Here is a 57,671-nt window from a genome sequence, read left to right on the forward strand (position 1 = left end):
TTGCCGTCAGGCAGTGGTGGAATGCGAAATGCAAAAAATTCATGCCACCAAATTGGAACAAAAATAGCGATTCTGAGTGTGAGCGGATTAAGACTGCGTAACAAAAGGAAAAAACATAGGGCGACTAGCTAAAACAGGCTAAAAAATATTAGCCTGGAGGAGTAAGCTCGCTCTAAACTCTAGTAAACATGAAGTTTTGGTTATTTTATCCGAAACAATACGTACAAGTGTTGTAACCTTGCTGTACCTGATATGAGTAACAATTTTATAATTAGCAGTTAAGCTGTTATTCATTGGTTTTCCAACTTTGTTTCGGTGCGCTTTTCGAAGCATTTTCAGTTATCTGTGCAGGATGTTCCGTATTTCAGTTACAAAGAATTCTATTCCTGACTCCTGCTTTTTTTGAATGGACTATCAAAACAGGCCCGTTCTTATCCCAATGAAAATATAACTATTAATCATTGGAAATTTTCATAATACTCATGCTAGACTAATACTAAAGTATGAGTTAATTCAATAAATTGACAACATTATAAACAGGGTTATTTCGACGCAAGCACTCTAACATTAGCTCCGATTCTGCTTGTAACACGAAAGCATAAATCCCCCTGCTGATGAGTCATCGCAACTATTTCTGGTTCATTCACACGAAAATATTCACTTCGCGATCAGGCAGATTTCAATGCATGGAAGAAATTTTTTTGAATTTATCGATAATGAAACGCATTAATTCTCCATAAAATTACTTTCCTGATAAAGCTGGATCATATTTAGATGATAAATTCATGTGGCCATTTACATGGTGGCCACAGGCCTGGCGCTTGGAGGGAACCGGTGAGAAGTAAAGATTTAAATAGAGCAAACACAAATAGTAGCAGTAACAATAATGTCAGGCTCGTTGGTATTGGAGCGTCAGCCGGAGGGCTTGAAGCGCTGCGTGATCTCATGGAATCGTTGCCGGAATCAAATTGCTTGTCTTATGTGATTGCCCAGCATGTCTCACCTACACATGTGAGTATGCTGATAAACCTGTTGTCACCCTTGACGCACCTAACAGTTCAGGATTTAAAAGACCAGCAACTGCCGGAACCCAAAAATGTTTATATCACACCGCCGAATAATGACGTTATTTTGGATAAGGGACTGTTTCGTCTGGTAAAACCACAGCATTCTATTGGCCCAAAGCCATCCGTCAACCGATTCTTTTTCTCGCTTGCCGACGAACTGAAAGAGCATGCCATTGGCATTATCCTGTCGGGAACCGGTTCCGATGGCGCATCCGGAATAAAAGCGATCAAAGAAGCCGGTGGAATTACCATAGCCCAAAATCCTGAAACAGCAAAGTATGACGGAATGCCGAAAGCGGCACTTCATACCGGAAGCGTGGATTTGACATTAACTTCTTCGGACATTGGCAAGGTACTACCGCGCCTGCTGGATCACCCTACTGATTTCACAGAACTGCTGACGACCACGGAACACAAAACCGATGAGTACGGCCAGATCTACAATCTGGTGCGAAACTATACGGCGTTCAAATTGGACGCCTATAAGTCAGCCACAATCCAGCGACGGATAGCTAGGCGCATGAGCATTCTGGGAATCCACTCGCTGAGCGATTATGCCAAATACCTGAGAGCGAACAAGGAAGAAGCGCATCTTCTCATACGTGACACATTTATCAGTGTGACGTATTTTTTCCGGGACAAGGAGGCTTTTGCTGCACTGGAACTCATTATCGACAAAATTGTGAATTCCCAGGCTAATCACAACATCATACGCTGCTGGATACCGGGGTGCGCCTCGGGTGAAGAAGTCTACAGCATTGCAATGCTGTTTGAGGAATCGATTCTAAAACAACAGCGAGCTGACCTGCAATACATGATCTTCGCATCAGACCTGGACGATGCGGCCGTCGAACGTGCACGTGTAGCCCTTTACCCGATCAGCGAGCTTGAAACTGTGCCGAAACCGCTACTTGATGCATACACCGAAAAAGCGGGCGACCATCGCCGTATTCTGAAAAGCATCCGTAACCGGATTGTCTTTACACGTCAGAATGTCATTGAAGACCCGCCATTTGGTCGAATGGACCTGATCAGTTGCCGAAATCTTCTGATCTATTTGACGCCTGAAGCCCAAAAGAAGGTGCTGCAGGTATTTCACTATGCATTAAATAAAGACGGCTACCTGTTTCTCGGGAAATCCGAGAATCTGGACTTACACAAAGACCTGTTCCAAACGGTTAACGGTAAAGCACACATATATATGCCGAGCGGCGGAGCTGTACACTACTCCCTACCGATTTCTCAAGAAGTGCCAACCGTATCTGTGGAGAAGAACAAATCCCTGATTAACGTCGCTACAAGTACCGATTACATCACCATGAGGACACTTGAAGAGCTGGCGCAATGTTATGCTCCTCCCTCGCTGGTCATTGACGAAAGTAACAGCATCGTGCATTTCGAAGGCAACCTGAAATCATTTCTGAATTTTCCCAAAGGCAGGGCTGAAATGTATTTGTTTGACATGATTCCATCTTCCCTGCGCACTGAGCTAAGAGCACTGGTGTACCGATGCCGCCGCAAGTCAGAACCTGCCGAAGGCTCCATCAGAACGGTTGAAATTTACGACAAGCCCTACCCTGTAAAACTGGTTGTTCGTCCATTAGAGCATGGAAAGGAATCATTGCTACTTGTCTCTTTCATTACCATCAATGAACAGCAGAATGAAAAGCCAAACCCAGGTACTGAAACGCTTGCCGAAGCAGAGCGTGACAGCCTGATAATCAACGAACTGGAAAAAGAACTTACAAATACACGCACGCACCTCAATATTGTGGTTGAGGAACTGGAAACATCCAATGAAGAGCTTCAATCGCTCAATGAAGAGATGCAGTCAGCTAACGAGGAGTTGCAGTCAACCAATGAAGAGCTTCAAACCTCGAATGAAGAGCTGCAATCAACCAATGAAGAACTGCTGACAGTCAACGAGGAACTGCAGGTAAAAACAGCCGAATTGGAAAAAACCAGTTCGGACCTCGTAAACGTGAAACAAAGCCTGGATTTTCCATTAATAGTCGTCGACAGACAGTTACGGATTACCCAGACCAATAACGCGTGCAGCGAAGTCGCTGCACTGGACAGCGTCATGGAGAACAGCTCACTGAACAGTGTCCAGTGGTTAATTGAAATTCCCGGGCTGTACAACCAGGTACACAAGGTAATTCGGGAAAATGCCCGTTTCGAGAACAAAATCACACACCCAGAAACAGACAAAGTTTTTGAATTATACGTCATGCCATATTGCGACAGTCAGAATGAAATAGCGGGCGCTATTCTGCTGTTCAACAATATCAGTGCGCAGCATACCGCCGAGGCGGCGTTTCATGAAAGTGAAGTCAAGTTCAGCCAGGCAATGCAGCATGCTCCCATAGGCATCTGTTTGCAGTCAACCGAAGGGCAGTTTATGGATGTTAATCCTGCATTATGCGAAATTCTTGGCTATCCTCGAGAAGAATTACTGCGGCGTGATGTGTATTCTGTCACCCATTCAGACGATTTACAGGCCACATTAAGCTACGTCGATGAAATGCTTTCCGGAAAGATAGATAGCCACTATCTGGAAAAACGTTTTATTCATAAGAAGGGAAATATTATCTGGACAACCTTGCATAAGGCAACAATTAAGGACTACGCCGGCGCACCAAAATATTTTATTGCGTTGATTCAGGATATATCTGAACGTAAAAAATATGAAGAAGAATTGCGTCTTGCCGCGAATGTTTTTTCTAATGCCCTGGACGGCATCATCATCACCGATGATAAAGCTATCATCATAAAAGTCAATAAAGCATTCGAAAACATCCTGGGTTACAAATCCGAAGATGTTGTTGGCCAGCATACCCGAATTTTAAGATCGCACCGGCATGACGATGATTTTTACCGTGCAATGTGGCAGAAAATTCATAAAGAAGGATTCTGGCACGGTGAAATCTGGGATCGACATAAAGACGGCCATATTGTTCCAGTATGGCTAAGTATTTCGGCACTAAAGGACCCGGCAGGTAAAACAGACCATTATATTGCTGTTATGTATGATATCAGCGAGCAAAAGCACTATCACGAACGCATTAACCACCTTGCGCATTACGATGCATTGACGCAACTGCCTAACCGTGCCCTGTTTACTGAACGGCTGAAACATGCGCTGGCACAAGCCAAACGCAGCCAGACAAAGCTTGCTCTGTTGTTTATTGATCTGGACCACTTCAAGCAAATTAATGACACGCACGGCCATCACATTGGCGATGAATTACTATGCAAGGTAGCTGACAAACTCACTTCAATCATGCGGGCGACAGATACCGTGTCCCGGCTTAGCGGGGATGAATTTACGGTGCTGATCGAAGATAATGTTAATGAAGACAAAGCGCGGATGGTTGCAGAGAAGATATTAAAAGCGATGGAAAGCCCTTTCGAGTTGCACAGTGGCGCAATCTACATTTCAGCCAGCATTGGGATTACGCTTTACCCTGATGACGGTGACGATATCGAGAGCCTGCTTAAACAGGCTGATCTCGCTATGTATCGCTCAAAAGAAGCCGGGCGTAACCATTTTCACTTTTATACGCACGAAATGTCCAAACGGGTCCAGGAACGCATGCGATTGTCGACTGATTTGCGGGAAACGTTGCAGAAAAACCAACTTCAGCTTTATTATCAGCCAATCATAGATTTCGGTTCCGGTGATTATGTCGGCGCCGAGGCTTTACTCAGGTGGAAACATGTCGACCTGGATTGGATTCCTCCGGATAAATTCGTGTCCGTTGCTGAAGATAACGATCTGATTTTTACATTAGGTGAATGGGTATTACAGCAGGCATTTCAACAGATGAATGCATGGACTGAAGCAAACCTGAATCCCGGCATATTGTCTGTTAATGTATCCGGTAAGCAGCTGGTCTCTAACAATTTTCTGGCAACTATAGATAAAGCCCTGAGTACTACCAAATGCTCACCTGAAACTGTTACGCTTGAAATTACCGAGAGTGTCATCATGAAGGAAAGCGATGGCGCAAGCTCCACATTGAATCGATTACGCGATTTGGGATTCGGGATCGCAATTGATGATTTTGGTACTGGATATTCATCGCTCAGTTATTTAAAACGTCTGCCTGTCACTAAATTAAAATTAGATAAATCGTTTGTTCAGGACCTGCCCGACGATACTAATGATGTAGCAATTGCGCGAGCTATCCTGAGTATGGGGAAATCACTTGGACTTGAAGTCATTGCAGAAGGCGTTGAATCCAGTGAGCAGCATGATTTTTTACAAATGGAGAAATGCAAATTCGGTCAGGGATATTATTATGCCAAGCCAATGCCAGCAGAAAAATTCAAGAAGCACTTGATGAAACTCTCTGCGGGAACCTAGTGCTCTTTCAATATCATAGTGATAGAGTACTAATCGAGCACGCATATCTGTTTATCTGGATTAAATGCGATAGTTTGGATGACCCCAATCTACTAAAAAGTGGACACAAGCATGTTTTATCTGAAATATGACATTCGGCTTTTTGTTATAACATGGTTACAATAATTAACAAACAGGCCTGATGTCCGTCTATGTTTCACCATCAAGACTCACTTGAAGCACTGAATCGACACCTTCCCCTGAAACAAAAAATTGTCAGCGCTCATCGCGTTATCAAGGACAAATTCAACTTCATCGCACGCATTGCGATTACATTATACGACCCCGAATCCCGTATAATAAAAACCTACGTCGATAGCAGCGGATGCGATCAGCCACTCAAACATTATGAAACCTCTTTGGACAAGGCCGGGTCTCTGAAGGCAATTCTGGACAGAGAAAGGCCACGCGTTGTCAACAATCTTGTTACATTTGATAACAATGAACATGAACATACTCGGCGCATTGGCCATCAGGGATACGCCGCAAGCTACACCATGCCCATGTTTCACAGTGGCAGCTTTTTCGGTTTTTTGTTTTTCAATTCATACCAGCCTGATGTGTTCGATGAAAAAACACTCAAAGACCTGGATGTATTTGGTCACCTGATTTCACTGATTGTCATTAACGAACTGTCCACGCTCAGCGTTATGGATGCGGCAATCAAAACCACGAGCGACATTACCCATTTACGCGACCCGGAAACCGGCAGTCATCTCGATCGCATGTCGCGATACAGTCGTCTTATCGCACAGTCGCTGGCCGATAAATATGAACTGAACGACGAATACATCGAACATGTTTTTATGTTTTCACCTTTACACGATATCGGCAAAATTGCCATCCCTGATACGATTCTTTTGAAACCCGGGCCGCTTGATGAAAAAGAGCGGGCAATGATGAATACCCATACCACTATTGGCCGGTCCATGATCGACAGTATTGTTGCAAACTTTAAGCTCGACGGCATCGAGCAAATCGCTGTATTGAAAAACATCGCAGAATTCCATCATGAGGCGATCAACGGCAGCGGCTATCCCAGTGGCAAAAAAAATTCAGAAATACCGCTTGAAGCGCGGATCGTGGCTGTCGCAGACGTATTTGATGCATTAACATCCTGCCGTCCTTATAAAGATGCCTGGAGCAATGACAAGGCTTTTGATCTTCTCAAACGGCTTGCAGGCGAGAAACTTGACAGTGATTGTGTCAATGCATTGATAGAAAACAAAGCTGAAGTAGAACAGATTCAATCACAATTTCAGGAAGATATTTTTGGTTAATGACTGCCGGAATCGTGCGCTTTCAAGTAGAACAATCCATTTCATTCCTGCAGCAGGTTGGTTAAAGCACCACTGATACAGCACAATTCTACATTCTACAAATCCTGTCAAAAAAATTTGCTAAACCGGAAACGCAAATTTGCCGCTTATATCTGTCGATTTAATCCTTAACGGGGATGGCGTAAAATAACCCTATTTGGCAGATAGGAATAGACCATTCATATTTACAACAGACCTAGAACAGTACCATTTTATGACATCTGAATTGACAGCTATCACGAATGAATTTCGTGCGCGTTTGCCTGATTTGCTGGCATTGTATCTTTTTGACAATCATGCTGCAGACAAGGCATCGTCACCGGGCAATATTGAACTGGCGGTTTTGATGAGCCGCAATATAGATACGATTGAATTATCGAAGTTGAAGCTGTGCTTAGCGAACCGTTTTAGTCATGAGATAATGCTTGTAGATTTACGTTCGCTCGGTGTTGTCTTGCAGTACCAGATTATTACAACTGGTCGCCGTATATGGACGCGCGACGCACAGGCGGCAATTTATGAAAGTATCATCCTGAGTGAAAAAACTGAATTTAACATGCAGCGACAGTATTTATTGACCGGAATTGTATGGAAGAACAGCGTGTATGGCAGATGATGTTTTGTTGAAGAAAACAGCCGCAATTCAATATTGTGTCGCACGTGCCCGGGAAACATATTTGCACGACCCAGTCGGTTTCTCGAACGATGATATCCAGCAGGATACAGCTATCCTCAATATACAGCGCGCCAATGAGGCGGTACTGGATTTGGGGAAACACCTGGTCCGGCGCGAAAAACTGGGTTCGCCCCAAAGTGCGCATGATGTTTTTACCTTGCTGGTAAAAGCCGGCTGGATACCCGCCACAATGGCTGCAACACTCCAAAACATGGTCGGATTTCGCAGTATTGCAGTGCATGGCTATCAATCGCCACAACTTGCAGCGACCATTGCAATTATCGAGCACCATCTGGATGCGTTCTTGCTGTATTCAAAAACAGTACTATCACATGACATGAATCAGTATTGAACATATGAATACGTTTGTTTAATTGTGGTTTGTTTAATTGTTCAGGTCAAATCGATACAGTTCAAAATATTCATTTTTCAACAGGAGTTTTTTTCGTATGAAATATATCGCTGCAATTCTGAGTGGTCTGATACTGATACAAGCATCAGGACATGCGGGATCTCTCGTCAATGGTCATTGGACACCCGCACATTGCGGCGCGGAACCTGAACCACCTGTTATCAACACAACCAATATAGAAAACTTCAACCGCAGTGTTGATGCGATAAATGCCTGGCAGGATCGTGCCCTGGAATATCATACCTGCATGGTCAAAGAAGCCAATGCAGACAATGAGCTCATTACCCATACCGCCAATCAGGCACAAGCTCGATTGCAGGCTGAAATCAATCGAGTAAATGCTGAAGCTGACAAAGTGAGAAGCGAGCTGAATAAATAACCGTCGCGTTAATTAATTTGTCGAATGCGGCGTTGCTATAAACCGCTTGCCTGTAATTTTTTTCGCATCGTATGTTGCACCGGAGCTGTATTACAATATCAGCATATCCAACACTTTCCTGGTATTTCTCGATGACACATGCATATTTTGGGCATGATACAGATATAGGTATTAACGGCTGTGGTGAAACAATTGGGCAATCCTTTGAAAAGCACGCATCCTTTGCGGCACGTAGCATTTCTGCGACCCAAAATCTGCATTAAAGGTTAGCCGTATACGTTATCAAATGAAAAAAAACCGGGGAGATTTACTTGCTATCGTCAGCAGCGTGCCGCATATTATAGCCAAATGGGCAAAACGTTAATTTAAATAGCAAACCACACAGAACACATATACTTGAAAAACAAAACACAATCACAGTATTTTACGGACGGTGTTTCGCGGCTTGAAATCTGGTCATGGGCAATGTTTGATTTTGCCAATTCAGGATATACCACTGTCATTATCACAGCGATTTTCAATGCATATTTCGTCGCGGTGATTGCAAATAATGAAGACTGGGGCACATTTGCATGGACAGCATCACTCGCGGTGTCATATATGCTCATTATTCTGACCGCACCTGCACTCGGTGCCTATGCAGATGCATACGCCGTGAAGAAACCGTTACTGCTTGCCACAACTGCAGGCTGCATCGTGTTTACAGCCCTACTCTATTATGCCGGACCGGGTGATTTATGGTTGGCCATCATACTGATTATTCTTACTAATTTCTTTTTTGGCAGCGGCGAAAATCTGATCGCGGCATTCCTGCCGGAGCTGGCGAAAGACCAGTCGATCGGCAAAGTATCCGGCTGGGGCTGGGGGCTGGGTTATCTGGGTGGGCTGTTTACACTCGGTTGTTGTCTTGTTTATGTCACCTGGGCACAGACGCAAGGACATGAAACCAGCCAATACGTGCCGGTTACGATGATAATTACAGCCGCCATTTTCGCCGTTGCCAGCCTGCCGACATTTCTTTATCTCAAAGAACGTGCACAACCACAACCGCACCGGCATGGGCGCAGGATAGTCTACGAATCATTCTCCAGACTGAGAGACACGCTCAAACATGTGCGTCATTACCAGGACTTGATGCGTTTTCTGGTTTGCCTGGTGTTTTATCAAGCTGGTATTCAGACCGTCATTGCACTGGCTGCGATTTATGCGCAACAGGCTATGGGATTCGATACGCAGGAAACATTACTGCTTATTTTACTGGTCAACATTACCGCAGCGCTGGGCGCATTCGCCTTTGGCCACATACAGGACAAACTCGGACATTTATTGACTATTGCGCTGACGCTCGTCGGCTGGATTATTATGATTTTAATGGCCTGGGCCGCCGAAGACCGCGCGATGTTCTGGGCAGCTGCCAATCTTGCCGGACTTTGTCTGGGCGCATCCCAGTCTGCCGGCCGCGCACTGGTCGGATTGTTCAGTCCGGTTACCCGCCGCGCCGAATTTTTCGGACTCTGGGGGCTGGCTGTCAAACTCTCATCCATATTGGGACCACTTACCTATGGCTGGGTCAGCTGGATATCCCAGGGCGATCACCGACTCGCAATGCTGATTACCGGCAGCTATTTCATTATCGGCCTGCTGATCCTGGCCCGCATCAACGTGGTCCGCGGACAATTGGCGGCACAGCACGATCCAGCAACCACAAAACTCTGACTACCATTCACTTCTGTTATTCTAAAGAATGTATCGAATGATAGATTTATGGGAGCAGATGGCAATCAGTGAAGGAGAAAACGAAAGATATCGTGGTAGGCGCGACTGGATTCGAACCAACGACCCCCACCATGTCAAGGTGGTGCTCTAACCAACTGAGCTACACGCCTACTGTAATTGCGACCGCAACTGAGCCTAGGCTTCAACTGCAGGGCTACGATTCTATCTGAAACGTATTCAAGACACAAATTAATTTGGTCGGTTCATCACATTCACTTCGCCAAAACCGGTATGATTTTAGTCTGACATATTCATGAACGTCCTGATCAAGCCTGCAATGACTGCGTACATTACCCATCCCGATTGCCTCTTGCACGACATGGGGCCATATCATCCCGAAAACCCGCAACGATTGAAAGCTATCGCGCAACAACTTGAAGCAACCGGTCTGATCGAGAAGCTTCGCTGTTATGAAGCGCCGCTGGCCACGGATGCGCAATTAATGCGGGTGCATCCACTCGACTATATTACCAGTATTCGGGATGCATCGCCGCAAAAAGGTCTGGCATATCTTGACCCGGATACCGCGATGAACCCGCACTCGCTGAACGCAGCACTGCGCGCTGCAGGTGGAGTAATATTTGCCACCGATCTGGTGGTCGGACAAAAGGCAAACCGTGCATTCTGCGCTGTGCGTCCACCCGGCCATCATGCAGAATCCTCATGTGCGATGGGTTTCTGCATTTTCAACAATATTGCCGTTGGTGTCGCGCACGCACTGGCAACGCATGGCCTGCAGCGCATTGCCATACTGGATTTCGACGTGCATCACGGTAACGGTACCGAAGAGATTTTTGGCGGCAATCAAAAAGTTTTGTTCTGTTCCACATTTCAGCATCCCTTTTATCCACATTCGGGCGCGAAAACCCGGTACAGCAATTGCATTAGTGTTCCATTGCCTGCAGCATCAGGTGGCGATGCTTTCCGGCAAGCAGTGACTACGCACTGGCTGCCTGCCGTGGAATCGTTCAAACCGGAGATGATCTTTATCTCCGCAGGGTTTGACGCACATCGCGAAGACGATATGGCGAATCTGATGCTCGACGATGTGGATTACGTCTGGATAACGCAACAAATTACGGCATGGGCTGAACAATATGCGAATGGGCGCATCGTTTCCGTACTCGAGGGCGGTTACGCACTGAATGCCCTGGGGCGCTGCGTTGTGCAGCATATTGACGTGCTCTGTGGATAATTTGATCAGACAATTTGTCTGACAGCTTCGGCCAGCACATTAGCCAATTGTATGGCATTCGTCGAATGCGTAATGCTGTCCGAACTCCAGATACGTGTAACGCCGGATTGACGAATAACCTGCTCCGCATCGCTGCAAAATAGCGGATGGGTAACCACGGCATCGACCTGTCGGGCGCCATTATGTAGCAGATTTTCAGCCGCCTGCGCAAGTGTGTGGCCCGTGCTGGCCATATCATCGACCAGAACCGCATGCTGACCGGCATAATCGCGTTCCGGCAACGTGATTGCGACCTGTTTGTCCCCGCTTCTTACCTTGCTTGCCACTGTATACGAAAAACCGATGGTAATGGCAATCTCGCTCACCCACTGCTCGGATTCACTGTCAGGACCCACCAGCAGCGCATCAGCATACTGTTGCTGTAAAAACCGTCCGATTTCACCGCCTGCCGTCACCGCCAGCGCATGCCGTGCAGGTATTGCCTGTACCAGCCGTTGCACCCGGTGCAGATGTGGGTCGACTGTAATCACATCGTCAAAATTATCCGCCAGCAGCCTGCCGATCACCTGCTGGCTGACCGCCTCGCCTGGGTGGTTCTCCGCATCCTGACGCATATAACACAAATACGGCGCAACCAGCGTAATTCGCCTGGCACCGTGTTTCCGCAGTACGGACACGCTCAACAACAGTTCGATGAGCTTGCTGTTCGGCTGGTTCAGACTTCTGACCAGTACCACATGATCCGGCAGATTGACCGGCACCTGCACCAGACTCTCGCCGTCCGGGAAACTGTGCAGCCGGATTTCCCGATATTCTGTCTGCAGCGCGATGCTCAGTGCCAACGCCTGCGCTCGGTAATCTTCAAAACCCATTATGTGCATATAAATCCCTCAAACTATAAAAAGGCATCATGCTGTTGAACGGCCGCTGCTTTACTCAGCGTATAGCCGCTGTCCTGCTCTACCAGTTTCCGGGCAAATTCAAAATCGGACATAAATTCCGCATAAACACGATACAGCACATCACCTGTCTTGACGGCTTCGCCGGTTTTTCGTAACAGATCGACGCCGGCCTTTTTATCCATCGGCGCACCGGCAATACGCGCGATATTGGCCATTTGCAGATTATCGATACCCGCCACAACACCAGCGCTGCCCGCTTTGACTTCGTAACAGAATTTGCCGGGCGTGAAATCAATCGTATGCGCGCCCTGGCCTTCCATAATGGCATTCATTTTCCCCAGCGCGCGGCCCGAGTCCAGAATGTCACGCGCAATCGCGTATCCCTGGCCGCCGCGTACATCGGGATCAAATTCAATGATGCGGCCGGCCAGTTCAAGCGATTTCTGGCGCAGATCCGGCGGTGCACCGGGATCGTTTTCCAGCACCTGCATCACGTCGCGGGCTTCCAGTGTTGGACCGATGCCGCGGCCGACAGGCTGGCGGCCGTCGGTGATAATCACTTCAAGATGAATATTGAGCTGGTCGCCGACAAACTCAAACAGTTTTCTGAGTGCAAGTGCTGCGCGCATGTGCCGCACCTTTGCCGTCGGCCCTACGGGTATGTCGATCAGCAGATGCGTCGAGCCCGCAGCGAGTTTTTTCGACAGAATCGATGCCACCATTTGCCCCTGCGAATCGATACCGAGCGGACGCTCGACCGCGATCAGCATATCGTCCACCGGCGCCAGTTTCGCAGTACCGCCCCATGCAAGGCAGCCGCGGTGCCTGCGCACAATGTCGTGGAGCTTTTTCGGCGTGAGATTCACTTCAGCGAGAATTTCCATGGTATCCGCCGTTCCGGCGGGAGAAGTAATAGCCCGGCTCGATGTTTTCGGTATCAGCATACCGTGTGCGGCGACAATCGGTACCACCAGCATCGAAGTACGGTTACCGGGGATGCCGCCGATACAGTGCTTGTCCGCCACCAGCGCCTCACCCCAGTTCAACTGCTGCCCTGTCTCCAGCATCGCACGCGTCAGATACAAAACCTCGTCGCGGTCCAGATTGTTTTGCCCCGTCGCTACCAGAAACGCAGCCATCTCCATTTTCGAGTAGCGACTGGCTGCGATGTCTTGCGTTATCGATTCAAAATCCGCCAGTGTCAGACGTTCGCCGTTAATCTTGCGCCGCACCGCATCCATCGACAATGCGTATTCCGCATGGTCTACGCTGACCGCACAATCTTCGCTCGCATTCAATTGCGCGTACGCCTGTTCGGACAGTCCAAGTTCCGACGGCGTCACAATCGCCGCGTCATCGACTACATTCAGCACAGCCAGAATCCTGCGACCGTTGGCGCAGATACGGATCTTTGTCAACGCCTGAAATCCTTCCGCACGATACACCGCACATTCACGATGCAGATACGCCACGTTTTCATGATAAGTATCGATGGCGATGCGACGCAGCTTGAGGGTCTGGTTATTCATGGATTTTATCGGATTATCTGGAAGAACTGGTTCCGGTACCGGATCGGAACGGCTGGTTTTGCACTCAAAGGTACGCTGGATACCGTTATCGGATTCTACAGCGGCAATTGATCCTAATAACGTGCATGTGTCGTCATTAATTCAGAGAGCCCTAAACACACTAATTCGCCCAATTGAATAATTTATCTTTGAGCGATAGCAGGCGCTGTGTAGCCGTATCTCCCGATAGCAATTTTATGTCGATTACTAACAGCTGCAGCTGCTCATTTGTTTCTGCAAGCCAGTTCAATGTAGTAAGCATTAAAAGATTGTTAAAACCATTGGTGCATCGGCGTACTTATGTATCTTGTCGCCAAAACCGAACAACAGGGTTTGAATGCCATTTCCATATTCCGCCTGTGCCCATATTCCCATACCTTGGGCTTCTTTCAGTATCGCAGGTTGTCCGATACACTTAAACAATCGTATATTTATAATCCAGTAAGAAATTATTTATTGCCAATTTGGTGTGCATTTTTTCCTCAATTTACAGACAGATTGCTTAGTCAACTAACCAGTTGTCTCATCAGTAATGTTAGCCAGCGACTGATGAGCGATATTTAATATAAACATTGCAATTGGATCTTATTAATTTCGTGCCGTGCATAAAAACACTTAACACGGACGAGCGCATCTTACCAGAACAGCTGTTTGAAGTAGCAGGTCGGGCAATAGTAGTAATAGTTTTCGCGGTAAGCGATCGGCCAGGGATGGATCGAAACGGCGTTGATCAGCGGCAAACCGGCGCTGCCATAGGTGGCCGCATAGTCGGATTTGCCTTCAATTGTCCCGATTGCAACGATTTCCCGGCTCGTAAAATAAATCTTTGAATCAAGCTTCTTCTCGCTTTTTAGCAGAAAATACCCTTCGCTGGGTTTGTCAATATCGGGGCGATCGTAATAATCCAGCGGATAAAGCATGACCTGCATCAGACTACCGTCTTCCACCTCCTTGAGGTCGGTAACCACCCCGCCCCATTTTACCTGGACATCTTTATATTTCTCGGTATCCGCTTTGACCTGGGCATATGTCAGCTCCTGTATATCCGCACTGTCAAAAGCGGGCGGCAGCGTTGTGCAGGCGCTGAACAGCAAGCTAATTACGATCAGATAAATTTTCATGGTTTTGCTCAAATTTAAGTCATGCCGATATTTTCAACCTTTTACGGGAAAAAAACCAGTAGCTAAAAACTAGTCCATGCCAGCCTGCCGGCCTGCGATCTCTATTTCGGACACAAACAATCGTGTGCGATGACCGAAAATATTTCTGCTGGCAAGCCGTTCACTGTAGTGCACTTTCACCTGAACGCCTGCTTTCAGTCCTTCGATCGCGAAATAATACAGATCATGATCATCTATCACAAAATGACGAAATTTGTCGCCATTTGCACCGATTTGCATGGTCATGAAATAATTTCGCGCAAGGTTTTTATTCTTGATGACGTTGGTTATCCGCCCAAATTCAACGCCGTAGGAAACTTCCGGTTCAAATGTGCGGATGTCACCGATCAGATGCGTTTGCGACAGCGGCCCGTTTTTATCAACCAGATGGATGTCGACCAGCTCATTGACAGCGGAGCAGGCCAGCAGCGTGTTGCTGCGTGGCGTTTTATATTCGATTACGACATCGTAGCCGATCAGTTCCTCAAGTACATCGTAGAAGTCATCTTCGTCAAAGCAAAAACGGAAAGGATTGGTCACAAGATTTTGCGGCAGACTGCCAAAGCTGATAAACGATGCGCTCTCATGACCCAGTAACAGTTCACCCGCATATGCGCCGCTCATGCCGCGACCGAATGTATCATCACGCCCGACCCGGCTTAACTGGCCTGATGCATAGCCTTTGGTGTCGATGATCAGTGACGATGCAAAGACCGTTGCTGCGTTCATGCTGATACCGACTAGCAGCGATAAAACAAGCATACCCGGCATGGACAGATTCCATAGTCTTATCATTTTTCAGTTCACTATCTTTGGTTAGGGTTGTTATCAATCAGACCAACCCTCTCCAAAAGCTGCCACAGCGGATTTTGCCAGATCTGGTCTGTTTTCTGAGTGCCAATTATTTGGCAGTCGGCTATTGTCAGCCGATATCCATCAGTTACTGCGTTTATTTCATCAAGTGGCGCAGTCAGCCATCTTCAAATTTTCCGCCGCTCTGAATACAGGTTTCCTCGATGGTTGATGCATCCCAGTCATGCTTTTTTTTCGACCCACGATAATAATGTTTGTCGAGAACCAGTCCGTCCGGATCGGTAAAACGAATGCAGCGCCCGATTCTGTTTTCATCAGGGCAACGCTCACCGACAGTACAGTGCTTGGTAATCAACTGGCGGTCTGTCGCGGACAGTGTGCTCAGACGGTATTCCTCGCAGATACTCAGCCTTTTGATGCGATCACAGATAACAAACGCACTCGGGTCTTCACTGGCGCTGCTGTTAGCTGCACCAGCCAGTAACATGGAAAGCATAATATAAGCAATAAACAATAAAAACAGCCGTGTCATAAGTTTCCTTTCTGCTCGTAGAACGACAGGTTTTTTTTTCGCCCGGTCGTGTCACGATTCCGGTCAGCTATCTGTCAACGCGAATGGCCTTCGGAATCGCTACTTTCAAATAATAAATCATTGACCATAATGTAAGCACCGCCGCCACATAAATCAACCAGGTTCCGATCTGATGCGCATTAAGGCCATCAGTCAGATCATCGTGGTAGAGCAGCAGCGGGATCGCTATCATTTGCGCGGTTGTCTTGATTTTACCCAGAAACGATACCGCCACACTTTTGGATTGACCGATCTGCGCCATCCATTCACGCAATGCAGAAACGGCAATCTCCCGTCCGATAATAACCAGCGCTATCGGCGCGCCGAGCCGGTCGAGATAAACGAGCACGATCAGCGCCGCAGCGACCATTAATTTGTCTGCCACCGGGTCGAGAAAAGCGCCAAAGGCGGACATTTGATTCAGTGCACGCGCCAGAAAGCCATCCAGCCAGTCTGTTATGGCAGCACCGGCAAAAATCAGGGTGGCAACCAGGTTTTTTTGTTCGACTGTCAGCCAGCCGGTTGGCAAATAAAAAATACCAACAAATATGGGTATGGCCAGTATTCTAAGCCACGTCAGTAAATTTGGCAGGTTCAAAGGCATAAAAGCGATTGCTTTGTCAGGCATCTATAAAAACAGGTATCAAAAAAATATTTCATCAGATTAATCATGTAACGGCCAGGGGCCGGCAATCTGCAGATATGTCGTGCGCGACTGTATTTTCAACAGTTTCCGGCGAACGATCAGTGCAGTTCCCGGTAAATTTTCTCCGCAAGCTTGCGGCTGATTCCTTCAGTCTGCGCCAGCTCTTCAATGCTGGCCGTCTGCACACCTTTTAAGCCGCCAAAACGTCCCAGCAGGCACTGACGTCGTTTGGCGCCGATCCCGCTGATACTTTCAAGGCTCGAGGTCATGCGTGATTTACCACGCCGTCCACGATGCCCCTGAATTGCAAAACGATGCGCTTCATTCCGAATCTGTTGAATCAGATGCAAAGCGGCATGGTTATTAGGCAATTGTAGCGGCTTTTGTCGCTCGGGAAAAATCAATTGCTCAAGGCCCGGCTTTCGACCCTCACCTTTAGCAACACCCATCAGATTGGCATCGCCGATACCGAGTTCATCGAGCGCTTTTTTTGCTGCATTCACCTGCCCCTTGCCGCCATCGATCATGATCAGATCAGGCATGCGTCCCTCGCCTTGAACAATCTTCTGATAACGCCTGCTTAATGCGTCGCGTATCGCGGCATAATCATCGCCCGGTGTAACATTTTTGATATTAAAACGCCGGTATTCATGGTTGCGCATGGCAAATTGATCATACACCACGCAGGATGCCACCGTCGCTTCACCCATGGTGTGGCTGATGTCAAAACACTCGATACGATTCAGCCCGTCCAGATTCAAAGCCTGCTGCAGTGCGACAAGCCGCTCTTCCTGGCTGGCTTTGCGGTTCATCATTTGATTGAGTGAAAGCTGTGCATTTTCCGACGCCATTTTCAACCATATTCGCCGCTCACCGATCGGGTTCTGATTAATGGTCACTTTATGGCCTGCCTGCTCGCTCAGCAAATTCTCCAGTAATTCCCGATGGATTTTGCGGTCAACAATAATCAGGCTCGGCACACTGCGATTGATGTAATGTTGCGCCAGAAAGGCCTCGATCACCGAAGACAGCTGATAGCCGTCGGCGTTCTGCGGAAAAAAACTTTTGTCGCCGAGATGGCGGCCACCCCTGACCATGGCCAGCGTCACGCATACCCTGTCGCTGCTTTCCGCGTCACCTGCACAGGCCACAATATCCGCGTCCATCGCCTTGCCGCTGTCTACAAACTGCTTTTCCCGGATTTTTCGCAGCGCCTGCATCTGGTCGCGCAAAACGGCCGCCTGTTCGTAATCCATCCTGTCCGAGGCTTGCTGCATTTTGCCGGCAATACCGTCAATCACTTCGGATTGCTTGCCCTGCAGAAACAACGCGGCACCGTCCACATCCTCGCGGTATTCGGCCGGTGAAATTTTTCCAACACACGGCCCACTGCAGCGTTTTATCTGGTACAGCAGGCAGGGACGCGTACGATTATTGAATACACTGTCTTCACAGGTACGCAGGCGAAAAACTTTCTGCAACAACTGAATGCTCTCGCGCACGACACCGGCATTAGGAAACGGGCCGAAATACTGATGCGATTTATCCAGCAACCCGCGATAAAACCCCAGCCGAGGAAATTCATGTCCACTCAGAATGATATATGGATATGATTTGTCGTCCCTGAACAGGATATTGAAGCGCGGCTTGAGGCTTTTGATTAAATTGTTTTCCAGCAGCAGCGCTTCGGCTTCCGAGCGGGTCACCGTCGTTTCAATGCCGGTGATCTGAGACACCATCAACTGCGTCCGTGGCGCCAGCCCCGTTTTCTGAAAATAGGAAGAGACACGTTTTTTTAAATCCACGGCCTTACCGACATAGATTACTTCGCCATCGGCATTGAGCATTCTATACACACCGGGCTGTGCGGGTAAATTCAGGCAATAGCCTTTCGCGTCGAATTTTACCTGCGCTCTGCTACTGGTTTCCGCCTGTTTCAACACTGCTCCCGATCTACGCCATGAAAACAATGCCATAGCTGCATATAACTATTGATCAAATGTGTCACCGGTCTTCGATCAGCTTTTTCTTACAGAACGGCCGATATCAGTCTTTCTTGGCCAGCAGCGCACCACCAATTGCCCAGTTGTCATGCGGCACTTCTTCAAACGTAATATACGTGTAGGATTTCGATTTATTGGCAACGCGCGAGAGGGTATCGGTAATCTCCTCGGCAATCTGCGCTTTCTGATCCTGGCTCAGCGTGCCTGCAACACGTAAATGAACATATGGCATTTTCTTCTCCTGATTTTATGGTTATTGTTTTGTACTTTGATGTTCCTGATCGCTTATTTTATTGACAGATCAGCTGAAATAACGGCAAATACCTGTTCGAACATTTCAGCTGTCAGACGCTTTGTCTGGGTATTGTAGCGGCTGCAATGATAACTGTCATAGAGTTTGATTGTTTTCGTTTCTGCGCATGGCAGTCTGTGTGCGGCCCCATGGGAAAACGGATAATCTTTCTGGCGCAGGTCCAGACACTGTAATACGGATCGGTGCGCGATCGCGCCCAGCGCCAGCACGACTCGTCCGCCTTGGTTGCTGAATGCGTCCAGCTCAATTTTGAGATAATGTCCGCATTGCCGAATTTCGTCCGGATTAGGCTTGTTTTGCGGTGGCAGGCATTTAACCGCGTTTGTGATCCGGCAATTGATCAATTGCAAATCGTCCTGCAGTGAAATTGATTCACTCCGGCTGGCCAGCCCGAATTTATACAATGTCTGGTACAGCAGAATGCCTGCATAGTCACCGGTAAAAGGCCGTCCTGTACGGTTGGCACCATGCATGCCGGGCGCCAGCCCGACTATCAGTAACTGTGCCCGGGCATCACCAAATGCGCTGACCGGGCGCGCGTGATATTCGGGGTGGCGTTCCTTTACCGTTTCAAGAAATGTTGCTAGCCTTGCGCATTGTCTGCAATCGGCGGGCTCAAAAGGATATCCCGCTTTTGTAGTAGAATGTATAGTCATCACATTAAAAACAACGATGAATTATTAACAGCATCAGTACCCTGATTTTCCTAAATGCATATCGCTATTGCCGAATTTTTAAATGCATCCTGAATGCGGTGCTATGCAGGATACCCTATCGATGCTCAGAAAACGGCTTGTAATTAATCTATTCGCGCTTTGCTTCAGCATGCTTGCAGTCTCCAGCAACCCGATTTTAGCGGAAACGGCGTTGATACCCAACATTACCGGTCCAGCCGAGTTTGCACGGATTTCCGCGCCCGACGATGTGCAGAAGTTTCTCAAGGAACACATCAAACTTCCTGAAGAGCCTTTCGCCAATAATATGGCGCAACGCACCTTTCTTCGTCGCACCAAACATGAAATCATAGAACTGCTCTCGACACAGGGATATTTTTCGCCCACCGTCACTTTTGACAAGCGGATCTCAAATAAGGTCGAAATTCCTGTGATTGTTATCGACCCGGGTCCAATGGCAAATATCCGGTCTGTCGAGATTGAATTCCAGGGCAGCATCGCTGATGATGAAACGCAGCAGGACGAAATAAAAAAATGGCGAAAAGCCTGGCCGCTTAAAGTGGGCAAACCCTTTCTCTCAGCGGATTGGGAAGAAGCCAAGGCGGTATTGCTATCACAAGTTTCCTACAAAAAATTCGCCGCCGCCAGAATTGTGAAAAGCGAAGCAGTTGTGGACAAAGAGAACGCACAGGTGGCGCTGTATATCGTTATCGATTCCGGCCCGGTTTTTTACTTTGGCGAATTGGAGATCGACGGACTGGAGCGTTACGATCCGGAGATGATTGAAAATCACCGGCCATTTCGTACAGGGGAACCCTATAGCAAAGAACTGATGCACAGATTCCAGATTGCCCTGCAAAATATCCCGCACTTTGGCAACGTCTCGGTCAACATTGATCCAGATGTATCGAAACATAACGCCAGCCCGATTTACGTCACTGTGACCGAAACAAAATCCCAGCGTATCGCTGTAGGCGGTGGTTACAGCTCGAACAATGGCGCCCGTGCTGAAGTCAATTACAGTAACCACAATTTCCTTGACCGTGCATGGAATTTCAGTACATTGTTACGATTGGAGCAGAAGCGCCAGACATTTTTTTCCGGTGTAAACACACTGCCCAATGAAAACAACATTTATTATGCTCTGGGTGCCACCGTGCAAAGAACCGATATCGAGGACCTGGTAACTGTCAGGCAGCGTGTAGATGCCGCTCGCATTTACCAGACATACAATACGCAGTGGCAATACTCACTGAACTGGCAAAGAGAGGAAAAACGTCCCGACGGCGCGATCAACCAGACTGTTGAAGCGTTAGCGTTCGATTGGCGCTACCGCTATCACATCGTGGATGATCCCGTCAATATCCGCCGAGGCAACGTTTCCGAACTTAGAATAGGCGGCGGTCTCGATTCTGTCTTTTCCGATCAGGATTTTCTGCGACTGTATGGGCGGCAGCAAAACTGGTGGCCGGTAGGTAAACGGGATGTGTTTTATTTGCGCGGCGAAGCGGGGTATACCCTGGCTTCATCACGCTTTGGCATTCCGCAGGAATATCTGTTTCGCGCTGGTGGTATTCAGTCGGTCAGGGGTTATGATTTTCTGAGCATCGGGGTGCGTGAAGGAAATGCCATTGTCGGCGGCCGTGTTCTGGCGACCGGCACCGCTGAATACACTCACTGGTTTATGCGCAACTGGGGAGCGGCTGCTTTTGTCGATGCCGGCAGCGCGGCTGATACGATTGAAGACATGGATTTATTTCTCGGTTACGGCGCCGGCGTGCGCTGGCGCAGCCCGGCGGGGCCGCTCGCGCTCGATCTGGCCAGAGGCCACAAAACCGGCACGTTCCGGGTTCATTTCTCAATGGTTGTCAATTTCTGATGAAACATCATAGCAATCACTCAGCGCAACCCGGCCTCAAAGGCATCTGCGGCGGTTTGCGTCTTAATTTGCTGGTCATTGTGCTATTCGGCATGCTGGCTGCGCTGGCTGGCTCCGGTTACTGGATATTAAACACCGCCAGCGGGTTTCAATGGCTGCTGTCAACTGCCTCGCGCATGAGTAGCGGCGCGCTGGAAATCGAGGATATTGGCGGTACTTTCAGCGATATGCAGATTGGCAGGCTGCAATACCACGATGAGACTCTAAAACTCGCCATGCATCAGTTCAAACTCGACTGGTCGCCGGGCCGGTTGGTTAACGGCGAACTGTTCGTGCGCGCCATCGGCGCTCAACGAATTGATGTGCATACCGCACCGTCTTCGGAAGAAGATACGGAAGCAGCGACATTGCCCGGTGATTTGTCATCACCAATTGATATCTCGATACAGGTTATTTCAGTAGACGAGATACACCTGTATTCACACGATGACGTTTTAACTGATCAGCAACGGCAACCCGACCTTTCAATAACCGGTCTGTCCCTGCAGCTGGATAGTAATGCTCAGCGACATCGATTGACTCATTTATCGCTTAATAATTCAGAATTTGGCGCACTCAACGCATCCGGTCACATATTGACGACGTATCCGTTTAATCTGAAATCGAGTATTCGACTCGACAATGCAGCAAACCGGGGTGTTACACACGCCGCCCTGTCCGGTTCGCTGGAACTGCTGGATATAAAACTCGTTCACCAGAAGGCGCCGACGCGAGGAGCTGCCGTTATTCGGCTAGAGCCGTTCGCTCAAAGCGCTACCGCCATGCTGAAATCATTGCATGTCTCTGTCACCGGATTCAATCCTGCCGATTTTCTCTCTGACGAATCCGGGACTCCTGGAGCAAATCTGGCGCTACAGGCAGTTATAAAACAAAACGGCAGCGACCGGCTCGTCGGTCGCATGGCATTACAGAACAGTGCAACTGCCCCACTGGATGAAAACGGTCTGCCGCTCAATGGTCTTTCTGCGGCGGTATTGCTTACCGAAGACACATTCAAGCTGGGCAACCTGCAAATACTGCTTACTGGCCAGGGCCAGATTACGGGTAACATGGAATGGCATATCAATCGATCGACTGGCCAGGCCAAACTGAATATCAGCAATCTGAATCCTGCCGCAATCGATACACAGCTGCAACCAGCCACAATCGGCGGCACAGTCCAGTTTATGGGCGATACGGATTCACAGCGTGTCGCCATCAGTTTAAACGACGATCAGCGTTTGAACCTGAATGCATCCGTCGTGCGCGCCGCCAACCGAATTGTGCTGGAGCAACTTGATCTGCGTCACGGTCAATCCCGTCTGATCGGTAATGGCGAATTGAAGCTCGGTAATGGCGATACCGACAATGACGCACAGGAATTCCAATTTACCGGCCAGCTCAGCCAGTTCAATATTGCCGATTTTGTACAGGGTGTCGAATCCAATCTTAATACCCAACTTGATATCACGGGCAGTCTGTCCCCCGAATTGTCAGCCGTACTCGATTATCAATTTGAAAAAAGTCATTTGAATCATCAACCAGTTACCGGCACCGGAAAGATTGCATTTGAAGCACCGTTTTTGCTCGACAGCAAAACCGATTTTCGAATCGGCTCAAACCAGGTCGGCATGCATGGAAAATTCGGCAGGCCCGGCGACGCGCTGGCACTGCGAATTACCGCGCCCGCGCTTGCACAGGTTGGATTCGGACTGTCGGGCTCTCTCGAAGCAAGGGTTGATCTGAAAGGCACGGTGGATTCGCCTGCGTTTGATTTCAATCTAGACAGCCAGGCGCTTGCGTTGTCCGAAGATTTTGCAATCGGCAGCCTTAATGCCGAAGGCTACCTTCATCCAGAAACGCTTTCACTTACGCTCAAAGCCGATGAATTGCAAACGGATGGCGAAACGCAACTCAGGCAGCTCGATCTAAAAATCGCCGGAAAAGAATCGGCGCATACCTTGCAGACCCGTTTACGCGTCAACGATGAAACCACAGTTGTTTTACACGCCGATGGCGGCCTGACCGGACTTGACAAGCCGAATACGCCACCAGTCTGGCAGGGCCGGTTAACCGAGTTGTCCGTCACCGGGCAGATACCTGTCGCGCTGCAGTCGCCAGCCCCACTTACACTTAGCAGCGAACGCGTTGACTTTCGCAATGCACGCATGAACATAGCAGGTGGTCAGGCCAGCATCAACCGGATTTTATGGTCGCCACAACAGTGGCAAAGCGATGGTTATTTTTCCGGTGTAAAAATACATCCCGACAGCGATGTGATTCCCGGCGAGGATTTACTCCATCTGGGCGGCAAGTGGCATATTGAGGCGCCGGCTGCGCTGTCCCGACTTACTGGCGACATTGAAATCACACGGGAAAAAGGCGACTGGTATCTGCCCGGAGAATTGCCGCAGGCCGTCGAACTGCGAACTTTGGCAATGAAGGCCAGTGCACGCAACGGTGCACTGACCGCTCATTTTGATTTAAGCAGTGCGTTGATCGGCAATATCAATGCGCGGCTGGAGTTGCCAGCGCTGCAGGCCGAAAATGGAGAGTTGCTGCCGCCCGATACCCAGCTGAATGGCGAGTTAAATCTGACAGTGCCCAATCTGTCCTGGCTGGATCAATTGACCGACACCGCACTTCAGGCTGGCGGCGCGATCAAACTCCAGGCCAGCATTGCTGGCACGTTCGACAAACCAATACTACAGGGCGATATCCGCGGCGAACAGCTGATGATCGCATTACTTGATCTCGGTCTGAATTTACATCAGGGTGAACTCAAGGCACGTTTTGACGAATCTGTGCTGCACATTGATCAATTGAGTTTCGTATCGCCCTATCAGTCACCGCCCAAGGACCGCTTACTAAAAAAACTGAAACTGGAAAACAAGCCTGGTTCAGTAACCGTCAATGGTTCATTGGGTTTCATCGACAATACCCACGACCTGACTGTCACACTCGATCATCTTTACCTTATAAATCCGCCGCATTACTGGATTGCTGTTTCTGGCCAAAATACTGCTCAGTTCATCGATGACGTACTGGATTTCAAAGGCGAAATTACTGCTGATGCCGGCCTGCTGACACAACCACCTGCGTCACGGCCGCAACTGGCTGATGATATTGTCGTAGTCGAAGCTAGCGAAGTTGAACAAAATGAATCCGAAACCGAAGAACAAGAAACAATCGTCAATCTGCATGTTACGCTCGATCTCGGTAAGCAGTTTTTTTTGCGCGTCGCCGGACTCGAAGGTCGTCTCGACGGTAATCTGCAATTACACAATGACGAGAATGACACGCTCAGTGCCGTCGGATCGATCGCCACTCGATCAGCTACCTATACCGCCTACGGCCAGGATCTCACCGTCACGCGCGGTATTGTGAATTTTCATGGCCCTTTAGACGATCCCGGCCTGAATATTCTGGCGGTTCGCAAGGGCCTGGAAGTCGAGGCCGGTGTCGAAGTCGCTGGCTCGGTACGGCATCCAAAAATCAAACTGGTTTCGACCCCGCATGTACCCGACACTGAGAAACTTTCCTGGATCGTGCTGGGCCGTGCGCCCGATGTCAGTGGCCTGGACACCTCCCTGCTTATTACCGCTGCCAGCGCAATCCTCGGCGGTGGATCGAACGGTATCACCAGCAAGCTTAGCGACATGTTCGGCGTCGATGAAATCTCTTTCAGACAAGGCAGTACAACAGGCAGTACCCAGGCCGGTGCGTCCAGTACCAATAACCTGTTTTCCAACCCGACCAGTCTTGCCAACACTACCCTGGGTGGCCAGATCGGCACCGTTGGCAAACGCCTCTCTTCGCGTGCATACTTAAGCTACGAGCGCGGTATCACCGCTACCACCACGGGTATCACCAAGCTCACTTACAGCCTGACGCCAAAAATCACCGTCGTCACGCAGGCCGGCGAAGACAGTGCTGTCGATTTGTTTTATACGTTCCGGTTTGATTAATATAGAATGCCCATCAGCAAAGCGCATTGCGCCATTGATCCTGTCTCTTCTTTTATGAGTGTTATACAGACAAATTGCCTGTTCGTATCTACAAATATTTTTTTATCATTTCATCAGCCATCGCTGTCATATTCACAGGACATTTCCCTTTGGCGACCTGGGCGATGGCGGACATGCCTTCCAGCAATACAAACAATTTGTAGGCCAGTTCCTCCGACTGTCTTGAGGTGATATCCCTGGTTAACATTGTCAGCATATCAATTTCCCATTGCTTAAACCGGATGCAGGAATCCTCGATAGCACGATCCTTGCCTGAAAATTCCCCCATGGCATTGACTGCCAGGCAACCATGGAAATTGATGTCCTCAAACCATTGTTCGGCATCTTCAAAAATATTCAGGATTTTTTGACGGCTGGATTTGTCCTGCTGTGCCAGTATTTGGTTGAAGTAATCTGCGTAAGCTGCTCTGTAGTAGTTCAGCACCGATACGATCAATTCATTTTTCGTCGGAAAGTATTTATATAACGTTCTTTTCGAAACACTCGCTGTCTGCATGATCAAATCAACGCCTGTTGCGTAAAAACCCCGTGTTTTAAACAGATGATACGCGGTCTCCACTATTTTTCTTTTTTTGGGCGACTCTATCTCCGCCGCATCCATTGCTTCACTCATGATGCTTTTTATACTGATAACTCATTAAAAAGCAATATTTTATAGAAAGTAAACAGAAAGGTGTTATTTATTCTTGACAGGATAAACAGATCGGTATACATTCTATCTGAAGTAAACAGAATTGTTTACTTTAATGCTTTTTTTAACATTATGTTTAGATTTTAAAGGAGACGATTATGTATCAATTCAGATTTAACCTTAAATTCCTTTTTCCCGCTGTTGTGCTGTCGATGGTGTTCGTATACGCCATCACGCCGGTAACCGCAAAAGACGCAACCCCGGCCGTTAAAAATTACGCCGTATTCAATGAAAACGGCAAACTGCAAAGACCAACGGGCTATCGCGAATGGATTTATATCGGCAGTCCCTTGACACCAAACGACATGAACGATGGCAAAGCAGCATTTCCTGAATTTCACAATGTTTATATTGATCCTATAAGCTGGACACACTGGAAAGTGTCTGGCAAATTTCCGGACGACACGATCATCGTCAAAGAACTCGTTAACGTGGGTAGCAAGGAAGCGGTCAGCGGCAACGGTTATTTTCAGGGAGAATTTATCGGATTGGAGGCCATGGTCAAGAACAAACAGCTTTTTCCTGAAGCACCCGGTCATTGGGGATTTTTCCGTTTCACCATCGAGGGCAGCCGGCAATTGCACAAGCGCGCGAGTGCGCAGGATCATGAAAATTGCGCCAGTTGCCATCAAAGTCACGCAGCTACCGATCTTGTCTTTACGCAATACTATCCGGTATTGCGCGCAGGAAAAGCGGCAGGCGATACCGGAACGGGTGGTATGTGACCGACTTTTCTGTTCTATTATCATGCAGATAAATAACAGACTCATAGGTTAACCGTTTAAACTGCCGCGAAACCAGGCTAACGATTCATCAGAAAACTGACGGACAAGTAACCAGATCTTTACTTACTGCTTGCCTGTTCGTCAGTTCTTTATGCTGTACTTATTCAAATCAATCGTGCAGATCGTCTGCCAGAACCGCTCTGTCATGCGCCCATGCGCGCAGCTTGCCAATCCGTTCCGCCATCACCACAGACAGCGGGCGCGTGCGTTCGAGCTCATGCAATATATCTGCAGAAGTCAGCGCACAATCACCATTGCGCGCTGCCGCTTCAAAAACGGCGGCAATCACCGCCTGCTCTATTTCAGCACCTGAAAAGCTGCTGGCATTTGCGGCCAGTTCAGCCAGGTCGAAAGTCGCCGGATCCAAGCCCCGTTTCTTTAAATGAATGGCAAAAATCTGCTCGCGTGCCGCAGTATTTGGAAAATCGACGAAAAATATTTCGTCAAAACGCCCTTTGCGAATGAGTTCGGGCGGGAGTGTCGAAATATCGTTCGCCGTTGCCACGAGGAATACCGGTTTTGCCGCATTACTGCGTTCGGACAGCCAGGTCAGAAATGTGCCCAGTATGCGGCGCGATACACCACCGTCCTGTTCGCCCCCGTTTCCACCCAACCCTTTTTCAAGTTCATCAATCCATAGCACGCACGGCGCCATACCCTCTGCAGCCGCCAGCGCGGCGCGCATATTGCGCTCGCTTTCACCATAAAATTTGTTATATACCGCGCCGAAATCCAGGCGCATTAACGGTATGTTCCATTCGCCAGCAATCGCACGCGCGGCAAGGCTTTTGCCGCCACCCATGACGCCGAGTAATAATATTCCCTTGGGCCGGTCAAGCGCTGCGGTTCTGGAGTCCAGAAACGGTTTCTGGCGCAGCGTCACCCAGTGCTTCATACGTGCCAATCCGCCGATGGCGTCAAACTTGAATGATGATTCCTCGAAACCCAGCACACCCTCTCCTCCCAATGCCCTGTGTTTGATAGCAAGAATGCGGCGAATATCCTCCTGATTAATCTCGCCATCCGCGCGCAGCGCCTGGCGCACCAGACGGCGCACATCCTCAAACTCAAGCCCGAGTAGATGCATGATCAGCAAGTCAACCGTACGACGGTCACCGCGTACTTTGTCACCGTTTTGTGTGTGATACAGTTTCGCTTCGTTGAATACAATCGACCGGATATCGTCACGTGTCGGCAATTTCGGTTTGAAATGTCCGGCCAGCCGCAGCAATTCCGAAGGTACATCTTCCAGCGTCGGGCTGACAAACACCAGTGTACGCGCACATTTTGCATGATCCATGGCGATTTCGCGTATCAGGCGCACGGCTACGGCATCCTTGAATCCGGGATGCGCGTCGCACAAGACGTAAACACCATTCTGAGACGATTTATCGATATGCCTCAGACAGTCAATCAATTCATTTGTCTGATAAATGGCTTTGCTGTGATCGTCGTTTGAACTGGCTGCAAACTGGCCGAGACCTCCACCGGTTCCGACAACCCGGCCAAGTCCGTCAACGATGCTCCATCGCATCATTAATTGATTCTCCAGATTGGATGCCTGTGTCAGCAGTTTTAAAATGCGCGGCTCTTCATGTGTCTCAATCAGGATCAGCGGCACTCTGGCACGCAGCAAGGCTGAGAGTTCGTTGATTTCTGCGGGTTCGTTCATCGTTATTTCATCGTAAAGTCAGTCATACTCATGCAACGACCCTGACCGGCAAAATCTTGAACGATTATGCAATCAGGCAGATTTTTAATGAAACTATCATCAGCCCGGTGCAAACTTTTGTACTGCTTGCTGCTCACTGGATTAACAATATCGGATCAATAAAAATTTTTGACTGCAACAGATATTTCATTTAATCTTGATTTTTGTGTCATTAATCAAAATCGGCTATCATGAAACAGTCAAACTGGGGTGGGCAACGCGCCGGCGCGGGCAGAAAACGTTCTGCGGAGCCGACAGTCACCGTTCGCGTGCCTGTCAGCAGCAAAGAAACTGTTCTGCAATGGGTACGGCAACACAAAATGTCTGCTGCATATATTCCTGCATGGATGGACATTGTCCGGCTCGAACAGCAGGCCGTACCGCGGTCATTTCCGCGCATGAGTCATTCGGTGCGCGCTGGTTTTCCCTCACCGGCAGATGATTACGTGGAAAAACGTATCGACCTGAACGAAGAATTGATTCAACACCGCGAGGCTACTTTTTTTCTGCGTGTCAGAGGGCATTCGATGATTAATGCCGGCATTGACGACGGCGACGAACTGATTGTCGACCGTGCCATTGCTCCCGAGCATAATCGTATTGTCGTCGCTGCGGTCGATGGCGAATTAACCGTCAAGCGTTTTTACCGGCGCAACGGTATTATTAAACTGATTGCGGAAAACCCGCAATATCCGGACATCGAATTCAAAAGCGAGCAGGAAATGATGATATGGGGCGTGGTCACCCGGGTGATCAAATCCGTTTAGCCATGTTTGCGCTGATCGACGGCAATAATTTCTATGTGTCCTGCGAACGCGTATTCAATCCGCGCCTGATGGGAAGGCCCGTTGTTGTATTATCCAATAATGACGGCTGCGCGGTCGCACGTTCCGAGGAGGCCAAGGCACTGGGTATCAAAATGGGCGTACCCTGGTTTCAGGTACAGTCGCTGGCGCGGAAGCATGGTGTTATTGCGCTATCGTCAAACTACACGCTATATGCCGATATGAGCAACCGCATGATGTCTCTCCTTGGACAATTTGCACCACAGGAAATCTATTCCATAGACGAATGTTTTCTGTATTTTGACGGCTTTCAAATGGATCTGACTGTCTATGGTCAAACAATTCGCCAGCGCATTAAACACTGGCTTGGCTTACCGGTCTGTATTGGCATCGGCCCGACCAAGACCCTGGCAAAACTTGCCAACCATATCGCAAAAAAACAACCGTACTGGAAGGGCGTCTGCAATCTGGGCACTTTGCCCGAAACAGCACTCAACAACCTGCTGGCCGGCATTGAAGTCGGCGAAGTCTGGGGAATTGGCCGCCGCCTGCGGGAAAAGCTGCACCACCTGAATATTCGTACCGCCCTGGCGCTCAAATGTGCAGATACTGATTTGATCGGCCGCATGTTTTCAATAACGGCAAAACGTACTGTCACGGAATTACGAGGCATGCCTGCATTACGGCTTGATGAAGTCGCACCAGCCAGGCAGCAAATTCTATGCAGTCGATCCTTCGGCATGCCTGTCACGCTATACAGCGAGCTTCAGGAGGCCGTAACCAGTTACATCACCAGGGCGGCGGAAAAACTGCGGTGCCAGTCTTTGCTGGCACATGCCGTCCATGTGTATATTCATACAAATCCACACCGGAAAAGGGATGCGCAATACCGGCAGGGCATTACGGTCACATTAACGGAGCCCAGCTGTGATACGATCAAACTGACACGTGCAGGACTATGGGGACTGGCACGCATTTACCGGACGGGCTATCGTTATAACAAGGCCGGGATAATGCTGATGGAACTGGTCCCTGCGGATGCTCTTCGGCAAACCGCATTGTTTGCCCATGGCACAACCATGGCAGATAAAGCGCGAACACTCATGACAACACTTGACCTTGTCAATCGGCGCATGGGAAAAGATACGCTCGCGCTGGCGGGTGCGGGCACCGTCAAAAACTGGCATATGAAACGAAACCATAAGTCACCCTGTTATACGACCGAATGGAAAGAGCTGGCAGAAGCACACTGTTGATAAGCAGTTATCCGCTTAAAACCTGAAGTGGCAAAACAATAATGAAAAAAATATCACTGAATACGCAAATCATACTGGGCAGCCTGGCGGGTATATTACTGGGTCTGTGGTTCGCCGGGCTGGGGCAGGAATCAAACATCACACAAGGCGGTCTGTATATTGCAGGACTGATCGGCACGTTATTTATTGATTTGCTGAGAATGGTACTGATTCCGCTGGTTTTCACATCGATAATTGTGGGTGTCGCCAATTTGCGCGCTCACCGGCAGATGAACCGGGTATGGCAGGGAACGCTCGGATTCTTTGTCCTGACCATGGGGCTTGCACTGCTGCTGGGACTTACCGCTGCTAACTGGCTGCAACCTGGTGGCGGACTGCAACTGGCCATGTTCCAGGATTCCCTGCAGAATTTTCAGGCGACACAAATGTCGTTAGCCGAATTTTTTGCACATTTTCTGCATTCATTGTTTCAAAACCCCATCGCGGCACTTGCACAAGGCAATGTACTGGCTGTCGTGGTCTTTGCCCTGCTTCTCGGCATCGCACTGGTTATCGGTGGTGAACGATACCGTAATATTCTGGTACTCATGCAGGAATTTCTGGAACTGATACTCATGCTGGTTGGCTGGATCATGCGACTTGCACCGTTTGGAATCATGGCATTACTGCTGCAACTGGTTGCCACACAGGACACTGGCCTGCTGAATACACTGATTAAGTTCGTCGCCATCGTCATGGGAACGACGATACTGCATGGCCTGGTGGTGCTGCCGCTGATACTTTATCTGACTACCGGCATGACACCGATCAAATTCTGGCGGGGCGCACGTGAAGCATTGATTACCGCCCTTGCCACCAGCTCCAGCGCAGCAACGTTACCTGTTACGCTGCGCTGTGCCGAACAACACCTGCACGTCAAACGGGATATCGCCGGGTTTGTTATTCCGCTGGGTACAACAATGAATATGGACGGCACTGCGTTATATGAAGCTGTTGCTGCACTGTTCATCGCAAATCTGGTTGGTGTGGAACTGAGTTTGATGCAGCAGCTGATTGTATTCGTCACTGCCATGCTTGCCGCAATGGGCGCGCCGGGCATTCCCAGTGCCGGTATGGTTACCATGGTCGTCGTCTTGCAGGCTGTCGGGTTGCCAGCTGAAGCGATTGCCATTTTGCTGCCGGTAGACCGTTTACTGGATACGGTGCGCACCATGGTAAATGTCGAGGGCGATATGGTCGGAAGTCTGGTTGTACAAAAATGGACACACCGTGAGTAAACATGGACTAATTCTGATTCACCTGATCGGCTTCACTTGATACAGGCCATATGATAAGCCAAATATAATAAGCTGGATCAAACAGCTTCCTCATCACGAAAGCGTTGCTGGATCTCCAGTATTTTGTCCGGATTTCTTAACAGCGCATCAACACAATCACGATCCAGTTTGGTGTTAGACAATTCCCTTAGCAGTGCAAAAGCTTTTTCATTACTCCAGGGCACTTTATAGGCACGGCGGGAGGTCAGTGCGTCAAATACATCAGCAACAGCACTGATGCGCGCCTCAATTGGAATTTCGTTGCCCTTGAGTCCTTTGGGATAACCGCTTCCATCCACAGCTTCATGGTGATACTCAGCGATATTGCGCATAATGTTGACATAATTTAGCGCATACAAGCTGAAGTCTTCAAGAATGGCGTCGATAATTTCCCGCCCTTTTCCGGGATGAGTTTTCATAATATCGAATTCTTCATCATTCAGCTTTCCAGGTTTACGCAAGATACTATCCGGAATACCGATTTTGCCGACATCATGGAGCGGCGAGAACAGGAAAATATGCTCAATTTGTTCATCGCTGATGTTATAGTCCGCGGCCAGTTCACGCGCAATCAAACGTGCATAATGGGCCGTTCGGTCAATATGCTTGCCCGTTTCGATATCCCGATAATGCGTCATACTGCGCGTTGCCTGCACGGCAGCCACAAGCGTTCGAATGGCTGCCAGTTCATTAATAACCATCAGGGCGATCAAATGACCATAAATATCGATCTGGCGTAACACCGCAGATGTAAAAGGATGCGACTCAAAAGAATTGAAAAAGAGAAAACCAACAAAAGCACCGCTCTGATACAGCGGCATGGTGTAACTGGCTTTATATCCTTTGGCGGCAATACGCTTGGTATGCACGTTTGTACCTTGGGCAAAAATATCCAGATCCTGAACCAGCCGTGGTCGGCGCTGTTCAATAATTTCCCTCAGTGAAGGCGCGGCATCAAGCGGCGCTTCATAAGTAACAACAGGATTATCATCACCTTCGGTACTATGTGCATAGGTTTTAAGTATATCCGTCTGCTCATCATATAGCGCTATTGCCAGACGGTTGATAAAAGGGCAATCCTGGAGAATGATCTGGTGTATAAAACTGAGCTTGTCGGATAAGGGAAGGTCCTCATGTAATCGGGCAAGCGTATCCTGGTGTGTAAATAAATCTTCTTTTGGCTGCGACATCAGAACTTCCTGTAGGAAACAGAATGGGCGGCATACCTGAATAATTGATTGATAGAAAAGGAGTCTAAAGCTAGGGCGAACAAGCTCAAACCTGCATGTTCATAATTTCCTGGTAGGCCGTTACAAGCTTGTTACGAACCTGAACCATAGACTGGAATGAAACATTGGCTTTTTGTAATGAAACCATTACTTCATGCAGATCTGCATTGGATTCGCCACTGACAAAATCCCTGCTCAATTGCCCCGCTTTTTGCTGCACATCGTTGACCTTGTCAACCGCAGCTTTTAATGTCTGACCAAAGTCAACTTCCGTTGCTGCACTATTGTCAACTGGCTTTTTTACACCCGAGGTAAGTGCTGAAGCCGCATTTAATTGCTCAAGTATATTATCAATTCCAGATCTATCCATCTTTTAAACCCTGTCATCAGAATTCCCGGAGTCAGCAGTCAGAAAACATTAAAGTATTCAGCCTGCCGGATTTGAATCATACAACAAAATGTAAAACTGTTTTGTATAAACAGCGGTTTGATTTCTTAGAAACCATTCGCCCGGTACTGCTGTAACTTATATCGCAGTGTCCGTTCAGATATGCCCAGTCTTTGAACAGCCAGTTTACGAGAACCATTGACCGCTGCAAGTGTGTCCATAATATGTTTGCGTTCAAGCGCTTTTATATTTAGCAGCAAATCTTTGCCGCTCCTCCGATGTCAATGCTTCATTACCCAAATGAGCGGCATATAACAGAGCTGTTGAAAGCGGCGTACGCAGCTGATGGACCAGATTTGAAGCCATCTCTCCCATTGTGGCCAGGCGTTGATTGCGTCTGACCTGTTCCTGTAAGGCATATGCATCGGTTATATCATGGATCAACAGAATGCGTCTGCCAACAGAGTCCTCAGGACTGCTTTCGATACAAATACGGCGCTGTGAAGAATCAGCCGCATTGTGGGTAACAAGCCATTCATTGGCAATGATGGTAGGCAGTAACCGTTCATGGACGATTTTATGCCAGGACAAGCCCTCTAAAGGACCGCCCAGCAGTAATAAAGCAGCAGGATTCACCTGGTCTATACAATCATCAGGATCCAGCGCAATCACGCCACCGGGTAATGCATTCAGCAATAAAGACAGTTTTCGGGACAGAGCGTCTTTTGCTGCCGATTGCCGATGTAATTCCCCATTGGCCAGTGACAATTCATATGTCAGACGTTCTACCTGTAATTGCAAACCCTGATATACGTCTGATAACTGTTCAGACGCCGTATTAAACGCGGCAAATGCCAGTTTCAGCTGTTCCCGATCCGCAACTGTTCGAGATGATTTGGTCGATCTCATTTTTTTGTTTGGTTGGTATCTATATTCAAGAATTTAATAACAATTATTGATATTGAAGCGCAGCATAGCATTAAGGGTGTGCACTGTGATGGTTGAAATAAGGCAAGCAAATTTACTTTATTTGATCATTCAATCTGGTTGAGAATTTCTGATAATACATTTGCCAGATTGGTATGCGTTTTGTCCATCATTGAAAGAAATCGGACCAACCATTGGGAAATCTAAAAGCCTTACATATTAAATGAGCCAGTCAAATCATTAGTAGTGCTTAAAACGAAGTCCAAAACAACGAACTGAAAACAGGCAGGAGTAAACTTGTGGCCACAGTACCGAACGAAGTCAATGCAACCAAGATACCGCAATCGCAATCAGGTATAACTTCTGTATTAGACAAATTCAATCAACTACCCAGTCAGAAAAAGCTGGGGTTCATGCTAGCAGCAGCAGCCAGCGTCGCAATCCTCGCAGGTGCATGGATGTGGAGCCAGTCACCTGATTATCGGGTGCTTTATTCAAATATCTCTGATCAGGATGGCGCCGACATTATCAGTGCGCTGCAACAGGGAAATGTTTCGTATAAATTCTCACATAATGGTGGCGCAATTCTGGTTCCTGCGGATCAGGTACACGAAGCACGCATCCGCCTGGCAGGTCAGGGATTGCCAAAAGGCGGTCTGGTTGGTTTCGAATTGATGGAAAACCAAAAATTTGGTATCAGCCAGTTTCTTGAGCAGGTCAATTATCAACGAGCTCTGGAAGGCGAACTGTCCCGATCCGTTCAATCTCTCTCAGCAGTGCAAAGTGCACGCATCCATTTGGCTATTTCAAAACCATCAGTATTTGCAAGAGAGAGGCAGAAGCCAAGTGTTTCAGTATTGCTGAACTTGCATCCGGGAAGAATGCTCAGTGAAGAACAGGTCAGTGCCATAGTCCACCTTGTCTCCAGCAGCATACCCAATCTGCCCGTAAAAAACGTCACTGTTGTTGATCAAAACGGAAATTTGCTTAGCGGCCAGGAACACTCTAAAAACGAATCAAAATTTGATGCCAAACAGCTGGAGTACATACACGAGCTGGAAAAAAGCTATACACGACGCATCGAGGCTATCCTGTCACCGATCACCGGCACAGCGAACGTGCGCGCCCAGGTTACTGCAGATCTCGATTTTTCCAGAATCGAACGCGCTGAAGAGATCTACCGGCCCAACAATCCCGACACTGAAAAAGCATCGGTACGCAGCAAACAGACCATGGAATCCGTTTCAACCGGTAACAAGATAGACGGAGGTATTCCAGGCGCGCTCACCAATCGCCCGCCAGAACCGGCAGCAGCTCCAATTGAAATAAACGGTGATGAAAATGTCGAGGACAAAAAACCTGATCCGTTACCCACTGATCAGCGCAAGGAATCAACTATCAATTATGAGGTGGATAAAACCGTTCAGCACACGCATCTGCCTACCGGTAATATTAAGCGGTTGTCAGCGGCCGTCGTTGTCAACTATCGCAAACTAATCGATGAAGAAGGAAACATCAAGCACGCACCGCTATCCACCGAAGAAATTCAGGAAATTACCAGACTGGTAAGAGATGCGATGGGTTTTAATGAAGAACGTGGCGATACGTTAACGGTAACCAATAATTTATTTACCGATTCCGATCATGCGTTACAGGGCGCAGTATGGAATGATCCTGAAATCATTTCACTGGCCCAGGAAATCGGAAAACAACTATTAATTGCCGCTATAGTTCTATTCTTTTTACTTAAGATTCTTCGGCCTTTCCTCAAATCACTGACGCACGATCCAGAACAGGAAAATAAAAAAATCAGCGAGTTGCCAAACAATACTGCAGCCAGTCCATCAGGAAAGCCGGTACAACTTGCAGAGGATGGAACGCCGATGCTGAAAAAAGATACGCTTTCAGAAGAATCTGCCAGAAAAGAACTATTCGACAAAAATCTTAAGAAAGCCAAACAGCTGGCGATTGACGAGCCGGCGATTGTCGCCAATGTTGTAAAAGAATGGGTCAATGGCAATGGATGAATCAGGTTTAAAAAAGAGCGCGATATTGCTGATGTCGCTTGGAGAAAACGAGGCAGCTTCGGTCTTCAAATTTTTATCTCCCAAAGAAGTACAAAAACTCGGTAGCGCCATGTCCAGCTTGAATAATATTACTCAAAACGAGATTGAGAGCGTAATTGAAGAATTTAATAGACAAGCCAATGGCAAGACTGCATTAGGTCAGGGTGCAAGTGATTACATTCGCAAGGTACTGACAAATGCCTTGGGTGACGAAAAAGCAGCCAATCTTATCGATCGGATTTTGCATGGCGGGGACACCAGCGGCATTGAAGGGTTGAAGTGGATGGATGCGCCTTCCGTCGTAGAGCTTATCAAAAATGAGCATCCACAGATTATCGCGACAATTCTTGTTCATCTTGAGCGCGATCATGCCAGCGAGATACTCAGTCTTTTTTCAGAACGACTGCGCAATGATACATTGCTGCGGATTGCAACACTGGACAGTATTCAACCCGATGCGTTGCGGGAACTCAACGATGTGCTGACAAAATTACTGTCTGGCAGTAACAACATTAGGAAAGCACCCATGGGTGGTGTCCGTGCCGCTGCTGAGATACTTAACTTCGTTCCAACAGTACAGGAATCCAGTGTAATCGATAATATCAGGCAATATGATGAGGAATTGGCGCAGCAGATTATGGATGAAATGTTCGTGTTCGATAATCTTGTAGATATTGATGATCAGGGCATTCAACTGCTGCTCAGAGAGGTTCAGTCGAATTCTCTGGTCGTTGCCCTGAAAGGTGCGCAAGAAGAAATTCGCAATAAGATTTTCAAAAACATGTCCAAACGGGCAGTAGAATCACTGAAGGAAGATATAGAAAGCAAAGGCCCCGTCCGCGTATCCGAAGTTGAAGCGGAACAGAAAGAAATACTCAAGGTGTTGCGCCAACTGGCCGAGAGCGGTCAGATTGCTTTGGGTGGCAAAGGTGATGATAGTTATGTTTAACATACGGCGCAACACAATATACCCACTGTCAAAAGCCTTACGTGGAAATATTTTTTTGTTAAAGATGATCAAGGTCATCATCAAAAATTCAACTCAGAACCTTACAGATGACTATCACTACGGTAATTCCTAAAGCGAAGCTGACATCCTGCGAACGCTGGAAGCTGAATTCCTTTGACACGCCCAAAACAGAAATACCCGCAGACCACGCGCAATCTGATGATTCAGCCCGCAATACAGCAGCGGCTGTCAATACAAACGAATTAGAAATTATAGTTCAAACCGCAAAAGAAGATGGCCTCAAAAAAGGCTATGATGAAGGATATAAAAATGGTATTGAAGAAGGCCGTAATAAGGGTTATCTGGAAGGAAAACAGCAAGGCGAGTCGGAAGTCAAGGCTGAGCTTAGTCAAATCAATTCAGTATTCAGCAACCTGAATCAGCAGATCCAGTCTATTGAGCAACATATTGCACAAGATATGCTAACGCTTGCGATCAGTCTTGCCAAAAAAATGATTACACAGGCACTTACAATACATCCTGAACTGATCCTGCCGGTTGTTCAGGAAGCTGCCCGCCAGCTTTCCGGTTCCGAACATGACTTACAGATTTTTGTTCATCCCGACGATGCTGAAATCATTCGCCGGTACCAGAACGAACAGTCGGCGCAGGTTCACTGGAAAATTCATGAGGATACACAACAGGAACGAGGCGGTTGCCGTCTAGCGGCAGGCGGAAGTGAAATTGATGCCAGTATGGGAACGCGGTGGCACCGCGTGCTGGCAGCTATAGGTCAAAATGATGACTGGATCGATAAATAATCTTCAAATGCACAACCATCATGAAAACTGGCGTAACTATCTGGATAATTGCAACCAGCTCATCTCGGCATCAGAGCCGGTTGTAACAAATGGTACTGTTACACGCGTTACCGGTCTGGTTATGGAAGCGGCCGGACTTAAACTGCCTATCGGCAGCAGTTGCACTATTTTTTTGTCCAATGGAAACAATGTATCTGCAGAAGTTGTCGGCTTTTCGAATGAACGCCTTTATTTAATGCCTACCAGTGAAATTTTTGGACTGGCGCCCGGCGCAAAAGTGATGCCGGCGGAAATGCCCGTGGAAACACCAAAAATTGGAATGAAGCAGCATCCACGAAGACGTGCCTCAGATCAGGCAAAGCATGTTAGGGTCGGCGAAGGATTGCTTGGACGCGTGCTGAATGGACTCGGCGAACCGCTTGATCACTTGGGGTTAATAGCAGCAGGAAAAAGCGTTCCTCTTTACAGCAGGCCATATAATCCGTTGGAGCGAGCGCCGGTTTCTCATCCACTGGACGTGGGTGTGCGTGCGATTAATACCTTGTTGACTGTTGGTCGGGGGCAGCGCATGGGTCTTTTTGCCGGCAGCGGTGTTGGCAAAAGCGTACTTTTGGGGATGATGGCGCGCTACACCGCTGCTGACGTCATCGTTGTCGGTTTGATCGGGGAACGTGGACGAGAGGTGAAGGAATTCATTGAGAATATACTGGGAAACGAGGGATTATCGCGCTCAGTCGTGATTGCGGCGCCTGCTGATACATCGCCACTGATACGACTTCAGGGTGCGGCCTATGCTACTGCAATCGCGGAATTTTTCCGTGATGAAGGTAAACATGTATTGCTGATCATGGATTCACTGACACGCTATGCTATGGCACAAAGAGAAATTTCACTGGCCATCGGAGAACCACCGGCTACAAAAGGATATCCGCCATCAGTATTTGCACGATTGCCGCAACTTGTCGAACGTGCCGGTAATGGCAAACATGACAGCGGTTCCATTACCGCTTTTTACACTGTATTAACCGAAGGAGACGATCATAACGATCCAATTGCCGACAGCGCACGCGCCATTTTAGACGGACATATTGTGCTATCACGCCGAATAGCGGAATCCGGTCATTACCCGGCAATCGATATTGAGGCATCCATCAGTCGTGTCATGGCCAGCATTGTATCGCCGGAACATATCGAAGCAGCAAGAAAATTCAAAAGCATGTATTCGCATTACCAGCGTAACCATGACTTGATCAGTGTCGGTGCCTATGTATCAGGCTCCGATCCATTGTTGGATCGCGCAATTAAAATTTATCCGGCGCTTAGCCATTTTCTCCAGCAAGGCATGACGCAACAGGAAAATTATGGTAACAGCATTAACAATCTGTTTTCCCTGTTCAATCATCAGGACAGTCAATAACATATCGAATCAAACATGTCGAACCTGACGCCTTTAAAAAAACTACTCGAGCTCGCACAGAAACAAAGCGACGATTCGGCCAGACAATTGGGGAGATTGAATTTTCATCATAAGGAAGCTGAAAAAAAACTAAATCTGCTATTACAGTACCGACAAAGCTATCAGGATCGTCTACAGAATGCAGCTCGAAATGGCATCGGGCATGTTGAATGGCAGAATTTCGTAACGTTTATGAATAAACTTGACAATGCCATTTCTGAACAGAAGCTTGCAGTGAAGCACACAGAAGCCAACTGCCAGACCGGTAGCAATACTTATCAGTCCTGTCAACGCAAACTCAATGCTTATTCTGCGCTGGCCCAGCGTCACCAGGAATCAGAAAAAGCACAACAAAAAATCACAGAACAGAAGACTCTGGATGAATTTACCGCCAACCGTGTGGCTCGCGATAATAGGAATACCACCAAATAAAAACGAAAGATTATTCGCTACTGGCACAAACGTTGCTTTTATACATAAAAGACATTAATTATTTAAGCGAGAACAACTATGCTGAATTCACCCCTTCCCTTACCAATACAGATTCAAACAAAACAGCCCGTTATTCACAATACCAATTTAACGCATGCCGGTGAGTCAGGGAAAGCAGAAGGAACCTCATTTGATAAGGTTCTGGAGCGTGAAGTCGCACAAAAAAAACAAGCAACATCAACCGAAAGTAACACAACAAATACAAACAACAGCGATACGGAATCAAACGGCAGCATAAAAGACAAAACCACTACACCCAGTACAAATGATGCTTCCAATACCGAGAAAAACTCAACTGAATCTTCTTCAGTTAAAACAGGTTCAAATAACGAGCACAAATCAGGGCAAAAGGACGAAGAAGTTGAAACCGGACCAATTTCAGATAATTCCGGCATTGTTCACGCGCAGTTACCTCAACGAGTTCCTGTGCCTGCATTCTCCACTGATCAACCCGATATACATGCAAATAACACCAGGTTAAAACAGACATCTGGCATAACTTCAGTGCACTTGACGGTTCAATCGGAAACACAACAGCAAATTATGCAAAGCGATTTACCACATCAAAACCCATGGCAATCTTCACATGCGGACAGTTTTGCCGGTATTGACTCCACTGATCAACCCGATATACATGCAAATAACACCAGGTTAAAACAGACATCTGGCATAACTTCAGTGCACTTGACGGTTCAATCGGAAACACAACAGCAAATTATACAAAGCGATTTACCAGATCAAAACCCATGGCAATCTTCATATGCGGACAGTTTTGCCGGTATTGACAAAAGTCTGCCACTATTAAACAGTCATACTCATGGTTTAATTGGTGGCAACAATTTAAATAAAACAGTTAACCTGACAAACACAGCTAAGAACGATAGCTTCCCGCAATTCTTTACTGCGGACGTTAAACAAAATCTGATCGAAAATAAAGAGCTGTGGCAGTTATTGCATGCGGCAAATTTTGCCGATAACGAAAAAACCACGGAATTTTCCCTAGATACCGGTAAAGATTTTTTAGCACGGTTTAATGAATTCGGCGCAATGATACAAACAGATTCCGATACATTATTTCAGCCCGGATTAAACAATTCGTCACAAATATTTTCTCAAACTGCTTCACAAGCAACAGTTTCGCAGCATGTCGAACTTGACGTTCAAATCGGACAGCCCAAGTGGAATGGAGAATTTGCTCAAAAAATCGTTTGGCTTGCTAATCAGCAAAACCAGTTTGCCGAACTCCGCCTGAATCCAGCTCATCTCGGTCCTGTTGAAATTATGTTAAGCCTAACAAACGACAATGGAACCCAGGCATCGGCCCAATTTGTATCACCACATTTGGCAGTTCGCGAGGCAATAGAGGCGGCTTTGCCAAGATTACGTGAATTAATGGCCGAAAGCGGCATTCAGCTTGGTGATGTAATGGTCGGTGCCGAGTCGTTTCAGCAGCAGGAAAAAAGCGAACAGCATGCACGCCATGCGAACGATAACGCAGGCTTGATTAACGCACAAAATTTTTCTGACACAATTCCGGAAGAAGTGACTTCGTCAGGCAAACACAGCGGAATTGTCAATACATTTGCCTAGCATGACAATCGACAATGAGATTATAGATCACAAATATACTTTCTATTTAAAAAAGAAACAGAATAATCTTAAAACTGTGTACTAAAGGCAAAAACGCCACCTTCTGCACTCTGCACTACAAAACCTTCAGGAATACGCTGAGGGCGTGACAAAATGGCGCTGCCGTCCGTTGCTGCTCGCGCCAGAACAACGCCATCATAATTTCTTAGAATATTTACATAGCCTTTATCATCGCCGATGACGACATACTGACTTGTAACCAGCGGAGCGGTTAGATTCTTGCTTCCCAGTTTGACTTGCTTCCACATACCAGCACCGCTTCTTTTATCGTAAGCAGCCAATACACCTTTTTCCTCGGAAACATAAACATAATCACTGTCCATCGCCAGCCCCTCACTGCTGGATGATTCACGTGCCCAAATCTGTGTTCCATCAATAATTTGAAAGCAAGCCACTCGTCCCTGATAGGCAACGGCGCAAATCAAGCGATCATCAATTGCGGGTGAACTGGTGATATCAGTCATTCGTTCCAGCTCGGTCACACCTCGGGGCTGGGATACTACAGCTTCCCACCCCACATTTCCAGTAAAGAGGCTCATCCCCACCAATTTCCCACCAGCGAATCCGGCAAAAACCGCACCTTGTGTAATCGCCACACCTGCAGAACTACGGACTGTCAGGGCCGGTGTTGCGCCTTGAAAAAACCATTTGCGTTTACCATCCAGGGCATCAAGCCCGTAAACCCGTCCATCGGTTGTGCGCACAACAACCATATTCTCTTTAATCTGGGGAGGACTCAGTATTTCACTACTAACCTGTGACTTCCACAATGTATGACCAGACTCATTGAAGGCAAAAACTTCACCTTTTGACGATCCGACCAACACCATTCCTTCACCAGCTCCAACACCGGCTGAAAATGGGTTTTTAGTTTTGATCTCCCAAACTTTTTCACCTGTCAGCGGATCCAGCCTTGTCAACTGACCATCCTCGTCTGCCACATAAACTGCATCATTTTCAAAAGCCACAAGAAAGCTGGCCATATCGCTGTCACCAATACGGGTTTTCCATAACAAGGGAATTTCATCAAGCGCATTTAATGCTTCGAGTTCCGCTTCGTCAATAATCTCCTTTTCTTCGCCTTCAAATAATTCAGCAATCTGATATCCCAGCGAATCAAACATGCGGGGATCAAACGGCAATGGCAGATTACTGCAACCGCCCAGAAGGAGCGTCAGTGCTAGCCCCCATACTGATATACTTCGTTCTGGCACGTCGGTTCTCAATGATATAACAATATTTATTCTGACTCACCGAGGGCATCCAGTTTCATCTGGACGATATTGAAATAATTGTTGTTTTTGTTCAGCTTGTCGATAGCGGCTTGATAAGATAGACGCGCTTCTTCTTTATTTCCCGATGCCAACAAAACGTCGCCTTTCAAATCGGCATATAAACCTGAAAAAGAATCAAGATGTTCAGAGTTCAAGTGACGTAAAGCTTCATTGTAATTATTTTCATCCAGCAAAATGCCTGACAGCCTCAATCGCGCCAGGTCTCTTATCTCCGGTTCTTCGGCATGGTCGAGTATCCACTGTAGTTGTTGTTTGGCGCTTTGCAAGTCACCGGCATCCACACTGGCTTTTGCAGCTATCAACGCTGCACGAGGCGCGTACCCGCTGGATGGGTAACCTTCGGTTAATAAATATGCAGCATCATTGATTTTCTCTGAATCTCCAGTTTCCTGCACCTGCTTTAGTAATGCATACAGGTCTGCCGCCTGCTGTGCCTGGAGCTGCTGGTAGTATTTCCAAACCTGAGTAGCACCAATGGTTGCAACCATTGTCGCCAAAACTATAGTAATAATAGTTCCGTATTTGATCCACCAAGCTTTTATGCCCTCAATTTTTTCTTCTTCTTCTCGATTATATGTCGCCATCGTATTACCTCGAATATTCCCTGCTCTCAACAAAATTGAAACTAAATTTATACTGAATACATTTTTAGTGTCTTGGCTGTAACATCGTCTTATCAGTTTTTCGCTTTTATCAAATCACTGAGTGTATTCAAGTCAATTCTGACTTGATCAGCTACTTCACGTAACGGCTTTAACGTGACAACCTGCATCACAGCCTCGTCATCACCGATGATGACTGCAAAACGAGCTCCACTGGCATCTGCTTTTTTCATTTGTGACTTAAAGCTGCCACCACCGCAATGCAGGATAACCTGACAGCCTGATTCGCGCAGCAATTCCGCAGTTTTCCATGCAAAACTCGTGGCTTGCTCACCCTGATGTACAATATAGACATCAGGAACTGAGCGTGCGATTTCTTTGCCACATTCGTGCATCAACGCCATTAGCCGCTCCACGCCCATGGCAAATCCACATGCCGGTGCCGGTCTGCCCCCTATTTGTGCTATCAATCCGTCATAGCGCCCGCCAGCACACACTGTACCCTGTGCTCCGAGCTTATCTGTAATCCACTCAAAGACAGTACGATTGTAATAATCCAACCCTCTGACTAAGCGCAGATTAATTTCAAACTGAACACCCTGCTCGCGCAGCAACTGCTGTAATGTTTCAAAGTGAATACGCGAAGATTCATCCAAATCATCAATTAACCTGGGTGCCTGCTCAATAACTGGCTGCATCTCTGGATTCTTGCTGTCCAGTATTCTCAATGGATTTGCATGCAGACGTCTATTGGCATCCTCATCCAGGTGTTTGACGTGCTGCTCAAAATATTTAATTAACCGCGCCCGGTGTATCGCCCTGGATTCTGCACTGCCCAGCGTACCAATCTCCAAACGCAGACCTGTGATACCAAGCATTTGCCATAAACGCGTGCACATGACAATTAATTCTGCATCTATATCAGGACCAGAAAAACCCAGCGCTTCAACACCAACCTGATTAAACTGACGATAACGCCCTTTTTGTGGTCGCTCGTGTCGAAACATCGGACCGGAATATGCAAGGCGTTGCGGACCACCGTATAACAGATTATGTTCGATAGCAGCGCGTACACATGAAGCAGTACCTTCAGGACGCAATGCCAGTCTGTCGTTATTGAGGTGATCGACAAAACTGTACATCTCTTTTTCAACAATATCTGTCACTTCACCGATAGAACGAACAAATAAATCTGTATGTTCCACAACAGGCGTTCTAATATTGCTATAGCCATATAATGCAAGCCAATTGTGCACTGTCTGCTCAAAAAAATGCCATAAATGAGCTTCTTCGGGAAGAATATCATTCATCCCGCGCACTGCTTTTACAACTTTAGCCATTATCCTGCTTTTCTGGGATATTTTTCCCGAACATAGTTCTCGACGATCTGACGAAACTCTGCTGCAATATTATCACCCTTTAAAGTGATTGTTTTTTCACCATCTACATAGACTGGCGCCACCGGACTTTCACCAGAGCCCGGCAAGCTGATACCAATATTGGCATGCTTGCTCTCTCCGGGACCATTTACCACACATCCCATAACAGCAAGTGACATGTTTTCAACACCTTCATACTGATCACGCCAGACAATCATTTCGTCGCGCACATAACTCTGAATATTTTCAGCCAATTCCTGAAAATACGTGCTGGTCGTGCGCCCGCACCCAGGGCATGCAGCAACCAGTGGAACGAACGCACGCAACCCCATTGTCTGCAGTATCTCTTGCGCAACAATTACCTCGCGTGAACGGGAACCGCCCGGATCGGGTGTTAATGAAATGCGAATTGTATCGCCAATACCCTCCTGCAAAAGTACAGCAAGCGCAGCAGTCGACGCAACAATCCCCTTGGAACCCATTCCTGCCTCCGTCAAACCGAGGTGTAGTGCATAATCACACCGGGCAGCGAGTTCGCGATAAACCGAGATCAAATCCTGTACACCACTGACCTTGCACGATAAAACAATTTTGCTACGAGGCAAACCAATCTCTTCCGCTTTTGCTGCACTCTCAAGCGCGGAGGTAATTAACGCCTCACGCATCACATATGCCGAATCTTTCGGATCGCTTGAGCGGGCATTTTCGTCCATGATACGTGTCAGCATTTCCTGGTCGAGGCTACCCCAGTTCACGCCGATGCGAACAGGTTTATCATATCGACAGGCTGTTTCGATTAAAGTAGCAAATTGTTCGTCACGCTTTTTACCTTTACCAACGTTTCCAGGATTAATTCGAAATTTTGCCAGAGATTGCGCACATTCCGGATAAGTAGTCAACAACTTGTGCCCGTTAAAATGAAAATCACCGACTAGAGGAACATGGCAACCCATATCATCCAGTCGCTGCCGTATACCGGGAACTGCTTTTGCCGCTTCGGCTGTATTCACTGTGATACGCACCAGTTCAGAACCGGCGCGTGCGAGTTGCGATACCTGTTCAGCTGTGGCAATTTCATCGGCGGTATCGGTATTGGTCATCGATTGTACGACGACCGGTGCACCACCACCGATTTGAACAGTTCCAATGTTGACACCAACGCTGGAGCGACGTTGTAAAGTGAAACGATCTGGAGACATCATAGGTGTTTTTTCATTATGGAAGAATTTCAGAAACAGCGCTAACCAAATATAAAATGTCTATTCAAATATTAGCTGGGCACTGCCGTTTTGCGTATTGGTATATGGTTTTATATCAATGAGCCGGTCATTATAGGTAACTTCAACCGCCGATGCATCGCTGATGATAATCGACAAGGGTTTTTTGCCGCTAATCCTCTGTTGGGTACCGCTGGTATTATCTTGTTCAAATATAATATCATCGTTACCATCGGTAACTTTTACATGCGCATCGGCTGAAAAATTCAAAGTAAGGGTACCAAATGTATTCATTGTTGAAACACTACCCATACCAGATACAGAGTCCTTATTGAATTTGGCAATATCAACCTTCTTGGTATCTGATGATTTAAGTGAAGATAACGGCAACTGCAATTCCACAGATGCCTGGCCATTCTGGTTTTGAATCGCCATATCGGAACTCTGGACTGCCTGGCGCCAGAACGGAAATTTTTCAAATAAGAAAAAACCGGTCGCTGCCAGAAACACTAAAATAACAATGATCGGAACTGTACTGCCTATCCCTTTGCCATTCCTTGAAGACGGTTTCATCTCCTGGACCTTGAAAGGCGTATGCTCAATGTGCGAAACAGTCGTCGTGGGACCGGGCAGCAATTGTACAATAGCGGCAGAATCAAGCTGCATCAAATTGGCATAATTACGAACAAAACCACGAACAAATGTTCGTCCTGGCAGTTCATCGAAATTTTCTTTCTCGATTGCTTCTACCTGCTGGACAGAAATTCTGAGCTGACGTGATACTTCCTCAACACTCATATTTCTTGATACCCGCGCATTTTGGAGCATATGACCTATACCATGAACAATACTTGCGGAATCCAATACCCGATGATCGGATGTGTCTGAGTGAATCTCCGATTTTAGAAAACGGCTGATTTCCGGCCCCTGTTCTACGGTTGATGTATTTGCCAATACATCTCCTGTTAAACCGGGTGTGCTATCAGGCTTTGATGACTGCTCCAATTTATCATGAACATGCTGATCAGTTTCAGCGTCATCGTCACTCTGAGTTCGCGCATTATTCTGGAGATTCTCCATTAAAGCATCATTCAAATGACCGGACTCATTATGTTGCTGTTTTTTGTCGTTACTATCATCCATTTCAAAGGCCACCCTCTCTCAAAGCTCTGGTTTCACTGGAGTTTGGGAAGTTTTTTTGTAACTGAAATAGATAGCTGTTTGCAGCGCGGGTATTTCCAGCTCTCCGTTCTATTTGAACCCCCAGCCACAGACTTCTAGCAGTTGGTTGGTATTTTTGCATGAAATCTGATAATTTTGATTGAGCCACCGCATTTTTTCCCGAATTAAAATCCATTTCGATCAGACCAACCAAAGCCGGGCGATAATTTGGCTGTAACGACAAAGATTCATTAAAGTATAAAGATGCTTCGGAAAAATTATTACGTTTCAGCTCGCAAATACCGGCATTGGCATAAGCAACATGGCGCGTCTCATACAGTGGGTCTCGTAGCGCGGTCATGAAATGATTTATTGCTCTGTCAATCTGATCCGGAAAACGCTCACATAAGAACCAGCCATAATTATTGTGCAACTCGGAATTCTTAGGATCGATTTTCAATGCACGATTAAAATTGGACTGCGCCTTATCGTCTTCACCTAAAGCCATATTAATTAACCCAAGCACGCTAAAAGCAGGTGCATAATTTGGATTTGACTCAAGGGCTGCATCAATTTCCTCCATAGCTACTTTATATTGTCCCCGATAATAATACTCTGCAGCCAGTTCGGTATGTATACGCGCACTTTTCTCTAGGCGCGCCGCGGTTTGTTCCGGTGTCAACCGTCCTTCTACAGGTTCATGGACACATCCACTCAGAAAAATGTTCAGTACCACAACGAATACTGACAGCTTTGTATTACTTACAAGCTTGATTTTCCGCAGGATTGCGTTCATAAAATTCAATTGACCTCCACGTTTGCTCTGGTAGTTCGACGGGTTTTGTCATACACGCGTCCCGCCAACTGGCCACATGCAGCAGCAATATCATCACCACGTGTTTTACGAACCGTTGTCACCAAACCAGCCTGCATTAGCATATCACGAAATATACGAATCGATTCGGACGAAGAACGTTTAAATTCGGTATTTGGAAAAGCGTTAAATGGAATCAAATTAAATTTGCAAGGTACATCCTTGACAAGCTTGATTAACTCGCGTGCATGCGATGCGCTATCGTTGATACCGTCAAGCATCACGTATTCAAATGTAATAAAATCTCGTGGCGCGTCCTGCAGATAACGCTGACATGCCGCCAGCAGATCCCTGATGGGATACTTCTGGTTTATCGGCACCAGACGATCACGCAGTGTGTCATTTGGCGCATGCAAAGACACAGCCAGGGCCACCGGACATCTTTGTCGCAACCGGTCCATCGCGGGGATAATTCCTGAAGTACTGACCGTTACGCGCCGTCGCGACAATCCGTACGCATGATCATCGATCATGATATTTAGCGCAGTCACGACATTCTCAAAATTGGCAAGTGGTTCACCCATTCCCATCATGACAATATTGGTAACTTTTCGGACTGATTGCTCGATTTGTACAAGAGAAATCCCAGACCGTGTCTTTAACACTGGTTGACTGTCAGCAACTTCCATCAGCAGCTTGTTGGCCAGCCAAAGTTGTCCAATAATTTCAGCAACCGATAGATTACGGTTAAAACCCTGTTTACCCGTCGCGCAAAATGCACAGGCCAAGGCGCAGCCAACCTGACTGGAAACACACAGCGTACCGCGATTTTCTTCGGGAATGAAAACACTTTCTATGCCGTTTTCGGCACCAACAGATAACAGCCACTTACGCGTTCCATCTGCAGCAGTATGATCACGGAGCACCTGAGGTACTGTAATGACAGAGGACTCTGAAAGCTTGGTTCTAAGGCTCTTTGCCAGATCACTCATCTGATTAAAATCCGGCTGATTCGATTGGTGAATCCACTTCAGTAACTGTCTGGCACGAAACGGCTTCTCATCCATTTCCGCGAGGAAATGGATGAGACCTTCTCTGTCGTAGTCAAGTAAATTTACTGTCACAGTTTGATTGAATGCAACAAAAAGACTGTAATCAACGGGAATAAATCGCTAATGCAGGGAAGAAACTGGCAATTTCAACAGCAGCCGTTTCAGGCCCATCCGAACCATGCACAGCGTTGGCATCAATACTGTCGGCGAAATCAGCACGTATGGTTCCTTTTTCCGCCTTTTGTGGATCAGTTGCGCCCATAAGTTCCCTATTTTTACGAATCGCATCATCTCCTTCAAGCACTTGTACCATAACTGGACCGGATATCATAAAGTCGACCAGATCCTTAAAGAAAGGACGTTCGCGGTGTACGGCATAAAACTGCTCGGCCTCGGCTCTGGAAAGCTGTGTCATACGTGCGGCAATTATTTTTAATCCATTTGATTCAAAGCGTGAATAAATCTGGCCAATTACATTTTTAGCAACTGCATCAGGCTTAATAATGGAAAAAGTTCTTTCAATTGCCATCAAATACTCCAATAATATGTTTTAAATAAGCGCATATTTTACCAAAAAAGACACAGGATCTGAAAAAACCAATATTTTTATTTTGTTTGATAGTCAGAATGCGTCAGATTAAACAAACGGATGTTTGAAACTGTTTCGAAAGCATCAGTAATCAACTTCAAAACAGCCTGCATATCCTTCCCGACACGATAGCAACTCTCGTATTCCACATTCTGTTCAACAGTTTTAGCACTACCCAGGTATGCCACACCATTGCAAAGAAATCACCGCTTGATCCATACTTGAAATTTTATTGCGGTAAAAACACTGCTGTTGGCAGACAAATGATAAGAGTCAGGTAAAAATTCGTTGCCGCAACCTGCTTTGTAAAGCATATCGACAAAGGAATGCACGCACTCCAGGAACAACATGACGGTTCCCACCGAAATCATTCATGCGCCGCTATGTTATTATGAGCAATCATTTCGTCATTGACAGAAACAATCGGAGAAACTGCTCATATCAGCGACAGCCCAATCAAAATGTGATGATGTATTTTTATTGCTTTGAATCTTGTTGAAACGATTTAACGTGTTTTAACCAGTTAATCGTATAGTCAAACAACTCATGACGCCACTCCGGCCTTGAAAATGTATGATCCGCCTCGAGAATATTCTTCAACGTCACACGCTTGCAAGCAACCAATTCCTGCCAGATCGAGGAGGCTTTGACGTAATCATTAAATTCCCTTGCAATATAGTCCTGTCCACTCGTTAAAATGAACATCTCACCTGTAAACTGCTGACAGCTTTTCGCCAGACGTTCTGGTAAAGGTAATGTCTCAAATGCATCATTGTCAACAGAATCGATATTTCTTTTCGAACTCGACAGCGTCGATTTAATCATGTCTATGCATGAACGCAACGAAGCTGTTAATGAAAAATCACCGGATATAACCTTCGTCCAGAACGATTTCTCAAACAGACGATGCCAGTAATAATACCTGATCATGGTCTTGGCTAAGCCCGCTTCGGTCCGAATCCAAGGGTTTACCATAAAAATACCTAGAATACGTGGATCTGAATAACTATAAAACGCACTGGCGGTTGCGGATTCGCACTCCCCCCATAAAACAATTTTCTCGATTTCAGGTACATGGCTGAGCAAAGTATTCACCGCACTTTGTATATCAGCACCCATATCGATAAAACCACGCAATTCACCAGCACTATCGCCCGTACCACGATGATCAAAACGAATAGATGCAATGGCATGACTGGCAAGCAATCTGGAAAGTGTCACAAACTGCCTGTGTGCACCTACACGGTACTGCGGTCCGCCAGCAACCACGATCACCACGCCAACTTTGCCTGCACTCTCCGGTTTATTGATAATGCCGACCAGCGGATCGTTTTCACACGGAAAAACAACGGGAATTTCAGTATGGATGGGTGACATAGCGTACTGTGGCTTCAACGAGTTCTGGTACAAGCGTGCGCTCATGCGCAAGCCAGAACGGTGGTCCAATAATCTCCTGATGATCGACTCGTATGTCATGTTGCCGCAACTTCTCAATCATCATCATATCGCCTTTTGGTGTTTTCCTGTCTGAACTGGCAATCACGGTAAACCAGCCGACAGGTACTGCAAGTGAATTGATAAATGAATCAAATTTTGCAGCTTTTATACCTTTAAAAAGATCAGGTCCAACATCGTATCCTGATACATTAATATGCCGACCGTTGTTGATCAGGTTCTCCAGTTCCTGGATTGTTTCCTGTTGCTCTCCACGTTGCATGGATGCAGCAATTCTGATGCGCAGAAATTGTGTTAAAGCGGCCTGGCCGTTTATAACCGGCTGCCAGAAAATCAAACGCTGCAAGCACTCGGTTGTACCAGCGGCCTGCATGGCTTGTAGTGCACCTAGCCTCACTCCCAGAATAGATACTTTCTGATAACCCAACGTTCCGGCATATGATATTGCTGTCTGTAAATCCTGACAGCTTTGATTCCAACTTGAATCTTTATAATCACCTTCACTGTCGCCTGTACCGTAAGCATCCACCGACAAAAAACCGAAATCAAACTGCGATATCTGCTGGGCGAACATTGTACTCATATAGCGGCAGCGATTCATTTCTTCTGCAAAAGATGCTGCTACAACTATGCACTCCGATTTATCAGTGATATTGGGTGGTGCATAGTGTAAAGCAAATAACTTCCCTGCTCCACCACGAATATAATCAGCCTCGACTTTGAATTGCGAACGCATAATTCAGAGTTTGGATTCGACCAGTTGCGTTAAACTGCCAATTGTTTTGAACACCTCCGCAGTGATTTCATCATCTTCAAAAACACAACCGTATTCATCTTCCAGTGCAGTAATAATGGCAACCACTGACATGGAGTCAAATTCAGGGATATCACCCATTAGACCAGTCGAGGCATTAAAATCATCTGCGCGATCACCAAGTACCAGTACATCACGCACAATATTGATTATTTCATTTTCCAGTTTCATTCACACATTCCAGTAAAAACGATAAATTTACAAATCCAAAGCGACCAGTTCACTATATAAATTCTGAATATTGTCAGCTGATATTTCATCACTTAAGTAAAACTTCTGAGTTCCTTGCTCCGGTTTAAACCATGATTTAATCGGTTGGTCCAGCAATCGGGCTTCTATTTTACTCGTAAACAGTCCGTGTTTAAGGAGCAGATGCGCACGTATGGCCGGCCAACACTGGCGAAATAGAGCTGCGTCGCTAATGTACATTATCCATGCGCTACCCAGCCTTTTATAAAGCCGTCGTTTGTAAATCAAAAAACCATACCTGTTTCCTTCTTTAAAAAACAAGTAATTCAGCCATGAGAAATGAGCATGATCCTGATATTGTTTAGCGACTGGCTCCGGCAAGTGCTGTAATAACTGTTGATTATCCCGAAATTCAGGGATTTGGCCGGCACCAAACGCAGACGGCCAGTTCAAAAAAATTAACACATGATTATCCAACGGTTTGAATTTCAAATACCTGAATATTTCAAGTCCATCCTTGTTGGGTGAAAACATAGTGAATATATAGGCTTTCTGTTGTATCAACGCCAGAACAAGCTCAATACTACGCTTGCGAAACTCGGCAAGTACACACCAGCTGTGCGGGTTGCAAAATCGTTTCAGCTCTCCGGCAATAGACTGTTCGGAGTAAATAGCACATAGAACACCCACAATCTGCGCATCATTTTTGAGCATAAAGCCATAATTCGGCACTTCTGGCATCCAGGATTGACTGATACCCTGCTTCCATTCAGATTGTGTAAATCGGTTATTCATATGATGATGCAGGAATAGCGCCACGTCATCCAGATCCTCTTCAAGGATTGGCGTCAAATTTGTTGCATCGACTGCAGAATGCTTTTTTGGATTGTTTGACATTTTCTACCGTGTTGATGTGTTTATCGATAAAAGTACATCCAGCATTGTCGCAGCTGTAGTCTGCGCCCACTTTACATTTAAACCGCTGGTCTGATCAGTCAGCATTCTTGGCAATCTGGGCACATGAAATATCCAGTTTGGATATTTTGCTGATAATTGTTGAACAAAAGCCTCTACAGCAGCTTTGGCTGCAATATATTCAGTGAACCCATTCTGGGGTTGTTCAAGAAATATTGTTGATGGAACAAAAACTGTTATCGGCTGCTTGCCATATGCGGCATCGCATAAAAATTTTTCAATCAGCGCTGCAAAACCCGTCAGGTAAAAATTACAGTATTTATGAAAGACTGTATTATCCCATAGCAAGCGATCTCCTTTTTCGATTAAAGGAGACGCAAAATAATAAATATGCGAAATACGCTCATTTGAAATACAGTTTGTAATATTAACTTCCTGTCCGGACAAAACGTTATATGAAAGAACATCACAGCGTCCGCCGTGCGAGCGAATATCGTCGGCTATCTTTTGCGCATCCTGCTTTCCCTGGTTGTATGTGATCACAGAATAACCGCCGCCGGCGGCTATCAATTTGGCGGTCACCTCGCCAATACCACGCGAGCCACCTATTATCAGTGCCTTCTGTTCAACAAACTGGTTTTTCGGTACAAATGTCTGTAATTCAGTGTAAGTTTCCTGCGATACCGGTTCAGGCCGAAATAGTGCGTGAATTTCTCCATTTGCAGTATTATGCGTAACTCCAATAGTCACCAGCGAAAAACGATTGTCACGATGCAGAACTGTAAACTTCAGATTCCTGTCACAGGCCGTAGCCTTCTGTTTAAAATGTACTGACAATCCGGTAAAAACTGAGTGAAGTCCGGGACAATGCATGCCAACAATCTGAGTTAAACCCAGTATTACTGCAATCTGGTTATCCGGTAAAAATTTCATAACGTAAGGGAACAATCCCTGAACAGTATCAGGTATCCAGACCAAATCCAGCATGCCTTCCAGATCTCTGGTGTTCTCAAAATGCAGGTCTACAGGCTGTGGCGTTTCTTTCGACACGGGGTGATACGTAACCATTTCCGGCTCTATACCAGATTGATCTCCAAATTTCAGATCGATATCCTGAACCCGGCGCTCTTGTACTGACAATCGCAACTTGAAATCCTGTTCTGTAATTTGCTGGCTGAACACATCGACACGGTCGCCATGCAGTACCGGGCGAACAAACTGCACCTTTAGGGTGTCGATCGACACCGTACAGCCATGCATCTTCAACATACAATCCAGCGCTTTAAGAACACCATTCACGCCATGCATCACTGTGCTTCCGAATTGATACCGTCGTGCAAGTACAGGGTCAACATGCAAGGGATTGTAATCACCCGATACTTGCGCAAACCGACAACTTGTCTCCTGATCAACCTGAAACGCGCCTATTTTATGCCAGTTCATCTTCGTATTTTTGAATGTTATTGAATCACCGATGATTTTCTGACTGTGATGGGTGGATTTTTCATTTGGTAATGCTCAACTGCCAGATCCCAGATATCTTCAGATTCATCTGAACAAATACAGTCAAATCCGAGCTGACGATAATGCTCTTTGACAAGGCCGTTTTTCTCAGTTGGACGATAAAATCCGCGCAGCTTGCTTATTCCGCTTTTTCTTGCAAGTGCAACCAGTTGGTCACAAACCGCCTCTTCAACCCTGCGCTTTATAACGCGACAGCTCATGAGCCAGGTATCGATATCCCAGCGGTCCTGGTGAACTTTACAAATAACAACACTGATCATGCCGTTATCACCGAATTTATCCTGCAATTCTATCTGAAGTGTTACATACTGCTGATCATTCTCGAACTGCAACACGTCCGTTTCGGTATAACGCCGTGTTGTCAAATTGAACTGATTGGTTTTATTGATGAGCTGTACGATGCGTTTACGACCCAGTTCGTTGAACGGTGAAAAGCTAATGTACATTTCAAGCGAAGCCAGATAGTCTTCCAGGGTTGCGGCAGTTTTTTGAATTTCCTGGCGTCGAGCGTTGCTCAAATATTGCGCGTTTCGCTGTGCATCATCTTCGGTGAAATCGATTTTCTCGAAAAAACGTCCAGCACACAATATCCGCAAGAACTGCGATGAATCTTTGGGCAGTTCAGGCACAGTTAATTCGGGCAGCATTGTACGGACAATTTCACGCTCAGCGGGATTATCGTCAACGAACACCATTGCATCCAGGCCAATATTCAATGTTTCTGCTATAAATCTGATATTCGTCGCCTTGTCTTCCCAGTTAGCCACAAAAACAGCAAAATCATTCTCTTTCAACAGCATGCCGGAATGCTTTCGAAACACTTCCAACGCAATATTTTCATCATTTTTTGAACATACCGTCAAAATGACACCCAGATCTTTTAATGTCTTCGCCCACTGTTGAATTGCAAGAAACGATTCACCAACCGGATTTCCTTGTCCTATCTGTATTCCTTCCAATCCATCATCACCGACCACGCCGCCCCACAGTGTATTATCCAGATCCAGTACCAAACATTTTTTACTTTTTCCGCGTAATGCGGCGACCAGCTTAGTTAAATACTCGGCATACAGCGGGACAAAGACATTTGCCATTGGTACCCTGGATAAATACCATTGCCGTTCATCAAACCACTGACAGGCGCCAACCATATTGACCAACGCTGCAACATCGAACAGCACATCCACACTGCTTCTGATATCGTCTACCAGCGCACGATTAAATTCAGTCAGCGATTTACGCAATAAACCATCAAGCTGAGCATCAAAATTCCCCCCAAATTCGTAAGGTGGTTCTGCTAGTGTTTGCGCTATGCAAATCATGCCGCCACTCTGTTTGAAGGAATCTCTGATTTGCTTCAGATAATCAAAAGCTTTATCACTAGGCAACACCTCCCCAGACGTGCTTAATTGATCAGCAAGAAATGGATAGGCGTGATAATCCAGTGCTATCAGTACAGCATCCAGTCTTGCCGTATTAAGTTTCGAACCTGCATCAAACGCCTCCTGTGCTACCTGACCGAAATCTGTTGAAACCACCTCAATATCTATGCCATTGCGAATTGCCGAAATTACGATAGACGGGATCATCAAATCCATGGTCGCATTACTGACTATGCCCAATCTGAAAGGCGTCAGTGAACGGCTCAGCAATGAACGGGTTTCAGCAGTTAACTTTCCAATGGCCTGATACAAGCGATTGGCCTGATTAATGGACAATGCATATTTCGCTAGTGCATGTACTTCGGCGACAGGAGTCTGGTGACGCCCCAACTGGATGCAGCGTTCATTAAAATCATCGGAAGGAGCGAGTAACCAGGGTAGATCGTGCATGAATACTTTATGAGCTGTTTTTATGCGAGCTTTGCATGTAAGAGATCGACTATGGTGGATACGTCGATCATATTACCTATTTCATCCAGGTCAAATTGAACGCCAAAATTTGCTTCAATAGCAGTCAACAATCTGATATGACTCAAACTGTCCCATTCTTCAATATCATCGCGTGTGGTATTAATTGAGAAAGAATAATTATCCTCGGTGAACGTATCTTGAAAAATAGAGTTCAACTGATCGAGTATTGCTTCCTTGTCTTGGCTCATATTGAATTTCCCAGAATTTTAACTATTCAGTCACACAACACTTTGTAACAAAATACACCTGCTCATGAAAACATTCCCTGCTTATTATTTTATCCTGATACTAAATAATTTTGTGATACTTACTTTCTACAACATCATTTTTTATGTTAAGGGTTCACTTCGACAATTGCATTTTGCCTAGCCAGACCACTGATAATACGTCCGGAGGGATTGC

At 46.9% G+C, this 57,671-nt stretch carries 50 protein-coding genes, 1 tRNA gene and 1 pseudogene (1 of these 52 running past the window's edge); 19 read left to right on the forward strand and 33 right to left on the reverse strand.

All coding sequences use genetic code 11. The annotated features are described in order from the left end of the window. Positions 1–834 precede the first annotated feature (834 nt). The 6 genes from BMY62_RS01050 (at position 835) to BMY62_RS01075 (ending at position 9,977) form a co-directional block, all read left to right on the forward strand. Positions 835–5,436 (forward strand): EAL domain-containing protein, encoded by a 4,602-nt coding sequence (locus tag BMY62_RS01050; protein ID WP_177170253.1) that lies wholly within the window; start codon positions 835–837, stop codon positions 5,434–5,436. 191 nt (positions 5,437–5,627) lie between these two features. Next, a complete protein-coding gene (locus tag BMY62_RS01055; RefSeq protein WP_090655341.1) occupies positions 5,628–6,755 on the forward strand; it encodes an HD-GYP domain-containing protein in 1,128 nt (375 codons plus the stop codon). Positions 6,756–7,008: 253 nt separating this feature from the next. Continuing rightward, positions 7,009–7,410 carry a nucleotidyltransferase domain-containing protein gene (locus BMY62_RS01060; protein WP_090655343.1) on the forward strand — a complete coding sequence of 134 codons (402 nt, stop codon included), beginning with the start codon at positions 7,009–7,011 and terminating at the stop codon, positions 7,408–7,410. Further along, positions 7,400–7,822 carry a type VII toxin-antitoxin system HepT family RNase toxin gene (hepT, locus tag BMY62_RS01065; RefSeq protein WP_090655346.1) on the forward strand — a complete coding sequence of 141 codons (423 nt, stop codon included), beginning with the start codon at positions 7,400–7,402 and terminating at the stop codon, positions 7,820–7,822. The genes BMY62_RS01060 and hepT overlap by 11 nt, the downstream gene beginning before the upstream one ends. A 97-nt stretch (positions 7,823–7,919) precedes the next feature. Further along, the gene (locus BMY62_RS01070) at positions 7,920–8,261 is read left to right on the forward strand and encodes a hypothetical protein (RefSeq protein WP_090655349.1); all 342 of its coding nucleotides are present in this window, start codon (positions 7,920–7,922) and stop codon (positions 8,259–8,261) included. A 396-nt stretch (positions 8,262–8,657) separates the two neighbouring features. Beyond that, positions 8,658–9,977, forward strand: a complete 1,320-nt coding sequence (locus BMY62_RS01075) for an MFS transporter (protein ID WP_371264060.1) — start codon at positions 8,658–8,660, stop codon at positions 9,975–9,977. Positions 9,978–10,070: 93 nt separating this feature from the next. Here BMY62_RS01075 and BMY62_RS01080 read toward each other — a convergent pair. Further along, positions 10,071–10,147: transfer RNA gene (locus tag BMY62_RS01080), tRNA-Val, on the reverse strand. Positions 10,148–10,290: 143 nt separating this feature from the next. On the opposite strand from BMY62_RS01080, the gene BMY62_RS01085 reads away from it, so the two are divergent. Beyond that, a complete protein-coding gene (locus BMY62_RS01085) occupies positions 10,291–11,232 on the forward strand; it encodes a histone deacetylase family protein (RefSeq protein ID WP_256207375.1) in 942 nt (313 codons plus the stop codon). 5 nt (positions 11,233–11,237) lie between these two features. Here the strand turns inward: BMY62_RS01085 and BMY62_RS01090 are convergent, their stop codons facing one another. The 10 genes from BMY62_RS01090 to BMY62_RS01130 all read right to left on the reverse strand — a co-directional run bounded on the left by BMY62_RS01090 (position 11,238) and on the right by BMY62_RS01130 (position 19,864). Then, complete coding sequence (locus tag BMY62_RS01090; protein WP_090655355.1) at positions 11,238–12,113, reverse strand: ribose-phosphate diphosphokinase; 876 nt, start codon at positions 12,111–12,113, stop codon at positions 11,238–11,240. A gap of 14 nt (positions 12,114–12,127) precedes the next feature. Next, positions 12,128–13,663 (reverse strand): thymidine phosphorylase family protein, encoded by a 1,536-nt coding sequence (locus BMY62_RS01095; RefSeq protein WP_090655358.1) that lies wholly within the window; start codon positions 13,661–13,663, stop codon positions 12,128–12,130. Positions 13,664–13,963: 300 nt separating this feature from the next. Next, a complete protein-coding gene (locus BMY62_RS16045) occupies positions 13,964–14,125 on the reverse strand; it encodes a hypothetical protein (RefSeq protein WP_177170254.1) in 162 nt (53 codons plus the stop codon). A gap of 212 nt (positions 14,126–14,337) precedes the next feature. Further along, positions 14,338–14,823 (reverse strand): Slp family lipoprotein, encoded by a 486-nt coding sequence (locus BMY62_RS01100; RefSeq protein WP_090655361.1) that lies wholly within the window; start codon positions 14,821–14,823, stop codon positions 14,338–14,340. Between the two features lie 69 nt (positions 14,824–14,892). After that, the gene (locus BMY62_RS01105; protein WP_143058736.1) at positions 14,893–15,657 is read right to left on the reverse strand and encodes a hypothetical protein; all 765 of its coding nucleotides are present in this window, start codon (positions 15,655–15,657) and stop codon (positions 14,893–14,895) included. Between the two features lie 175 nt (positions 15,658–15,832). Then, positions 15,833–16,207, reverse strand: a complete 375-nt coding sequence (locus BMY62_RS01110) for a hypothetical protein (protein WP_090655367.1) — start codon at positions 16,205–16,207, stop codon at positions 15,833–15,835. 67 nt (positions 16,208–16,274) lie between these two features. Further along, positions 16,275–16,850 (reverse strand): CDP-diacylglycerol--glycerol-3-phosphate 3-phosphatidyltransferase, encoded by a 576-nt coding sequence (pgsA, locus tag BMY62_RS01115; RefSeq protein ID WP_090655768.1) that lies wholly within the window; start codon positions 16,848–16,850, stop codon positions 16,275–16,277. 140 nt (positions 16,851–16,990) lie between these two features. Further along, on the reverse strand, positions 16,991–18,832 hold the full coding sequence (uvrC, locus tag BMY62_RS01120; protein ID WP_256207376.1) for an excinuclease ABC subunit UvrC: 1,842 nt from the start codon (positions 18,830–18,832) through the stop codon (positions 16,991–16,993). 106 nt (positions 18,833–18,938) lie between these two features. Then, a complete protein-coding gene (locus tag BMY62_RS01125) occupies positions 18,939–19,127 on the reverse strand; it encodes a tautomerase family protein (protein ID WP_090655373.1) in 189 nt (62 codons plus the stop codon). 53 nt (positions 19,128–19,180) lie between these two features. Beyond that, on the reverse strand, positions 19,181–19,864 hold the full coding sequence (locus BMY62_RS01130; protein ID WP_090655376.1) for a uracil-DNA glycosylase: 684 nt from the start codon (positions 19,862–19,864) through the stop codon (positions 19,181–19,183). Positions 19,865–19,985: 121 nt separating this feature from the next. Between BMY62_RS01130 and BMY62_RS01135 the strand changes: the two genes are divergently transcribed. Both BMY62_RS01135 and BMY62_RS01140 read left to right on the forward strand, forming a co-directional pair. After that, the gene (locus BMY62_RS01135) at positions 19,986–21,761 is read left to right on the forward strand and encodes an autotransporter assembly complex protein TamA (RefSeq protein ID WP_256207377.1); all 1,776 of its coding nucleotides are present in this window, start codon (positions 19,986–19,988) and stop codon (positions 21,759–21,761) included. Continuing rightward, positions 21,761–25,768, forward strand: a complete 4,008-nt coding sequence (locus BMY62_RS01140; protein ID WP_090655379.1) for a translocation/assembly module TamB domain-containing protein — start codon at positions 21,761–21,763, stop codon at positions 25,766–25,768. Before BMY62_RS01135 ends, BMY62_RS01140 begins: the two co-directional genes overlap by 1 nt. Before the next feature lie 88 nt (positions 25,769–25,856). Here the strand turns inward: BMY62_RS01140 and BMY62_RS01145 are convergent, their stop codons facing one another. After that, positions 25,857–26,441, reverse strand: coding sequence for a TetR/AcrR family transcriptional regulator (locus BMY62_RS01145; protein ID WP_090655382.1), 585 nt, complete (start codon positions 26,439–26,441; stop codon positions 25,857–25,859). 176 nt (positions 26,442–26,617) lie between these two features. On the opposite strand from BMY62_RS01145, the gene BMY62_RS01150 reads away from it, so the two are divergent. Continuing rightward, complete coding sequence (locus BMY62_RS01150) at positions 26,618–27,244, forward strand: cytochrome P460 family protein (protein WP_090655385.1); 627 nt, start codon at positions 26,618–26,620, stop codon at positions 27,242–27,244. A 169-nt stretch (positions 27,245–27,413) separates the two neighbouring features. On the opposite strand, the gene BMY62_RS01155 is transcribed toward BMY62_RS01150, so the two are convergent. After that, complete coding sequence (locus BMY62_RS01155) at positions 27,414–28,976, reverse strand: AAA family ATPase (RefSeq protein ID WP_090655387.1); 1,563 nt, start codon at positions 28,974–28,976, stop codon at positions 27,414–27,416. A 230-nt stretch (positions 28,977–29,206) separates the two neighbouring features. On the opposite strand from BMY62_RS01155, the gene BMY62_RS01160 reads away from it, so the two are divergent. Genes BMY62_RS01160 through BMY62_RS01170 form a run of 3 tightly spaced genes read left to right on the forward strand, consistent with a single transcriptional unit; the run spans position 29,207 to position 32,333 of the window. Then, positions 29,207–29,782 (forward strand): LexA family protein, encoded by a 576-nt coding sequence (locus BMY62_RS01160; protein ID WP_090655389.1) that lies wholly within the window; start codon positions 29,207–29,209, stop codon positions 29,780–29,782. Continuing rightward, positions 29,746–31,056: a Y-family DNA polymerase gene (locus BMY62_RS01165; RefSeq protein ID WP_218142910.1), complete on the forward strand. Its 1,311-nt coding sequence runs from the start codon at positions 29,746–29,748 to the stop codon at positions 31,054–31,056. Before BMY62_RS01160 ends, BMY62_RS01165 begins: the two co-directional genes overlap by 37 nt. Positions 31,057–31,097: 41 nt before the next feature. Continuing rightward, positions 31,098–32,333: a dicarboxylate/amino acid:cation symporter gene (locus BMY62_RS01170; protein ID WP_090655391.1), complete on the forward strand. Its 1,236-nt coding sequence runs from the start codon at positions 31,098–31,100 to the stop codon at positions 32,331–32,333. Between the two features lie 77 nt (positions 32,334–32,410). Here BMY62_RS01170 and BMY62_RS01175 read toward each other — a convergent pair whose 3' ends face one another. From BMY62_RS01175 to BMY62_RS01190, 4 genes and pseudogenes are all read right to left on the reverse strand, one after another. After that, positions 32,411–33,562 carry an HD-GYP domain-containing protein gene (locus BMY62_RS01175; RefSeq protein WP_090655394.1) on the reverse strand — a complete coding sequence of 384 codons (1,152 nt, stop codon included), beginning with the start codon at positions 33,560–33,562 and terminating at the stop codon, positions 32,411–32,413. 85 nt (positions 33,563–33,647) lie between these two features. Further along, positions 33,648–33,971 carry a flagellar hook-basal body complex protein FliE gene (gene fliE / locus BMY62_RS01180; RefSeq protein ID WP_090655397.1) on the reverse strand — a complete coding sequence of 108 codons (324 nt, stop codon included), beginning with the start codon at positions 33,969–33,971 and terminating at the stop codon, positions 33,648–33,650. A 125-nt stretch (positions 33,972–34,096) separates the two neighbouring features. Then, positions 34,097–34,240, reverse strand: a pseudogene (locus tag BMY62_RS01185) (helix-turn-helix domain-containing protein); the annotation flags it as partial. After that, complete coding sequence (locus BMY62_RS01190; protein ID WP_090655399.1) at positions 34,224–34,898, reverse strand: histidine kinase dimerization/phospho-acceptor domain-containing protein; 675 nt, start codon at positions 34,896–34,898, stop codon at positions 34,224–34,226. The gene BMY62_RS01190 and the pseudogene BMY62_RS01185, both read right to left, overlap by 17 nt. 317 nt (positions 34,899–35,215) lie before the next feature. Between BMY62_RS01190 and fliF the strand changes: the two genes are divergently transcribed. From fliF to BMY62_RS01220, 6 genes are all read left to right on the forward strand, one after another. Next, complete coding sequence (gene fliF, locus BMY62_RS01195) at positions 35,216–36,943, forward strand: flagellar basal-body MS-ring/collar protein FliF (protein ID WP_090655402.1); 1,728 nt, start codon at positions 35,216–35,218, stop codon at positions 36,941–36,943. Next, positions 36,936–37,931 (forward strand): flagellar motor switch protein FliG, encoded by a 996-nt coding sequence (fliG, locus tag BMY62_RS01200; RefSeq protein ID WP_090655777.1) that lies wholly within the window; start codon positions 36,936–36,938, stop codon positions 37,929–37,931. Before fliF ends, fliG begins: the two co-directional genes overlap by 8 nt. A gap of 107 nt (positions 37,932–38,038) precedes the next feature. Further along, entirely contained in the window at positions 38,039–38,752 is a 714-nt protein-coding gene (locus tag BMY62_RS01205) for a flagellar assembly protein FliH (RefSeq protein ID WP_090655405.1), read from the forward strand. Beyond that, a complete protein-coding gene (gene fliI, locus BMY62_RS01210) occupies positions 38,733–40,169 on the forward strand; it encodes a flagellar protein export ATPase FliI (RefSeq protein WP_090655780.1) in 1,437 nt (478 codons plus the stop codon). The genes BMY62_RS01205 and fliI overlap by 20 nt, the downstream gene beginning before the upstream one ends. Before the next feature lie 15 nt (positions 40,170–40,184). After that, positions 40,185–40,640, forward strand: coding sequence for a flagellar export protein FliJ (gene fliJ / locus BMY62_RS01215; RefSeq protein WP_090655408.1), 456 nt, complete (start codon positions 40,185–40,187; stop codon positions 40,638–40,640). 78 nt (positions 40,641–40,718) lie between these two features. Beyond that, positions 40,719–42,290: a flagellar hook-length control protein FliK gene (locus tag BMY62_RS01220; RefSeq protein WP_090655411.1), complete on the forward strand. Its 1,572-nt coding sequence runs from the start codon at positions 40,719–40,721 to the stop codon at positions 42,288–42,290. Positions 42,291–42,358: 68 nt separating this feature from the next. Here BMY62_RS01220 and bamB read toward each other — a convergent pair whose 3' ends face one another. The 16 genes from bamB to flgA all read right to left on the reverse strand — a co-directional run. Then, positions 42,359–43,564 carry an outer membrane protein assembly factor BamB gene (gene bamB / locus BMY62_RS01225; RefSeq protein ID WP_256207378.1) on the reverse strand — a complete coding sequence of 402 codons (1,206 nt, stop codon included), beginning with the start codon at positions 43,562–43,564 and terminating at the stop codon, positions 42,359–42,361. A gap of 26 nt (positions 43,565–43,590) precedes the next feature. Further along, positions 43,591–44,229 carry a tetratricopeptide repeat protein gene (locus BMY62_RS01230; RefSeq protein ID WP_090655418.1) on the reverse strand — a complete coding sequence of 213 codons (639 nt, stop codon included), beginning with the start codon at positions 44,227–44,229 and terminating at the stop codon, positions 43,591–43,593. Between the two features lie 92 nt (positions 44,230–44,321). After that, entirely contained in the window at positions 44,322–45,587 is a 1,266-nt protein-coding gene (gene hisS, locus BMY62_RS01235; RefSeq protein WP_090655421.1) for a histidine--tRNA ligase, read from the reverse strand. Beyond that, positions 45,587–46,825, reverse strand: coding sequence for a flavodoxin-dependent (E)-4-hydroxy-3-methylbut-2-enyl-diphosphate synthase (gene ispG / locus BMY62_RS01240; RefSeq protein WP_090655783.1), 1,239 nt, complete (start codon positions 46,823–46,825; stop codon positions 45,587–45,589). The genes hisS and ispG overlap by 1 nt, the downstream gene beginning before the upstream one ends. 60 nt (positions 46,826–46,885) lie before the next feature. Next, positions 46,886–47,986, reverse strand: coding sequence for a helix-turn-helix domain-containing protein (locus BMY62_RS01245; protein WP_090655423.1), 1,101 nt, complete (start codon positions 47,984–47,986; stop codon positions 46,886–46,888). A 1-nt stretch (position 47,987) separates the two neighbouring features. Beyond that, positions 47,988–48,800: a type IV pilus biogenesis/stability protein PilW gene (gene pilW / locus BMY62_RS01250; RefSeq protein WP_090655425.1), complete on the reverse strand. Its 813-nt coding sequence runs from the start codon at positions 48,798–48,800 to the stop codon at positions 47,988–47,990. Between the two features lie 5 nt (positions 48,801–48,805). Then, positions 48,806–49,942 carry a dual-specificity RNA methyltransferase RlmN gene (gene rlmN, locus BMY62_RS01255; protein WP_090655428.1) on the reverse strand — a complete coding sequence of 379 codons (1,137 nt, stop codon included), beginning with the start codon at positions 49,940–49,942 and terminating at the stop codon, positions 48,806–48,808. A 31-nt stretch (positions 49,943–49,973) separates the two neighbouring features. Next, the gene (gene ndk, locus BMY62_RS01260) at positions 49,974–50,399 is read right to left on the reverse strand and encodes a nucleoside-diphosphate kinase (protein ID WP_090655431.1); all 426 of its coding nucleotides are present in this window, start codon (positions 50,397–50,399) and stop codon (positions 49,974–49,976) included. Positions 50,400–50,936: 537 nt separating this feature from the next. After that, the gene (locus BMY62_RS01265) at positions 50,937–51,836 is read right to left on the reverse strand and encodes a hydrolase 1, exosortase A system-associated (protein ID WP_177170255.1); all 900 of its coding nucleotides are present in this window, start codon (positions 51,834–51,836) and stop codon (positions 50,937–50,939) included. After that, complete coding sequence (locus BMY62_RS01270; RefSeq protein ID WP_090655437.1) at positions 51,817–52,650, reverse strand: hydrolase 2, exosortase A system-associated; 834 nt, start codon at positions 52,648–52,650, stop codon at positions 51,817–51,819. Before BMY62_RS01270 ends, BMY62_RS01265 begins: the two co-directional genes overlap by 20 nt. Positions 52,651–52,653: 3 nt before the next feature. Next, positions 52,654–52,899: an acyl carrier protein gene (locus BMY62_RS01275; protein WP_090655440.1), complete on the reverse strand. Its 246-nt coding sequence runs from the start codon at positions 52,897–52,899 to the stop codon at positions 52,654–52,656. A 27-nt stretch (positions 52,900–52,926) separates the two neighbouring features. Then, positions 52,927–53,814, reverse strand: a complete 888-nt coding sequence (locus tag BMY62_RS01280; protein WP_090655443.1) for a hypothetical protein — start codon at positions 53,812–53,814, stop codon at positions 52,927–52,929. Between the two features lie 3 nt (positions 53,815–53,817). Continuing rightward, on the reverse strand, positions 53,818–55,275 hold the full coding sequence (locus BMY62_RS01285; protein WP_090655444.1) for an SDR family NAD(P)-dependent oxidoreductase: 1,458 nt from the start codon (positions 55,273–55,275) through the stop codon (positions 53,818–53,820). 17 nt (positions 55,276–55,292) lie between these two features. Beyond that, positions 55,293–57,188, reverse strand: a complete 1,896-nt coding sequence (locus BMY62_RS01290; protein ID WP_090655447.1) for an HAD-IIIC family phosphatase — start codon at positions 57,186–57,188, stop codon at positions 55,293–55,295. Positions 57,189–57,208: 20 nt separating this feature from the next. After that, complete coding sequence (locus BMY62_RS01295) at positions 57,209–57,457, reverse strand: acyl carrier protein (protein ID WP_090655451.1); 249 nt, start codon at positions 57,455–57,457, stop codon at positions 57,209–57,211. A 146-nt stretch (positions 57,458–57,603) separates the two neighbouring features. Then, on the reverse strand, positions 57,604–57,671 hold the 3' portion of the coding sequence (flgA, locus tag BMY62_RS01300; protein WP_256207379.1) for a flagellar basal body P-ring formation chaperone FlgA. Its footprint extends 541 nt past the window's final position; only the last 68 of its 609 coding nucleotides appear in the window; its start codon lies off the right edge, out of view — the gene reads right to left on this strand; the stop codon is at positions 57,604–57,606.

Source organism: Nitrosomonas marina (genome assembly GCF_900111605.1).
In the GTDB taxonomy this organism is placed as follows: domain Bacteria; phylum Pseudomonadota; class Gammaproteobacteria; order Burkholderiales; family Nitrosomonadaceae; genus Nitrosomonas; species Nitrosomonas marina_A.

Coding starts and splice junctions, on each gene's coding strand:
- BMY62_RS01055 (WP_090655341.1), top strand. CDS start 5,628: ATGTTTCACCATCAAGACTCACTTGAAGCACTGAATCGACACCTTCCC.
- BMY62_RS01060 (WP_090655343.1), top strand. CDS start 7,009: ATGACATCTGAATTGACAGCTATCACGAATGAATTTCGTGCGCGTTTG.
- hepT (WP_090655346.1), top strand. CDS start 7,400: ATGGCAGATGATGTTTTGTTGAAGAAAACAGCCGCAATTCAATATTGT.
- BMY62_RS01070 (WP_090655349.1), top strand. CDS start 7,920: ATGAAATATATCGCTGCAATTCTGAGTGGTCTGATACTGATACAAGCA.
- BMY62_RS01085 (WP_256207375.1), top strand. CDS start 10,291: ATGAACGTCCTGATCAAGCCTGCAATGACTGCGTACATTACCCATCCC.
- BMY62_RS01090 (WP_090655355.1), bottom strand. CDS start 12,113: ATGCACATAATGGGTTTTGAAGATTACCGAGCGCAGGCGTTGGCACTG.
- BMY62_RS01095 (WP_090655358.1), bottom strand. CDS start 13,663: ATGAATAACCAGACCCTCAAGCTGCGTCGCATCGCCATCGATACTTAT.
- BMY62_RS01100 (WP_090655361.1), bottom strand. CDS start 14,823: ATGAAAATTTATCTGATCGTAATTAGCTTGCTGTTCAGCGCCTGCACA.
- BMY62_RS01105 (WP_143058736.1), bottom strand. CDS start 15,657: ATGATAAGACTATGGAATCTGTCCATGCCGGGTATGCTTGTTTTATCG.
- BMY62_RS01110 (WP_090655367.1), bottom strand. CDS start 16,207: ATGACACGGCTGTTTTTATTGTTTATTGCTTATATTATGCTTTCCATG.
- pgsA (WP_090655768.1), bottom strand. CDS start 16,850: ATGCCTTTGAACCTGCCAAATTTACTGACGTGGCTTAGAATACTGGCC.
- BMY62_RS01125 (WP_090655373.1), bottom strand. CDS start 19,127: ATGCCATATGTTCATTTACGTGTTGCAGGCACGCTGAGCCAGGATCAG.
- BMY62_RS01130 (WP_090655376.1), bottom strand. CDS start 19,864: ATGACTATACATTCTACTACAAAAGCGGGATATCCTTTTGAGCCCGCC.
- BMY62_RS01135 (WP_256207377.1), top strand. CDS start 19,986: ATGCTCAGAAAACGGCTTGTAATTAATCTATTCGCGCTTTGCTTCAGC.
- BMY62_RS01140 (WP_090655379.1), top strand. CDS start 21,761: ATGAAACATCATAGCAATCACTCAGCGCAACCCGGCCTCAAAGGCATC.
- BMY62_RS01145 (WP_090655382.1), bottom strand. CDS start 26,441: ATGAGTGAAGCAATGGATGCGGCGGAGATAGAGTCGCCCAAAAAAAGA.
- BMY62_RS01150 (WP_090655385.1), top strand. CDS start 26,618: ATGTATCAATTCAGATTTAACCTTAAATTCCTTTTTCCCGCTGTTGTG.
- BMY62_RS01155 (WP_090655387.1), bottom strand. CDS start 28,976: ATGAACGAACCCGCAGAAATCAACGAACTCTCAGCCTTGCTGCGTGCC.
- BMY62_RS01160 (WP_090655389.1), top strand. CDS start 29,207: ATGAAACAGTCAAACTGGGGTGGGCAACGCGCCGGCGCGGGCAGAAAA.
- BMY62_RS01165 (WP_218142910.1), top strand. CDS start 29,746: ATGGGGCGTGGTCACCCGGGTGATCAAATCCGTTTAGCCATGTTTGCG.
- BMY62_RS01170 (WP_090655391.1), top strand. CDS start 31,098: ATGAAAAAAATATCACTGAATACGCAAATCATACTGGGCAGCCTGGCG.
- BMY62_RS01175 (WP_090655394.1), bottom strand. CDS start 33,562: ATGTCGCAGCCAAAAGAAGATTTATTTACACACCAGGATACGCTTGCC.
- fliE (WP_090655397.1), bottom strand. CDS start 33,971: ATGGATAGATCTGGAATTGATAATATACTTGAGCAATTAAATGCGGCT.
- BMY62_RS01190 (WP_090655399.1), bottom strand. CDS start 34,898: ATGAGATCGACCAAATCATCTCGAACAGTTGCGGATCGGGAACAGCTG.
- fliG (WP_090655777.1), top strand. CDS start 36,936: ATGGATGAATCAGGTTTAAAAAAGAGCGCGATATTGCTGATGTCGCTT.
- BMY62_RS01205 (WP_090655405.1), top strand. CDS start 38,039: ATGACTATCACTACGGTAATTCCTAAAGCGAAGCTGACATCCTGCGAA.
- fliI (WP_090655780.1), top strand. CDS start 38,733: ATGACTGGATCGATAAATAATCTTCAAATGCACAACCATCATGAAAAC.
- fliJ (WP_090655408.1), top strand. CDS start 40,185: ATGTCGAACCTGACGCCTTTAAAAAAACTACTCGAGCTCGCACAGAAA.
- BMY62_RS01220 (WP_090655411.1), top strand. CDS start 40,719: ATGCTGAATTCACCCCTTCCCTTACCAATACAGATTCAAACAAAACAG.
- BMY62_RS01230 (WP_090655418.1), bottom strand. CDS start 44,229: ATGGCGACATATAATCGAGAAGAAGAAGAAAAAATTGAGGGCATAAAA.
- hisS (WP_090655421.1), bottom strand. CDS start 45,587: ATGGCTAAAGTTGTAAAAGCAGTGCGCGGGATGAATGATATTCTTCCC.
- ispG (WP_090655783.1), bottom strand. CDS start 46,825: ATGTCTCCAGATCGTTTCACTTTACAACGTCGCTCCAGCGTTGGTGTC.
- BMY62_RS01245 (WP_090655423.1), bottom strand. CDS start 47,986: ATGGATGATAGTAACGACAAAAAACAGCAACATAATGAGTCCGGTCAT.
- pilW (WP_090655425.1), bottom strand. CDS start 48,800: ATGAACGCAATCCTGCGGAAAATCAAGCTTGTAAGTAATACAAAGCTG.
- ndk (WP_090655431.1), bottom strand. CDS start 50,399: ATGGCAATTGAAAGAACTTTTTCCATTATTAAGCCTGATGCAGTTGCT.
- BMY62_RS01265 (WP_177170255.1), bottom strand. CDS start 51,836: ATGTCACCCATCCATACTGAAATTCCCGTTGTTTTTCCGTGTGAAAAC.
- BMY62_RS01270 (WP_090655437.1), bottom strand. CDS start 52,650: ATGCGTTCGCAATTCAAAGTCGAGGCTGATTATATTCGTGGTGGAGCA.
- BMY62_RS01275 (WP_090655440.1), bottom strand. CDS start 52,899: ATGAAACTGGAAAATGAAATAATCAATATTGTGCGTGATGTACTGGTA.
- BMY62_RS01280 (WP_090655443.1), bottom strand. CDS start 53,814: ATGTCAAACAATCCAAAAAAGCATTCTGCAGTCGATGCAACAAATTTG.
- BMY62_RS01285 (WP_090655444.1), bottom strand. CDS start 55,275: ATGAACTGGCATAAAATAGGCGCGTTTCAGGTTGATCAGGAGACAAGT.
- BMY62_RS01290 (WP_090655447.1), bottom strand. CDS start 57,188: ATGCACGATCTACCCTGGTTACTCGCTCCTTCCGATGATTTTAATGAA.
- BMY62_RS01295 (WP_090655451.1), bottom strand. CDS start 57,457: ATGAGCCAAGACAAGGAAGCAATACTCGATCAGTTGAACTCTATTTTT.